The sequence below is a fragment of the Ruegeria sp. HKCCA6837 genome (assembly GCF_013034475.1).
Taxonomy (GTDB): domain Bacteria; phylum Pseudomonadota; class Alphaproteobacteria; order Rhodobacterales; family Rhodobacteraceae; genus Ruegeria.
On sequence record NZ_WQGD01000011.1, the window covers coordinates 55,033 to 108,377 of the forward strand.

General features: G+C 56.7%; 67 protein-coding genes (2 of these 67 only partly in view). 35 read left to right on the forward strand and 32 right to left on the reverse strand.

Annotation, left to right across the window (positions count from 1 at the left end):
- Positions 1 to 758, reverse strand: partial view of a PLP-dependent aminotransferase family protein gene (locus GOV91_RS15520; protein ID WP_171236177.1) — the 5' portion only. It extends 436 nt beyond the left edge of the window; only the first 758 of its 1,194 coding nucleotides appear in the window; its start codon is at positions 756 to 758; the stop codon falls past the left edge of the window.
- 149 nt (positions 759 to 907) lie between these two features.
- Here GOV91_RS15520 and GOV91_RS15525 point away from each other — a divergent pair, with 149 nt between their 5' ends.
- Entirely contained in the window at positions 908 to 1,678 is a 771-nt protein-coding gene (locus GOV91_RS15525; RefSeq protein WP_171236178.1) for a FadR/GntR family transcriptional regulator, read from the forward strand.
- A 40-nt stretch (positions 1,679 to 1,718) separates the two neighbouring features.
- On the opposite strand, the gene GOV91_RS15530 is transcribed toward GOV91_RS15525, so the two are convergent.
- From GOV91_RS15530 to GOV91_RS15555, 6 genes are all read right to left on the reverse strand, one after another.
- Positions 1,719 to 2,573, reverse strand: a complete 855-nt coding sequence (locus GOV91_RS15530) for a hypothetical protein (RefSeq protein ID WP_171236179.1) — start codon at positions 2,571 to 2,573, stop codon at positions 1,719 to 1,721.
- Positions 2,574 to 2,749: 176 nt separating this feature from the next.
- Positions 2,750 to 3,310 (reverse strand): F0F1 ATP synthase subunit B, encoded by a 561-nt coding sequence (locus tag GOV91_RS15535; protein WP_171096173.1) that lies wholly within the window; start codon positions 3,308 to 3,310, stop codon positions 2,750 to 2,752.
- Positions 3,311 to 3,315: 5 nt separating this feature from the next.
- Complete coding sequence (locus tag GOV91_RS15540) at positions 3,316 to 3,867, reverse strand: F0F1 ATP synthase subunit B' (protein WP_171096175.1); 552 nt, start codon at positions 3,865 to 3,867, stop codon at positions 3,316 to 3,318.
- An 86-nt stretch (positions 3,868 to 3,953) separates the two neighbouring features.
- Positions 3,954 to 4,178, reverse strand: a complete 225-nt coding sequence (locus GOV91_RS15545) for a F0F1 ATP synthase subunit C (protein WP_005981269.1) — start codon at positions 4,176 to 4,178, stop codon at positions 3,954 to 3,956.
- Positions 4,179 to 4,226: 48 nt separating this feature from the next.
- A complete protein-coding gene (locus tag GOV91_RS15550) occupies positions 4,227 to 4,985 on the reverse strand; it encodes a F0F1 ATP synthase subunit A (RefSeq protein ID WP_171180836.1) in 759 nt (252 codons plus the stop codon).
- A 2-nt stretch (positions 4,986 to 4,987) separates the two neighbouring features.
- Positions 4,988 to 5,320: an AtpZ/AtpI family protein gene (locus GOV91_RS15555; RefSeq protein ID WP_171236180.1), complete on the reverse strand. Its 333-nt coding sequence runs from the start codon at positions 5,318 to 5,320 to the stop codon at positions 4,988 to 4,990.
- Positions 5,321 to 5,932: 612 nt separating this feature from the next.
- Between GOV91_RS15555 and GOV91_RS15560 the strand changes: the two genes are divergently transcribed.
- Complete coding sequence (locus GOV91_RS15560; RefSeq protein ID WP_171236181.1) at positions 5,933 to 6,268, forward strand: metalloregulator ArsR/SmtB family transcription factor; 336 nt, start codon at positions 5,933 to 5,935, stop codon at positions 6,266 to 6,268.
- On the opposite strand, the gene GOV91_RS15565 is transcribed toward GOV91_RS15560, so the two are convergent.
- The 3 genes from GOV91_RS15565 to GOV91_RS15575 form a co-directional block, all read right to left on the reverse strand.
- Positions 6,265 to 6,678, reverse strand: a complete 414-nt coding sequence (locus GOV91_RS15565) for a universal stress protein (protein ID WP_171236182.1) — start codon at positions 6,676 to 6,678, stop codon at positions 6,265 to 6,267. The two genes, GOV91_RS15560 and GOV91_RS15565, sit on opposite strands and share 4 nt — an antisense overlap.
- Before the next feature lie 124 nt (positions 6,679 to 6,802).
- Entirely contained in the window at positions 6,803 to 7,717 is a 915-nt protein-coding gene (locus GOV91_RS15570) for a DMT family transporter (protein WP_171236183.1), read from the reverse strand.
- The gene (locus tag GOV91_RS15575; RefSeq protein ID WP_171180846.1) at positions 7,714 to 8,592 is read right to left on the reverse strand and encodes a LysR family transcriptional regulator; all 879 of its coding nucleotides are present in this window, start codon (positions 8,590 to 8,592) and stop codon (positions 7,714 to 7,716) included. The genes GOV91_RS15570 and GOV91_RS15575 overlap by 4 nt, the downstream gene beginning before the upstream one ends.
- A gap of 119 nt (positions 8,593 to 8,711) precedes the next feature.
- Between GOV91_RS15575 and GOV91_RS15580 the strand changes: the two genes are divergently transcribed.
- Together GOV91_RS15580 and GOV91_RS15585 are read left to right on the forward strand one after the other, a co-directional pair.
- A complete protein-coding gene (locus GOV91_RS15580) occupies positions 8,712 to 9,293 on the forward strand; it encodes an FMN-dependent NADH-azoreductase (protein ID WP_171236184.1) in 582 nt (193 codons plus the stop codon).
- Between the two features lie 72 nt (positions 9,294 to 9,365).
- Entirely contained in the window at positions 9,366 to 10,109 is a 744-nt protein-coding gene (locus GOV91_RS15585) for an aspartate/glutamate racemase family protein (RefSeq protein WP_171236185.1), read from the forward strand.
- A 51-nt stretch (positions 10,110 to 10,160) separates the two neighbouring features.
- Here the strand turns inward: GOV91_RS15585 and GOV91_RS15590 are convergent, their stop codons facing one another.
- The gene (locus GOV91_RS15590) at positions 10,161 to 10,691 is read right to left on the reverse strand and encodes a prolyl-tRNA synthetase associated domain-containing protein (RefSeq protein WP_171236186.1); all 531 of its coding nucleotides are present in this window, start codon (positions 10,689 to 10,691) and stop codon (positions 10,161 to 10,163) included.
- Positions 10,692 to 10,875: 184 nt separating this feature from the next.
- On the opposite strand from GOV91_RS15590, the gene GOV91_RS15595 reads away from it, so the two are divergent.
- Positions 10,876 to 11,397 carry a hypothetical protein gene (locus GOV91_RS15595; RefSeq protein ID WP_171236187.1) on the forward strand — a complete coding sequence of 174 codons (522 nt, stop codon included), beginning with the start codon at positions 10,876 to 10,878 and terminating at the stop codon, positions 11,395 to 11,397.
- Here the strand turns inward: GOV91_RS15595 and GOV91_RS15600 are convergent.
- Positions 11,394 to 12,281 carry a sulfotransferase domain-containing protein gene (locus GOV91_RS15600; RefSeq protein ID WP_171236188.1) on the reverse strand — a complete coding sequence of 296 codons (888 nt, stop codon included), beginning with the start codon at positions 12,279 to 12,281 and terminating at the stop codon, positions 11,394 to 11,396. The two genes, GOV91_RS15595 and GOV91_RS15600, sit on opposite strands and share 4 nt — an antisense overlap.
- Before the next feature lie 252 nt (positions 12,282 to 12,533).
- Here GOV91_RS15600 and ffh point away from each other — a divergent pair, with 252 nt between their 5' ends.
- The 11 genes from ffh to GOV91_RS15655 all read left to right on the forward strand — a co-directional run bounded on the left by ffh (position 12,534) and on the right by GOV91_RS15655 (position 19,418).
- Positions 12,534 to 14,042, forward strand: a complete 1,509-nt coding sequence (ffh, locus tag GOV91_RS15605) for a signal recognition particle protein (RefSeq protein WP_171180857.1) — start codon at positions 12,534 to 12,536, stop codon at positions 14,040 to 14,042.
- Positions 14,043 to 14,651, forward strand: coding sequence for a GNAT family N-acetyltransferase (locus GOV91_RS15610; RefSeq protein ID WP_171236189.1), 609 nt, complete (start codon positions 14,043 to 14,045; stop codon positions 14,649 to 14,651).
- Positions 14,648 to 15,187 carry a GNAT family N-acetyltransferase gene (locus tag GOV91_RS15615; protein WP_171236190.1) on the forward strand — a complete coding sequence of 180 codons (540 nt, stop codon included), beginning with the start codon at positions 14,648 to 14,650 and terminating at the stop codon, positions 15,185 to 15,187. The genes GOV91_RS15610 and GOV91_RS15615 overlap by 4 nt, the downstream gene beginning before the upstream one ends.
- Positions 15,184 to 15,480, forward strand: coding sequence for a chorismate mutase (locus GOV91_RS15620; RefSeq protein ID WP_050605269.1), 297 nt, complete (start codon positions 15,184 to 15,186; stop codon positions 15,478 to 15,480). The genes GOV91_RS15615 and GOV91_RS15620 overlap by 4 nt, the downstream gene beginning before the upstream one ends.
- 67 nt (positions 15,481 to 15,547) lie before the next feature.
- Positions 15,548 to 15,937, forward strand: coding sequence for a 30S ribosomal protein S16 (rpsP, locus tag GOV91_RS15625; RefSeq protein ID WP_171236191.1), 390 nt, complete (start codon positions 15,548 to 15,550; stop codon positions 15,935 to 15,937).
- 12 nt (positions 15,938 to 15,949) lie between these two features.
- A complete protein-coding gene (gene bluB / locus GOV91_RS15630; RefSeq protein WP_171236192.1) occupies positions 15,950 to 16,585 on the forward strand; it encodes a 5,6-dimethylbenzimidazole synthase in 636 nt (211 codons plus the stop codon).
- Positions 16,586 to 16,591: 6 nt separating this feature from the next.
- Complete coding sequence (locus tag GOV91_RS15635; protein ID WP_171236193.1) at positions 16,592 to 16,741, forward strand: hypothetical protein; 150 nt, start codon at positions 16,592 to 16,594, stop codon at positions 16,739 to 16,741.
- Complete coding sequence (rimM, locus tag GOV91_RS15640; RefSeq protein ID WP_171236194.1) at positions 16,734 to 17,237, forward strand: ribosome maturation factor RimM; 504 nt, start codon at positions 16,734 to 16,736, stop codon at positions 17,235 to 17,237. The genes GOV91_RS15635 and rimM overlap by 8 nt, the downstream gene beginning before the upstream one ends.
- On the forward strand, positions 17,237 to 18,052 hold the full coding sequence (locus GOV91_RS15645; protein WP_171236195.1) for a hypothetical protein: 816 nt from the start codon (positions 17,237 to 17,239) through the stop codon (positions 18,050 to 18,052). Before rimM ends, GOV91_RS15645 begins: the two co-directional genes overlap by 1 nt.
- A complete protein-coding gene (gene trmD / locus GOV91_RS15650) occupies positions 18,049 to 18,858 on the forward strand; it encodes a tRNA (guanosine(37)-N1)-methyltransferase TrmD (RefSeq protein ID WP_171180875.1) in 810 nt (269 codons plus the stop codon). The genes GOV91_RS15645 and trmD overlap by 4 nt, the downstream gene beginning before the upstream one ends.
- A 134-nt stretch (positions 18,859 to 18,992) precedes the next feature.
- Positions 18,993 to 19,418 (forward strand): hypothetical protein, encoded by a 426-nt coding sequence (locus tag GOV91_RS15655; RefSeq protein ID WP_171236196.1) that lies wholly within the window; start codon positions 18,993 to 18,995, stop codon positions 19,416 to 19,418.
- On the opposite strand, the gene GOV91_RS15660 is transcribed toward GOV91_RS15655, so the two are convergent.
- Positions 19,415 to 20,215 (reverse strand): GH25 family lysozyme, encoded by an 801-nt coding sequence (locus tag GOV91_RS15660; RefSeq protein WP_171180879.1) that lies wholly within the window; start codon positions 20,213 to 20,215, stop codon positions 19,415 to 19,417. The genes GOV91_RS15655 and GOV91_RS15660 overlap by 4 nt on opposite strands.
- 381 nt (positions 20,216 to 20,596) lie before the next feature.
- Here GOV91_RS15660 and rplS point away from each other — a divergent pair, with 381 nt between their 5' ends.
- Together rplS and rpmE are read left to right on the forward strand one after the other, a co-directional pair.
- The gene (gene rplS, locus GOV91_RS15665; RefSeq protein ID WP_170575547.1) at positions 20,597 to 20,980 is read left to right on the forward strand and encodes a 50S ribosomal protein L19; all 384 of its coding nucleotides are present in this window, start codon (positions 20,597 to 20,599) and stop codon (positions 20,978 to 20,980) included.
- An 11-nt stretch (positions 20,981 to 20,991) separates the two neighbouring features.
- A complete protein-coding gene (gene rpmE / locus GOV91_RS15670; protein WP_050605278.1) occupies positions 20,992 to 21,213 on the forward strand; it encodes a 50S ribosomal protein L31 in 222 nt (73 codons plus the stop codon).
- Between the two features lie 72 nt (positions 21,214 to 21,285).
- On the opposite strand, the gene GOV91_RS15675 is transcribed toward rpmE, so the two are convergent.
- Both GOV91_RS15675 and GOV91_RS15680 read right to left on the reverse strand, forming a co-directional pair.
- Positions 21,286 to 21,657: a VOC family protein gene (locus tag GOV91_RS15675; RefSeq protein WP_050605279.1), complete on the reverse strand. Its 372-nt coding sequence runs from the start codon at positions 21,655 to 21,657 to the stop codon at positions 21,286 to 21,288.
- Between the two features lie 93 nt (positions 21,658 to 21,750).
- A complete protein-coding gene (locus GOV91_RS15680; protein ID WP_171236197.1) occupies positions 21,751 to 22,638 on the reverse strand; it encodes an AEC family transporter in 888 nt (295 codons plus the stop codon).
- A gap of 218 nt (positions 22,639 to 22,856) precedes the next feature.
- On the opposite strand from GOV91_RS15680, the gene GOV91_RS15685 reads away from it, so the two are divergent.
- A complete protein-coding gene (locus GOV91_RS15685) occupies positions 22,857 to 23,666 on the forward strand; it encodes a division plane positioning ATPase MipZ (protein WP_171236198.1) in 810 nt (269 codons plus the stop codon).
- An 89-nt stretch (positions 23,667 to 23,755) separates the two neighbouring features.
- Here the strand turns inward: GOV91_RS15685 and GOV91_RS15690 are convergent, their stop codons facing one another.
- The 5 genes from GOV91_RS15690 to GOV91_RS15710 all read right to left on the reverse strand — a co-directional run bounded on the left by GOV91_RS15690 (position 23,756) and on the right by GOV91_RS15710 (position 27,640).
- Positions 23,756 to 24,082 (reverse strand): potassium channel family protein, encoded by a 327-nt coding sequence (locus GOV91_RS15690; protein WP_171236199.1) that lies wholly within the window; start codon positions 24,080 to 24,082, stop codon positions 23,756 to 23,758.
- A 31-nt stretch (positions 24,083 to 24,113) separates the two neighbouring features.
- Positions 24,114 to 25,340 (reverse strand): HlyD family secretion protein, encoded by a 1,227-nt coding sequence (locus tag GOV91_RS15695; protein WP_171180887.1) that lies wholly within the window; start codon positions 25,338 to 25,340, stop codon positions 24,114 to 24,116.
- The gene (locus GOV91_RS15700; protein ID WP_171236200.1) at positions 25,333 to 25,743 is read right to left on the reverse strand and encodes a hypothetical protein; all 411 of its coding nucleotides are present in this window, start codon (positions 25,741 to 25,743) and stop codon (positions 25,333 to 25,335) included. Before GOV91_RS15700 ends, GOV91_RS15695 begins: the two co-directional genes overlap by 8 nt.
- 133 nt (positions 25,744 to 25,876) lie before the next feature.
- Positions 25,877 to 27,127: an adenylate/guanylate cyclase domain-containing protein gene (locus GOV91_RS15705; protein ID WP_171236201.1), complete on the reverse strand. Its 1,251-nt coding sequence runs from the start codon at positions 27,125 to 27,127 to the stop codon at positions 25,877 to 25,879.
- Positions 27,128 to 27,187: 60 nt separating this feature from the next.
- Positions 27,188 to 27,640, reverse strand: a complete 453-nt coding sequence (locus GOV91_RS15710; RefSeq protein ID WP_171180893.1) for a MarR family winged helix-turn-helix transcriptional regulator — start codon at positions 27,638 to 27,640, stop codon at positions 27,188 to 27,190.
- A gap of 56 nt (positions 27,641 to 27,696) precedes the next feature.
- Between GOV91_RS15710 and hmgA the strand changes: the two genes are divergently transcribed.
- The 8 genes from hmgA to GOV91_RS15750 all read left to right on the forward strand — a co-directional run bounded on the left by hmgA (position 27,697) and on the right by GOV91_RS15750 (position 34,927).
- On the forward strand, positions 27,697 to 29,052 hold the full coding sequence (gene hmgA / locus GOV91_RS15715) for a homogentisate 1,2-dioxygenase (protein WP_171236202.1): 1,356 nt from the start codon (positions 27,697 to 27,699) through the stop codon (positions 29,050 to 29,052).
- Positions 29,049 to 29,672, forward strand: a complete 624-nt coding sequence (locus tag GOV91_RS15720) for a LysE family translocator (protein ID WP_171236203.1) — start codon at positions 29,049 to 29,051, stop codon at positions 29,670 to 29,672. Before hmgA ends, GOV91_RS15720 begins: the two co-directional genes overlap by 4 nt.
- A 21-nt stretch (positions 29,673 to 29,693) precedes the next feature.
- Positions 29,694 to 30,950: a fumarylacetoacetase gene (fahA, locus tag GOV91_RS15725; RefSeq protein WP_171236204.1), complete on the forward strand. Its 1,257-nt coding sequence runs from the start codon at positions 29,694 to 29,696 to the stop codon at positions 30,948 to 30,950.
- Positions 30,951 to 30,960: 10 nt separating this feature from the next.
- Entirely contained in the window at positions 30,961 to 31,911 is a 951-nt protein-coding gene (locus GOV91_RS15730) for an MBL fold metallo-hydrolase (protein ID WP_171180902.1), read from the forward strand.
- Between the two features lie 131 nt (positions 31,912 to 32,042).
- On the forward strand, positions 32,043 to 33,653 hold the full coding sequence (locus GOV91_RS15735; RefSeq protein WP_171236205.1) for an FAD-dependent oxidoreductase: 1,611 nt from the start codon (positions 32,043 to 32,045) through the stop codon (positions 33,651 to 33,653).
- 5 nt (positions 33,654 to 33,658) lie between these two features.
- Positions 33,659 to 33,856 (forward strand): DUF2783 domain-containing protein, encoded by a 198-nt coding sequence (locus tag GOV91_RS15740; protein WP_171236206.1) that lies wholly within the window; start codon positions 33,659 to 33,661, stop codon positions 33,854 to 33,856.
- Between the two features lie 11 nt (positions 33,857 to 33,867).
- A complete protein-coding gene (gene maiA / locus GOV91_RS15745) occupies positions 33,868 to 34,506 on the forward strand; it encodes a maleylacetoacetate isomerase (protein ID WP_171236207.1) in 639 nt (212 codons plus the stop codon).
- 85 nt (positions 34,507 to 34,591) lie between these two features.
- Positions 34,592 to 34,927, forward strand: a complete 336-nt coding sequence (locus GOV91_RS15750; protein WP_171180910.1) for a DOPA 4,5-dioxygenase family protein — start codon at positions 34,592 to 34,594, stop codon at positions 34,925 to 34,927.
- Here the strand turns inward: GOV91_RS15750 and GOV91_RS15755 are convergent.
- On the reverse strand, positions 34,924 to 36,552 hold the full coding sequence (locus GOV91_RS15755) for an acyl-CoA synthetase (RefSeq protein WP_171236208.1): 1,629 nt from the start codon (positions 36,550 to 36,552) through the stop codon (positions 34,924 to 34,926). The two genes, GOV91_RS15750 and GOV91_RS15755, sit on opposite strands and share 4 nt — an antisense overlap.
- A gap of 222 nt (positions 36,553 to 36,774) precedes the next feature.
- Here GOV91_RS15755 and GOV91_RS15760 point away from each other — a divergent pair, with 222 nt between their 5' ends.
- Positions 36,775 to 38,166, forward strand: coding sequence for an aspartate aminotransferase family protein (locus tag GOV91_RS15760; protein WP_171180983.1), 1,392 nt, complete (start codon positions 36,775 to 36,777; stop codon positions 38,164 to 38,166).
- Between the two features lie 153 nt (positions 38,167 to 38,319).
- Positions 38,320 to 38,805, forward strand: a complete 486-nt coding sequence (locus GOV91_RS15765; protein ID WP_171180915.1) for a DUF3124 domain-containing protein — start codon at positions 38,320 to 38,322, stop codon at positions 38,803 to 38,805.
- Between the two features lie 256 nt (positions 38,806 to 39,061).
- Here the strand turns inward: GOV91_RS15765 and GOV91_RS15770 are convergent, their stop codons facing one another.
- From GOV91_RS15770 to pyk, 6 genes are all read right to left on the reverse strand, one after another.
- Positions 39,062 to 39,868, reverse strand: a complete 807-nt coding sequence (locus GOV91_RS15770) for a phytanoyl-CoA dioxygenase family protein (protein WP_171236209.1) — start codon at positions 39,866 to 39,868, stop codon at positions 39,062 to 39,064.
- Between the two features lie 199 nt (positions 39,869 to 40,067).
- Positions 40,068 to 40,433 (reverse strand): 50S ribosomal protein L20, encoded by a 366-nt coding sequence (rplT, locus tag GOV91_RS15775; RefSeq protein ID WP_152457001.1) that lies wholly within the window; start codon positions 40,431 to 40,433, stop codon positions 40,068 to 40,070.
- A 14-nt stretch (positions 40,434 to 40,447) separates the two neighbouring features.
- A complete protein-coding gene (gene rpmI, locus GOV91_RS15780; RefSeq protein ID WP_005981143.1) occupies positions 40,448 to 40,648 on the reverse strand; it encodes a 50S ribosomal protein L35 in 201 nt (66 codons plus the stop codon).
- A 184-nt stretch (positions 40,649 to 40,832) separates the two neighbouring features.
- Entirely contained in the window at positions 40,833 to 42,383 is a 1,551-nt protein-coding gene (locus GOV91_RS15785; RefSeq protein WP_171236210.1) for a sodium:alanine symporter family protein, read from the reverse strand.
- Positions 42,384 to 42,396: 13 nt separating this feature from the next.
- On the reverse strand, positions 42,397 to 42,834 hold the full coding sequence (locus GOV91_RS15790) for a universal stress protein (RefSeq protein ID WP_171180921.1): 438 nt from the start codon (positions 42,832 to 42,834) through the stop codon (positions 42,397 to 42,399).
- A gap of 255 nt (positions 42,835 to 43,089) precedes the next feature.
- A complete protein-coding gene (gene pyk, locus GOV91_RS15795) occupies positions 43,090 to 44,535 on the reverse strand; it encodes a pyruvate kinase (protein ID WP_171180923.1) in 1,446 nt (481 codons plus the stop codon).
- Positions 44,536 to 44,676: 141 nt separating this feature from the next.
- On the opposite strand from pyk, the gene GOV91_RS15800 reads away from it, so the two are divergent.
- The 3 genes from GOV91_RS15800 to GOV91_RS15810 all read left to right on the forward strand — a co-directional run bounded on the left by GOV91_RS15800 (position 44,677) and on the right by GOV91_RS15810 (position 46,137).
- Positions 44,677 to 45,414, forward strand: coding sequence for an N-formylglutamate amidohydrolase (locus GOV91_RS15800; RefSeq protein WP_171236211.1), 738 nt, complete (start codon positions 44,677 to 44,679; stop codon positions 45,412 to 45,414).
- Positions 45,415 to 45,502: 88 nt separating this feature from the next.
- A complete protein-coding gene (locus GOV91_RS15805; protein ID WP_171180927.1) occupies positions 45,503 to 45,742 on the forward strand; it encodes a DUF6868 family protein in 240 nt (79 codons plus the stop codon).
- Positions 45,743 to 45,822: 80 nt separating this feature from the next.
- Positions 45,823 to 46,137 carry a DUF1244 domain-containing protein gene (locus GOV91_RS15810; RefSeq protein ID WP_170469595.1) on the forward strand — a complete coding sequence of 105 codons (315 nt, stop codon included), beginning with the start codon at positions 45,823 to 45,825 and terminating at the stop codon, positions 46,135 to 46,137.
- A gap of 43 nt (positions 46,138 to 46,180) precedes the next feature.
- Here GOV91_RS15810 and GOV91_RS15815 read toward each other — a convergent pair whose 3' ends face one another.
- The 3 genes from GOV91_RS15815 to dgcN form a co-directional block, all read right to left on the reverse strand.
- Entirely contained in the window at positions 46,181 to 47,041 is an 861-nt protein-coding gene (locus tag GOV91_RS15815) for a D-amino-acid transaminase (RefSeq protein WP_171236212.1), read from the reverse strand.
- A gap of 10 nt (positions 47,042 to 47,051) precedes the next feature.
- On the reverse strand, positions 47,052 to 48,017 hold the full coding sequence (dgcA, locus tag GOV91_RS15820) for an N-acetyl-D-Glu racemase DgcA (protein WP_171236213.1): 966 nt from the start codon (positions 48,015 to 48,017) through the stop codon (positions 47,052 to 47,054).
- Positions 48,018 to 48,091: 74 nt separating this feature from the next.
- Positions 48,092 to 49,093: an N-acetyltransferase DgcN gene (gene dgcN, locus GOV91_RS15825; protein WP_171236214.1), complete on the reverse strand. Its 1,002-nt coding sequence runs from the start codon at positions 49,091 to 49,093 to the stop codon at positions 48,092 to 48,094.
- A gap of 295 nt (positions 49,094 to 49,388) precedes the next feature.
- Here dgcN and GOV91_RS15830 point away from each other — a divergent pair, with 295 nt between their 5' ends.
- A complete protein-coding gene (locus GOV91_RS15830; protein ID WP_171180934.1) occupies positions 49,389 to 50,351 on the forward strand; it encodes an L-malyl-CoA/beta-methylmalyl-CoA lyase in 963 nt (320 codons plus the stop codon).
- 41 nt (positions 50,352 to 50,392) lie between these two features.
- Here GOV91_RS15830 and GOV91_RS15835 read toward each other — a convergent pair whose 3' ends face one another.
- Together GOV91_RS15835 and GOV91_RS15840 are read right to left on the reverse strand one after the other, a co-directional pair.
- Positions 50,393 to 50,971: a PA14 domain-containing protein gene (locus GOV91_RS15835; RefSeq protein ID WP_171180936.1), complete on the reverse strand. Its 579-nt coding sequence runs from the start codon at positions 50,969 to 50,971 to the stop codon at positions 50,393 to 50,395.
- Positions 50,972 to 51,090: 119 nt separating this feature from the next.
- Positions 51,091 to 51,543: an Lrp/AsnC family transcriptional regulator gene (locus tag GOV91_RS15840; RefSeq protein ID WP_171180938.1), complete on the reverse strand. Its 453-nt coding sequence runs from the start codon at positions 51,541 to 51,543 to the stop codon at positions 51,091 to 51,093.
- A gap of 73 nt (positions 51,544 to 51,616) precedes the next feature.
- Here GOV91_RS15840 and GOV91_RS15845 point away from each other — a divergent pair, with 73 nt between their 5' ends.
- Positions 51,617 to 52,213, forward strand: a complete 597-nt coding sequence (locus GOV91_RS15845; RefSeq protein WP_171180940.1) for a LysE family translocator — start codon at positions 51,617 to 51,619, stop codon at positions 52,211 to 52,213.
- 81 nt (positions 52,214 to 52,294) lie between these two features.
- Positions 52,295 to 53,345, forward strand: partial view of a malonyl-CoA synthase gene (locus GOV91_RS15850; RefSeq protein ID WP_171180942.1) — the 5' portion only. Its footprint extends 464 nt past the window's final position; the window shows 1,051 of its 1,515 coding nt (coding positions 1-1,051); its start codon is at positions 52,295 to 52,297; its stop codon lies beyond the right edge, outside the window.

Below are 53,345 nucleotides of genomic sequence, written 5' to 3' on the forward strand. Positions count from 1 at the left end.
ACCCAGCCCATGCGCAGCCCCGGCGACAGGGTTTTTGAGAAACTGCCGCAATAGATTGTCCGACAGTTTTCGATAGACCCTTTCCGAGCCAGCTCTAAAGACAGGATCGGTGGGATCGGATCCCCGTCATAGCGCAACGCCTGATAGGCCCCGTCTTCGATTATGGCGCAATCCAACTCTTCTGCCAGGTCCAACAACGCTTCTCTGCCTTGCCGATCCAGAGTTTCGCCCGTTGGATTGGCAAAATCCGCCGAAAGATACGCGAATTTCACAGCCCCGTCCCCTGCGGCGGCTTTGTATTCCGCGGCCCCGCTGTTGCCGTTCAACCGATCAAACTGGGGTTCATACGCATTGAACGCAGCAAGCGCGCCCAGATAGGTGGGCCATCCAACCAGAGCCGTGTCACCGGGGGACAGAAACAACTTGCCCAGGTAGTCCAGCGCCTGCTGCGACCCTGACGTGATCAGGATGTTGTCGATGTCACACGTCACTCCAATCTCGCGCATATGCTGCACCAGCCATTCGCGCAGCGGGACATAGCCTTCGCTGACCGAGTATTGCAGCGCCTGCGCCTGCGTCTGTGGTCCCAGTGCTGCTTGAAACGCCTGTGAAAACGCGTCGGCTGGAAACAAGGCAGGATCAGGAATGCCGCCCGCAAACGAAATGATCCCTGGTTGGTCGAGCAGTTTCAGCAGCTCTCGGATTTCTGATGCCTTCATCCGGGAAGCCCGGGTGGCAAACAATGGGTTTTTGGACATGAGGCTCCTCCGATCTCAATTCCGGGCAGCCTATGGTGGCTTATTTTAAAGTCAATAATGCTGACCTTTTATTTCAAGCGATTTGAACGGGCATCCTTGAACGCGTCATGCGCTCGTGGTCAAATGACTTGACCAATTCTGGAGCTCTGATGCCCTTTCACAAAGTCGAAACCGAAAAACTGTCGCTTGCTGTTGTTCGCCAGATCGAGCTTCTGATCTTGCGTGGCATCCTGCGCCCCGGCGAACGTTTGCCCCCGGAACGCGATCTGGCCGAGCGGATGGGCGTGTCACGCCCGTCCCTGCGCGATGCGATTTCAGAGCTTCAGGCGCAGGGATTGCTGACCGCCAAGGCCGGGTCCGGTATATATGTGGCCGATGTTCTCGGGTCGGCTTTTGCTCCGGCCCTGATCCGATTGTTTGGCAGCCATGACGAAGCGGTCTTTGACTATCTGTCCTTTCGCCGCGACATGGAAGGGTTGGCAGCTGAAAGGGCCGCACGGCAAGGCTCTGACAGCGACCTGAAAGTGGTTCAGGCGGTCTTTGACAAGATGCAGGCGGCCCATGACCGGAACGCCGCGGACGATGAGGCGCGATTGGATGCCGAATTCCACATGGCCATCATCGAAGCCAGCCACAATGTCATCATGCTTCACATGATGCGTTCGATGTACGATCTGTTGGTACAAGGCGTGTTTTATAACCGTCAGACGATGTTCCAACAGCGGGCCACGCGCGAGGCGATTTTGGACCAGCACCGGGCCATAAACGAAGCGTTACAAGCGCGAAATCCTTCGGCTGCTCGCACCGCGATCGAACAGCATCTGGATTTTGTGGAGCGTTGCATGGCGGATCAAAGAAAGTCCGACCAGAACGAAGCCATTGCGCAGCAGAGATTGCAACACGAGGCCGGGCGGGAGTGAACGCTAACCCTGGTAGACGGCCTAACGACAAATAACTGAATTACGCGGCCCCGGTTGCAACGGGGATCAGATGTTGCGGTAAAGGTTTTCCGCTGCTTTCTCCCAAATGATGATCGGGGGCCAGTGTTGTCAAAGCCGGATCGATGAACAACCTGGCACCACGGTCGCGTAACTGTTTATGCAGCATCACATGTTCGCACACCTGATGACCTTTCTCGTCCCGACAAGAATACCGCAAACCTCTCAAGGCTCGGGTTTTGTACAACCCAGCACCACCAAAGGCACTGTCGACCGGGATCAGCGGCGTTTCGGCTGGAATATGGAACTGCCGGTCAAAAACCGCCGACTTCAGCAAAGCCTTGCGCCACTTTAGACGTCCAAACAGCGGTCTGCGCGTGTTTTGAATGCGTTGCCAGACGTCTTCGTCACACCAGCCGGGGCAGCGCAAGGCGTAGATGTCGTAATATGCAGGTTTGGAATTGGCAAAGACACCCTCCCACAAAGGGACAACCCTCTGCGCAGCTGTCAGAACCGCCTGAACATCAAGACAGACATTTGGACCATCCAAGTCCAGAACCAGAGTCAGATCCAGGTCGCTGTCTTTCTCTTCCAGCCTTTTGAGAACAGCATTTCTGGCCATAGTGATACGCTCAATCCGGTCAGGTTGTTTAGAAATCAAACCATCCAGTTGAAGAATTTCGACACGCTGATTCCGATCCGCGTATTCGGACAATACCCGGTCCGTATCGTCCGTGTTGTCGTTGGTCGCAATGGTGACCGAGTAGCGGTGCAGTTGAACAGACAGGCTTTCAATCCTGTTGATCGTGTCAATCAGCGCTGAGCCGCCATTTCTGACCACGCCTAAAATATTCATCGAAACTGCGTCGCCCGACACGTCCTGTCTTTCCCTGTTTTTTCACGCTTGCTGCGGAGCTTTCCTGTCGACCAGTTCCCCAACGGTCGGCAGGATTCGGAGTGTCCTTCAAAACAAGCAGAACTCACCACAAAACAAAAGACCCGAAAGCGAAACGCTCTCGGGTCAACTGTTTCATTTTTCTGTCAGGTCAACCGTCAGTGCAGTTTGGTGCCAACGTCTGCAATCGACGCATCGATCAATTTGTTGGCCTGTGCAGCAGTCATTTGCTTGGCCAGAACCGAACCCGCCGCAGCCACTGCGACCGAAACGGCTTGATCACGCACTTCTTTCACAGCAGACGCTTCAGCCGAAGCAATCTGATCCTGAGCTGCAGCCAGACGGCGTTCAATCGACTTTTCAAGGTCAACCTTCGCCTGTTCCGCTGCCAGAGCCGCGTCTTCCTTGGCCGCTGCAACGATCGCATCAGCCTGTCCCTGAACTTCACGCTGCTTGCGCTCGTAAGAAGCCAGCAAGCTACGTGCTTCTTCATGCAGAGCGCGTGCTTCGTCCAGTTCGGACTTGATGCCTTCGGCACGGTTGTCCAGCGCCCCACCGATCATGCCGGGGACCTTGAAGTAGAACAGGACCGCAATGAAGACGATAAAGCCCAGAAGGACGACAAAGTCTGTGTTGCCAAGCGAGAAGAACGGGCCTTTGGCCGCAAAGGCCGGGCTGGCCGCACCAAATGTCAGGATAAGGGCAAGAGTGTTCCGCATGTCACTTATCCTTTCGTCTGCGCATCTACGGCACCGGCAATGGCATCCGCATCCGCTTCGCCGCCCAGCGCTGTGACCAGTTCAGCCGCCGTGTCCTTGGCAACCACTTGAATGCTTTCCAGCGCACCGGCACGGATTTCAGCAATTGCCTTTTCCGATTCAGCCGCTTTTGCAGCGATTTCCGCGTCCGCCTTTGCAATCGCGTCATCCAGACCAGCCTGAATTTCGGCGCGGGCTTCCGCTGCGATACGCTGTGCCTCAGAACGGGCATCGGCCAGCGCTTTGTTGTAGGCCTCTTCAGCCTCGACCGCCTTGGCCTTCAGATCTTCGGCCGCAGCCAGGTCGTTGGTAATGGTCCCCTGACGTTCAGCCAGGATTGCCGCGATGCGGGGCAGAGCCACGCGGGACAGGACCAGAAAGATGACGACCAGCGTAATGACCAGCCAGAAAATCTGGTTGGGGAACCAATCGAAGCAGAGCTGCGGCATGCCAATGGCAGAGCCATAGGAGTCAACGCACGAGCCGGCTACTTCTTTCGTAATGGGTTCAGTCGCCATGATGTCCTCCGTCGGAACGTTGTCTTTACAACAGGTGGGCCGCTATGGCTTGGACCCACCTGCGCGTAAGGATCAGGTTCCGCAGATTAGACGGCGAACATCAGCAGCAGCGAGACCAGGAATGCGAAGATGCCCAGCGCTTCTGCGAATGCGATACCGATGAAGAGGGTTGCGGTCTGCGAAGCAGCCGCCGAAGGGTTGCGCAGGGCGCCGGCCAGGAAGTTGCCTGCCACGTTGCCCACCCCGATTGCGGCTGCGCCGGAACCGATTGCTGCCAGGCCTGCGCCGATGTGTGCGAGATCGCCTTCCATGATGTATCTCCTTACGAATTGGAAGTTTCGATGTTTGGGTATCGGACCTTAGTGCGAAGGATGCAGCGCATCTTTCAGATAAACACAGGTCAGAATGGTGAAAACGTAGGCCTGGATGAAGGCCACGAGGACCTCAAGACCGTACATTGCGGTGATCGCCAGAACGGACACCGGCGAGATCACGGCAACCGCGGCAAAGCCCGCGAAAACCTTGATAACCGCGTGGCCTGCCATGACGTTACCGGCAAGACGAATAGAGTGGCTGACAGGGCGCACGAAGTACGAGATCAGCTCGATGATTGCCAGAATCGGACGCAACGCCAGCGGTGCGCTGGACACCCAGAACAGACCCAGAAACGCGGCACCGTTCTTTACGAAGCCCAGGATGGTCACAGTCAGGAACACGGCCAGCGCCAGCGGGATGGTCACGGCGAAATGAGATGTGGTGGTGAACGACGTCGGGATCAGGCCCAGGAAGTTCGCGCAGACGATGAACATGAACAGGGTCATGACATAGGGGAAGAACTTAACGCCTTCCTTGCCGCAGATGTCTTCCAGCATCTTGTATACGAAGCCATAGGTCAGCTCTGCGACAGACTGCATCCGCGTCGGCACAATCGCGCGTTTGGACGTGGGCAGAACCAGCAATGCGACAACCGCCAGGATGGCAAAGAACAGCCACAGGGTCACGTTGGTCACAGTGAACATGCCGACCGCACCGTCGCCGAACAACGGTTTCACGATGAACTGATCCATCGGGTGGAAAACCAGGCTGCTGCCTTCTGCTGCGGTGGTCTCAGTTGCCACGTTCAGTCCCTCTCGTCCTTCTCGGCAGCCGTCGCCGCCATTTGTTTCTCTTGAACCTCTTTCGCGCTGCGGAGCATAACCTTCACGCCCGCGACAAGGCCCAGCAATGTAAACAGCACCAGAAAAATCGGGATAGTCCCGAGCAGGCTGTCCAGCCCGTATCCGATGCCAAATCCGATCCCCAGACCGGATACCATTTCGATGACCATCCTCCAGGCAAGTTCGCCGCCGGATATGTCACTGTCTGCACGGGGGGCCGGTTCCTTAGCCTTTTTCGCCGCTTCGATCTTGGCCTCCAGCTGCGCCATACGCTGCTTTTGGTCGTCTTCGGTCACGGACGGTTTCCTCGCGCTGTCTTGAGGCATGGTGCTAAGGCGCGAATGGCCCAGAGTCAACGCTGTCGTGAGACCGAAATGACGCAGGTTAAGTGATTGTTTGATAACAATTTTATTAGATTCAAATCATTGTGAAAGAGTACCCTGAAACTGGAAGAAGCTTGAAATGTGCTGAATCCGCATATTCAACCAAAGAGTTGATTATTCCTGCAACACAGCTTGGCCGCGCAGTTTTGCGCTTTGATCCAGCAATCACGTTCGGAACGCCTGTACCGTTCTGCAGCGCACCGCTGTTGGACCCGAAACCAGCCAGAAACTTCCCTCACGGAATCCGATGAGAAAGCACCGGATCAAACGACCCGCCTGCAGATCGGTCAGCACGCACTCTTCGGATCCAAGATAAATGCCCAACCCACGCAGTGCCGCCGTCAGCGACAGATCCGTCCCCATCCGCCAGCGCACGTAAAGCTTCCAAGCTCAGATCAACACCGGGGTTGGCCGCGTAAAAGCCCGACAGCCGGGGGATGAGCGTGCGTTTTCCCAGCGACAGCTATCAACACCCAATGCTGTAACGCCCTTTTCGCCCTTGCTCCAAACGGTTATGACAGGGCAATGACCGACACGCTCGACACTGTTTTCGCGGCCCTTGCCGACCCAACCCGCCGCGCCATCCTGGCAATGCTGCTTGAGGACGATATGGCCGTTACGGATGTGGCCGAACCCTTCGAGATGTCATTGGCAGCGATTTCCAAGCACCTGGTCATCCTGACCAAAGCCGGGTTGATTTCCCAGGAAAAGCGTGGGCGGGTGAAGTGGTGCAAGCTGGAACCCGACGCCCTGCGCACCGCATCGGTTTGGATGCAGGGGTTCGGACAATTCGAACCCGTCAATCTGGACGCGTTCGAACGATTTCTGGAAGTAGAGCTTCCGACGCCAGACGAAGCCTAGCGCACGACAAAGACTGACATGCTGGCGTGTTTTGCAAGATAACCGGCGTGGCTTGAGAAGATATAGTCGGTGACCCGGGGGGCATGGGTCCCCACAATGATCAGGTCGGCGCCGATCTCTTCCGCAGCGCGGGTCAGGTCGCTGTCCACTTCGGCGGCAACGTCAACCGAGTGTATCTTGCGCACGGCAACCTCGGCCCCGCCCTCGGCGGCCAGTTTTTCCGTAAAAGCGGCCAGTTCCTTGTCGATCTCAGCTTCGGTTTCCGTGGATTCCCCTAAATGGGCGCCGGTAACACTGACCAAAGTGATTTTGGCCCCCTGCCATTTCGCCACCTGCGCGGCAATATCGGCAGCTTTGCGAACCTCGGGCGGTAGATGCCGATCGATCGGCAGCATGATGTGGTTGAACATAACTTCCTCCTCTCACCTGCTTTCAAGTGTATTGAAGAGGTTTTTCACGGGCTTTGATCTGGCTCAACAAATTCTGCCTTTGGAATGCATCAAAGAGCCGAGGCGTCTGCAAGCAAAGCTCCGGTTAATCAGCGGCCGTTCCCGCGGGCACCGCAGGCGGCGTTTCTTCCTTAAGCAGCATCAGCAATGCAATGACGGTCAGCGCCACGCCACCCAAAATCAAACCGGTGGGCACAGCCTTGCCCAGCGCTATCTCCCACAAGATCACCCAACTGGGCACCAGATAGGTGTAAGCCATCACCTTGGCCGAGGGCAGTCGGAGCGATGAAAACTGCACCAGCACAAAACTGGCCGCCGTCGCGAAGAGCGAAATATAGAGCAGTCCGATCCAGACGATGGCCGGAAGAGCCGCCCAGTTGGTCGTCATCAGGTCGGACCACCCGAACACGATCAGCAACAAGCACCCGGCAACCTGTGTCCAGAAAGTGAACACCACTGCGGGCTCTCCGCGATTCAGTTTGCGGATCATGGGTGTATAGATTGCGTGAGATACACAGCCCCAAAAGTAGATGATCTCACCACGTCCGATTTCGAAGGCGCGGAACATTTGCCAGTCGGCTCGAAAGATTACCCAAAGCGCGCCCACCGCACCAATGGTCAAAGCCAATGCCATGCGCGGGGTGGTGATCTGACGCAATAAAACCCAACCCGCAAGGGCTGTAACAACGGGCGTCAGGGTGAACACCGCAGCGGCGCTGACCGGCGGGGCGGTTTGTAGCCCATAGAACATCAGCACGAAATAGGTCGAAAACAGCCCACCCAACACAAGGTAGCGCCAAGGCGCCTGTACAGCGCTGCGCGGCAGGCCTGTTGTGGCCAGTGCCGCAATACCAATCACTGCAGCCGCAATCGCAAATCGCACCGCGTTCAAGGCGGACGGCGCAATTTCGTTGGCGATCATGGATCCCAACGAAAAACTGCCCGCAACAAGCGCCGAAAAGGTCAGCATGGCTAGATGGCCACGCGCCTGAGGGCTCATGGTTTCCAGCCTTTGGCTTCTTCTTTCAGATAACTCAGGAAGGCCTGTACCTTGGTGGTGCGGTGTAAATCCACGTGGGTCACAAGCCACAGGTTTCCGAACCATTCTGGAAGCGGATCCATCACCTCGACCAGATTGTCGTGGCGGGCCGCTTCCCAGCGCGCCATGAAACCTATGCCCGCCCCGGCCATGACAGCCTCGCGCATACAGAAATTATTGGTACAGCGGAAAGTGATGCGATCTGCCGGAACTGTTGCGCGCAGCCATCGGGTAAAAGGCGCGCGACTGCTTTCGTCGTCAGAACTGACGAAATGGTGTTTCCCGAAATCCTCTATACCCGACGGCGTGCCAAACCGTTCGATATACGCTGTGCTGGCATACAGGCCGACTTCTTCCTGTCGGAATGGCTGCACTACGTTGTCCGGCTGATCCGGGGCTGACCCTGCGCGGATCGCCACATGCGCCTCGCCGTATTCCAGACGGAAAAGCCGGTCGCCGGTCAAGTAGCGCACGATGAGATCCGGATGCATCTTTTGAAACGCGGTGAGTGTGGGCACCACCAAGGGTGCAAGTGAACCAAGCGATGTCACCACCAATTCACCTGAAACGTCGTCGCCCCGACCCTTCATGCGGCCAACTAGCTGGTTGAACTGATCCTCGGTGGCCTGTGCGACGCGCAACAGATCGTCGCCTGCCTCGGTCGGCGTGTATCCGCGTGCGTGACGCTGGAACAGTTTTACACCCAGCCGCGCCTCGATCGCATCAATGTGGCGGATCACGGTGGCGTGGTGAACCCCAAGAACCTCGGCTGCGCCGCTGACTGTACCCATGCGCGCCACCTGATAGGCGGTTCTCACTTCATCCCAATTATCCATGGCAATGCGTCACTGTGCAATTTCCAACAATAACTGTTGATGTATCCGAGTTTTGTTCACAAACGCAATAATCATATTGGGGACAGGACAAGATTTCCCTGACCCAAAGGACCTGAACAATGCCCAAAACAATCCTTCACATCGATTCCTCTGCACGCCGCGTTGACTCGACGACCCGCGATCTGTCCGACCGTGTGGTCAAGCAACTGGGCGCGGAACGCATCATCCGTCGCGATCTGGCAACCCCTCTGCCCCTTTTGACCGAAGACTGGATCGCCGCGAACTTCACCCCTGCGGACCAGCGCGACGATGTACAGCGGGATCGGCTGGCCCTGTCCGATGAGCTGGTGGCCGAATTGCAGGACGCCGACACCATCGTAATTGGTTTGCCGATTTACAATTTTTCGGTTCCGGCCGCCTTCAAGGCATGGATTGACCTGGTTGCCCGCGCAGGCCTGACCTTTGCCTACACTGAAAACGGCCCAAAAGGCTTGTTGGAAGGGAAGCGCGCCATTCTGGCTATCGCGTCGGGTGGTGTGCCCGTCGGCTCCGAGGCGGACTTCGCCACCAACTACGCGCGCCATGTGCTGGGCTTTATCGGCATTCATGACGTGGACGTCATCGCAGCGGATCAGATGGCCGTGGATCCCGAAGCGGCGCTGGAATGTGCGCATAAGGCAGTTTCAGACCTCGCGGCTTGATCTGCTCTGGTCAATGACCCTTTAAACCTTCAGTCTGCCAATGTGTTGGAATTGGCAGGCTGGACGAAACCCATGAAGAAAATCGGCATTCTCGGCGGGGTGGGCTGGGCCTCGACCGTTGACTACTACCGCGCCATAGCCGAAGGGGCCGGGCGTCACTTCGCGGAACGCGGCCATGGCTCACCTTTACCGATCCCCCCGATGACCATCGAATCTGTCACGCAAGCCAGAACGCGAGCCCTGCGCGGTGTCGCTGGGGATGAGGCCAGCTGGGCGGATTTTGATTCAGTGTTTCGCGACGCCCTGCTGACTTTGGAACGCGCGGACTGCGATTTCGGTATTATCGCGTCCAACACTCCGCATGCACGACTACACGCGATCCGTCGGGGCGTATCCATGCCGATCCTCAGTATTTTCGACGCAACCGCCGAAGCCACGGCTCGGACCGGGGCATCCAAGGCTTTGGTTCTTGGAACGACTGTAACGATGCAGGCCACCAACTATGCTGAACGTTTGGCCGCCGAAGGCATCACGGCAAATAGTCGCCTGCCCGAGTCCGAAATCTTTGAAATGCAAGCCATGATCGACAGCGACTTCTATGGCGGTGCGTCTGATACCGCTCGGGCACGATTGCTTGACTTCTGTAACAAGCACGCAAGTTCTGGCACCGCGATCTTGCTGGCATGTACCGAGTTGCCATTGGCCTTTCCGGCCCATCTGGACGATCCCCTGTTCGAGGCTGAAGGGCACCTGTTCGTCAATCCATCTGCCGCGCATGTCACCGCCGCCCTCAAGGAAGCGCTAACCGGCACTTGAAGTGCTCTTCTTAGGTTCAAGCATACTTTCAGCGTCGTCAGTCGCGTGTGATCACGGCAACCAGGTTACCTCGCACCCGACGCGATCAAAGAAATCCATCAAATCGGCGCGGGACATAGCAACAGTGCGATCATTAACCAATGTGTGCATGTAAACCACATCGCTCTGCCGGGCCGCAGCGTCCATGAAGAACCACACCTCATTCTGAACGCCGTTGATCATCGCCAACGGGCTAACGGCGCCTGGACGTATGCCAAGGTTTTGCAACAACCGGTCTGCCGAGCCGAAAGACAGGTTACCGACACCCAGCTCCGCACCAAGTGCCTTGAGGTCGATTGCCCGGTTCTGCTCGAGCGTTACCAAATAATTGCGTTTTTTCTTGTCGCGCAGATACAGGTTTTTGATCCTTAGTGCGTTTTCGCCGGGAACCATGAACTGATCTTCGACCGCCTTCGAGTCCTCGACCGTGCGCAACGGCACATGCGTGTGTAGACGATAGGCCAGCCCCCAGTCATTCAGCTGCGCCAGCAACGCATCAGAGCTCAAAGGTAATGTGTCCTGAAAAGCGGATGAAGCGTCCATCCCGGCCTCCTTGCGAAAGTTTCAAGGGCAGTGCCATAGAACGACCCCGCCTGCAATCAGTGGCCCAGAAGCTCAAGCTTGTCGGCATACGCAAGATCGCTTGTAAGCTGCCTATCCTTTCGACACAGGCAAAGAACGCTGCGCTTTGCTTCAACGAATTCTGAAAAGGCTGTAGTGTTCCGTCATGAAAATCACGCGCAATACCCCTGACCAACTGATCCTTTCAAACACGCCTTGGTTCATCGGCATCACACTGCTCCTCTTCATACTCGTCTTTGTAGGTGCCGGCCTGTTCATGGCCAGTAAAGGCGGCGAGGGCATTTGGTTCGGCCTTTTCTTCGCAGTCTTCGGAGGTGGCATGGGTCTTGGTGCCTTCTGCACCTTTGTGAGGCGGGTTCAGATTGTACTGGACCGGCAAAAAGACAGTGTTCTGATCCGCCGCCAGTCGGCGTTCGGCTATAAGGCCGTGCAACACAAACTGTCCAACCTGTCTCATGCCGAAGTTGAAAGCACGACGTCCAGAGGCAACAAAAGCACTTCGAGGATGTATCGGACCGTCCTTGTACTGGATAAGGGAATGAGCGCTGGTCGCCACCCTATTGTCGAAGCCTTTGTTAGCGGGTCGGGTTCTCATCGGCTGGCTGAGGCAGTAAACAATTGGCTCCCTGCTTCCAAACAGAGCAACCACAACCTAGGCGTAGGTTAACGGGCAAACCCGCTTTCCAGCCACAAACGTTCTTCAGGTGAGACCATTTCAGAGATACATGTGTCATACTTGGCCATGTCATCAGACGTCAGCTTGCCTTCCCATTTGTTGCTGGTGCCCGATGAAAAAAACTGTGCAAAGTCGTGGAACCCACTGGTGAACCCGGGCTTTTGCTCAAGGCGTTTTGCGTTGTTTTTCATCGACCCGAAACTGCCCGCCTCGGCAATGTCCTTGATCAACTGCGGCCCAATCTCGATATCCATGATGCGGGCAAGCCGTGCGACTTGCCCAGGCAGATCGCGGCTGAGTTCGGCGTAATGCAGAAAATGAATGTTGGGCAAATCGCGATAGGCCCAAAAAGACCTGAAGTGATGAACAAAAGATCTGAGGGTCAAGTCATCCGTACCTTTTGAAGAAGCGGGGCGATCCAGAAACATTGCAAAAGCTTCCGAAAGATCTTTGGGGAACAGGTAATCCAGCCAATCGTCCTTCATGTTTTCAACATGCCGGCGCAGTGAGAAATGAACGTCGACGGGATGGCGATGCACAACCAGATACTGCGCATCGGGTGAGAATTTTATTCCATCCAGCGGGGTATGTGTCTTGATGCAGCGCCGATGGGTTTGTGCGTCCAGTGTATTTGCTTGCTCAACACGGTCGCGAAAGCCGCAATCCAGCCAAGGTGAGATCTTGTTGTCGTAAACGCTAGGGTCAGCGGTTTGCGTGATCAGCATTCGCACCAGAGTCTGCGTCCACGTGGTGCCGCATTTTGGCGGAGTGCATACGAAGACGTCGTCAGACCGTATCTCGAAACCAGACCAGATATCGGTGTTGGTCACCTCGCCAACATAATCCGTTGTCTTTTGCGGAAGATTGCCCCTCATCGCCCCCTCCCCAAGCTTGTTTTGATCAGAGTACCCTACACCAGCCGCCTTGACACAGCTTATCTTGACTCACCCGGCCCCAAGGCGTAAATGACCGCCAAACATCCGGAAGCCTTTCGATCTTCCGGTCCCTTGAGTCGTTCAGGGATCGCCCCCCACCAGCGAGTTTCGCCCGTGGGGGCGTTTGTGCATTTAACCGGCGCATCCTATGTAGGGCACGCCATCAGATAACCGGCTAAGGAGGCCGAAGGCATGTTTGAAAATCTATCCGAACGCCTCTCTGGCGTCTTTGACCGGCTGACCAAACAGGGCGCTCTGTCCGAAGAAGACGTCAAGACCGCCCTGCGCGAGGTCCGGGTTGCGCTGCTTGAGGCCGACGTCTCGCTGCCAGTAGCCCGCGCTTTCGTCAAAAAGGTTCAGGAACAGGCGACCGGCCAAGCCGTCACCAAATCGATCACCCCTGGCCAGCAGGTCGTGAAGATCGTGCATGACGCGCTGGTCGATACCCTGCGCGGCGAAGAAGACCCCGGCAAGCTGAAGATCGACAACCCGCCTGCCCCGATCCTGATGGTCGGTCTGCAAGGCTCGGGTAAGACGACCACCACCGGTAAGCTGGCTAAGCGCCTGAAAGAGAAAGAGGGTAAGAAGGTCCTGATGGCCTCGCTCGACGTCTATCGCCCGGCCGCGATGGACCAGTTGGCTGTTCTGGGCACTCAGGTCGGCGTCGATACTCTTCCGATTATCCCTGGTCAGAAACCGGTCGATATTGCCAAGCGCGCCAAGCAGCAGGCGACTCTGGGTGGGTACGACGTCTACATGCTCGATACTGCGGGCCGCCTGCACATTGACGAAGTCCTGATGGACGAGGTCGAGCAGGTCCGCAACGCGGTTGACCCGCGCGAGACCCTTCTGGTCGTCGACGGCCTTACCGGTCAGGTCGCCGTTGAAGTGGCCGAAGAGTTCGACGCAAAGGTCGGCATCTCGGGCGTGGTTCTGACCCGCATGGACGGTGACGGACGCGGCGGTGCGGCGCTGTCGATGCGCGCGGTCACCGGCAAGCCGATCCGCTTTGTTGGTCTTGGCGAAAAGATGGACGCGCTCGAAACCTTCGAGCCGGACCGGATCGCCGGTCGTATTCTGGGCATGGGCGACATCGTTGCCTTGGTCGAAAAGGCCCAGGAAACGATGGAGATGGAACAGACCGAGCGCATGATGAAGCGCATGGTCAAAGGTCAGTTCAACATGAACGACCTGAAAATGCAGCTGGAGCAGATGATCCAGATGGGCGGCATGCAAGGCATGATGGGCATGATGCCCGGCATGGGCAAAATGGCCAAGCAGATGGATCAGGCCGGTCTGGACGACAAGATCCTGCGCCAGCAGATCGCCATGATCCAATCCATGACCAAACGCGAACGCGCCAACCCTCAGCTATTGCAGGCGAGCCGTAAAAAACGGATCGCGGCAGGCTCGGGTATGGAGGTCAGCGACCTGAACAAGCTGCTCAAGATGCACCGGCAGATGTCGGACATGATGAAAAAGATGGGCAAGATGGGCAAAGGCAAGATGCTGAAACAAGCCATGAAAGGCATGTTCGGCAAAGGTGGTCCGTCGCCCGAGGAAATGGCCGCAGGCATGGACCCCAAGGCGCTGGAACAAGCTGCCAAGGCGATGGGCGGCAAGATGCCCGGCGGCCTACCCGGATTGGGCGGCGGTATGGGCCTGCCGCAGGGCCTCAGCGGGTTCGGCAAGAAAAAGTAAATGACGGCCCCATCGGCATATCCCTGGGAGGCTCCGGCCACCGGTCCTGCAGCCGCGCTGTCTGCGCGGTTGGGTGCTTTGGTGCCGCGTATCGAGACCACTCGTCTGCTGCTGCGCGCGCCTGAGTTGCGGGATTTCGGGGATTATGCCGAAATTCTGATGTCTGATCGTGCACGCTTTATGGATGGCCCATTTGATCGCAATGGCGCGTGGCAGGATTTCACTCAATACGTGGCAGGATGGATTTTGCGCGGCGCGGGTGTGTGGACAGTTGAGGATAAGGCGACCGGAACTGTCACGGGATTTGTCTCGGTCGCTATGGAGTTCGGCGATCAGGAACACGAACTGGGTTACATGCTGACCGCTAAAGCCGAAGGCCAAGGCATCGCAACCGAAGCAGTGGCCGCCGTGCGCAGCTTTGCGCTCGATACACATGACCTGCCTTCGCTGGTCAGTTATATCGATCCCGACAACGCGAAATCCGCAGATGTCGCACGGCGCGTGGGTGCAAGTCGGGACGCGCAAGCCGAAAGCGTATTCGACGAGCCCGTTCACGTTTACCGTTATGTCTCATCGGACAACGATGGCGGAATGGAGGCATACGCATGACCTCGTTCACTATCCCCACCATCGAGACCGAGCGCCTGATCCTGCGCGCGCCACATCTGGACGATCTGCCTGCGATGACCGCGTTCTTTGCGACTAAGCGCAGCCATATGGTCGGCGGACCCAAGGATGAGCTTGGCAGCTGGGACTCCCTCGTGAAACGCCTTGGACATTGGGCCCTGAAGGGCTTTGGCCTGTGGCACCTGACCGAAAAGGCCAGCGGCGCATTTGTTGGATGGGCCGGTATGATCGATGCCCCCGGCTGGGCCGAGCCCGAGCTGGGCTGGACCCTTATGGCCGAGGCCGAAGGCAAAGGGCTGGGATTTGAGGCGGCGCAAGCGGCACGCGACTATGCAGCGCGGCAACAGGGGCTGAACGGCGTGATCTCGTACATCGCCCATGCCAACGACCGCTCGCGCGCTTTGGCAGAACGCCTTGGAGCCACGCTGGAGCTTGAAAGTGCCGAGCTACTGGGCAAAAGCGCCCAGATCTGGCGTCACCCGCAGATTGACCTGACCACCGAAAGGACCGGCCAATGACCAACCCCGTGACACAGGCTGCCACGCTGTTGAAAGAGCATCGCGAAAGCATCGATCGACTGGATGCGATCCTTGTCTATACGCTGGGCGAGCGGTTCAAACACACGCAGGCCGTTGGCAAGCTCAAGGCCGAACACGACCTTCCCCCGTCCGATCCTTCGCGTGAAGCGGCACAGATCGCACGGCTAGAAGACCTGGCGAAAGAGGCCGATCTGGACCCCGACTTCGCCAAGGCTTTCCTGAATTTCATCATTCAGGAAGTCATCCGACACCATAAGAAACATCAGAACTAACCGGCACCTACGCCGGCTCAACAAAAGACACGCCTACGGCGTGATGCCATTCAAAGGAGATACCACCATGGCAATGAAAATTCGTCTCGCCCGCGGCGGCTCGAAAAAGCGTCCCTTCTATCGCATCGTGGCTGCTGACAGCCGCATGCCCCGCGACGGTCGTTTCATCGAAAAGCTGGGCACCTACAACCCGCTGCTGCCGAAAGACAGCGAAGAGCGCGTGAAAATGAACATGGAGCGCATCCAGTACTGGCTGGATCAGGGCGCTCAGCCCACCGACCGTATTGCACGTATGCTGGAAGCTGCCGGTACCCGTGAAAAATCCGAGCGCAACAACCCCAACAAGGGTACTCCGGGCAAGAAAGCTCAGGAACGCGCAGAAGAAAAAGCGGCCAAGGCTGCTGAAGCTGCCGAAGCGGCGGCTGCACCGGCTGAAGAAGCGGCTGCAGAAGAATAAGCAGGCAAGCGCGTGCGGGATCAGACTTTCACCGACGATTTTCGCACGCAGTTTGACCTGTTGTTGCGGCTCCGGCGTGATGTGCGCCGGTTCCGCACCGATCCTGTGGACGAGGCAGTGCTGTTGCGCTGCCTCGACGCATTTCAACTGGCCCCTTCGGTGGGGCTCAGCGAACCCTGGCGCGTGATCCGCGTCGAAAGCGAAGCAGCCCGCGCTGCCGCGCTGAAGAATTTTCAAACCGCCAACGATGATGCGCTGGCGGGGTATTCGGGTGACAAGGCGCAGCTTTACAGCCGCCTGAAACTGTCCGGAATGCAAGAAGCCCCGGTGCAACTGGCCGTCTTTTGCGATGACATTACCGACAAGGGCCTAGGGCTGGGTGCGGGCACGATGCCCGAGATGCGGCGCTATTCGGTCGTTTCTGCCATAACGCTATTCTGGCTTGCGTTGCGGGCCGAAGGATTGGGGCTGGGTTGGGTATCGATCTTGAACCCTGACCAAATGACTCGTGATCTGAACGTTCCCGCAGACTGGCGCCTGATCGGATATTTCTGTGTTGGCTGGCCGGAACGAGCCTCGGACACGCCAGAACTGGAGCGGGTTGGTTGGGAAAACCGGGCTGACGGCCTGACAATCGAAACACGGTAAGGCCTTATGTTCGCATTGATTCGACTTCCCATTTTGCTGCTGATCGCCTTTATTGTCGGCGTGTTCTTTGAACGCAGCAATCAACGCGAGGCCTGCGAGGGGCTTGGGGAATGGAGAAACGGGATTTGTTTGACGACGGGCGTTTCCAATGAGTGACCTGATCTGCGTCGGCAGCGTTGCAGGATCGTACGGCGTACGCGGCGAAGTGCGCCTGAAAAGCTTTTGCGCCGTCCCTGAAGATATCGAACACTACTCTCCACTGACTGATGAAACCGGCGAGCAGCGTTATCCGGTTGTTCTGACGCGCGCGATCAAAAACGGGTTTGCGGCCCGTCTGGGAGGGGTAGAAACCAAGGAAGAAGCCGATGCACTGAATGGGCTGCGGCTCTTTGCGCGGCGCGATCAGTTGCCTTCGTTGCCCGATGATGAGTTTTATCACACCGACCTGATCGGGCTTGAGGTCTATGACACCGGCGGTACGCTGCTGGGCAAGGTAAAATCCGTGCAGAACCACGGCGCCGCAGATTTGCTGGAACTGCATGGGCCAGGCTTGAAATCAACGGTCCTGCTGCCCTTTACGCTGCAAGTGGTGCCGACTGTGGATCTGGAGCAAGGCCGCATCGTGGCTGACCCGCCCGAAGGTCTGATCTGATGCGACGCATTTTGCTGCATCTGGGCCTGCACAAGACAGGCATGGCCGCAGCACAATCGTTTCTGCACGAAAACCGCAGATTGATCTGGCCCCAATTTGCCCTGATTCTGCCCTACAAGACCCGCAAGGCCGGGCTGAACGAGGCCGCCACCCGCCATTCTATCTATAGGCTGGACGCAACGCTGGCCGGATTTGGCGGTCAGGTTCAAGCCTTTCTGAATGAACTGGATTTTGGTGAGCGCCGGGGGCTGATCCTGAGCGAGGAGAACTTTCTAGGCCTGCGCCCCAGCAGGAACCGCGACGAGGGGTATGCTGCTGCTCCGGAACTGGCCGAAACGCTGGTCAGCGTGCTGCACCGACGATTTCTGGGCGACGAAGTCGATATCACCATCTACCTGTCACTGCGCCAGCGCGATGCATGGCTGTACAGCCTTTGGGCACACGACCTGCAGCAATCGCGGTTGGTGCAGGACCTGGATAGCTTCCGTGCTGACCTCGCGCACCTGCCTGCATTGCAGGAAACCGCAGACCGGATCAAAGACCGGCTGCCTTCCGTCACCATTCAAACCGAATGGATGGAGCAATTTCAGGATCATCGCTTTGGCGCAGGTGCATCATTTGTTAGTTTCCTCGACCTGCCACCCGATAAAACATCGCAACTCGTGGGCCCCACACATTCAACCCCCAGCTTTTCTGCCGAGGTGTTGCAAGAAATGCTGGCGCTGAACCGTTCGACACTGGACGAAGCTGCTCTGATCACCCAGAAGAGGGCTCTGATTCAAACCGCCCAGACCGAGCTGGCCCGCCAGATATGACAGACACACCCCAAAAATCCCATGGTCGAAAGGCGATCCGACCGACCTTGAAACCGCGCGAGCTGATGACCTCGACCCCGGATTTGCACGGCGTCTGGAAAGCCAAGATCATCACGCTGTTTCCCACCGCCTTTCCCGGAGTGCTGGGCGAAAGCCTGACCGGCAAGGCATTGCAGGAAGGGTTATGGCAGCTGGAAACCGTGGACTTACGGCAGTTCGGCGTCGGCAAGCACCGCAATGTCGATGACACACCCGCTGGCGGCGGTGCCGGGATGGTGCTGCGTGCAGATGTTCTTGGTGAAGCTATTGAACATACGATGGCGGGTGTACACGGCAATTGGCCGCTTATCTACCTTAGTCCGCGCGGGCGGCGCATGGATCAGCGCATGATGCAGAACCTTGCCCGATGTGACGGCATGACCCTCCTGTGCGGTCGTTTTGAAGGCGTGGACGAGCGCGTATTGGAACATTACGGCGTTCAAGAAGTGTCTCTGGGCGATTTCGTGATGACCGGAGGTGAAATTGCAGCGCAAGCCCTGATCGACGCAACGGTTCGTCTGATCCCCGGCGTTTTAGGCAATCAGGCATCGACCGAGGAGGAGAGTTTTTCCTCGGGTCTGTTGGAGCACCCTCAATATACACGTCCGGCAGACTGGAAAGGTCGCCCGATCCCCGAGGTACTGATGTCTGGCCATCATGGCCGCATTGCGGAATGGCGCCATAAAATGTCAGAAGACATCACGCGTGAAAGACGCCCCGATATCTGGACAGAGTATCTGAAAACCACCTCGGAAACCGGAGACTAAGGGCACACAATGTGGCGAGGATGCCGCAGCTTCAATGTTTGTCGACTTGCCATTTGAAGTTGAACGCACCTCAAAATATTCACCTTTAAGGCCCATAAGAATCGTGGGTTGCTTAAAGTGAGTCTGTCGACATTATGAAAAAGTTATTGCTTGGCGTTGTGCTGGCTGTTTCAACCTGCACCACAAAGCCGCTTGGGATGTCTGTTCCTACACAAGCTGGCCATAATCTGCACTCGGCGCGGGTGGCGGTCGATTCCTGTTCTCAGGAAGCGGATGAAGGTGGAAACAGCGCCGTCATTGGCGGCTATACGACCAATATCCTTCTTTGGGGGATCATTATCGGGCCTGCGGTTACGGCCCCGTTTCAAGACGAGTTGCGCGTGCAGGGTGAAATTGATCAGGTCGACCGTTGCCTGCGTGAACGCGGCTTTGAACGCCGCGAGCTCAACGCGGGTGAATCCTTCTGGCTGCGCAATGCCTATGGTGAAGAACGTGAGCGGCGGCTGGACCACCTGGTCAGCGGCGGTACGATTGAAACCTACCGGACACCGAACACCTAAGACTTGGCCTTCCATCTGGCCCAGTTTTCCGGTGTGCCGTTAAAGGTGTTGATGTCGACCCTGCCTTGAACACCTGGCACCAGCCCGGTGCCAGTGTACTGCCAGAACCGCCAAACGGTGCGCGGATAGACCTCGCGCGGGTGGCCGGCGACCGACCTCAGCCAGAATTCGGTTTTGGGCAGGCGGCCTATGTCGGTGTCTTCGAAGAAATCAACAGTGGTATAGACAATCGGGCGACGGCCATAGTGCCGTTCCAGAATATCCAGAAACCGCTGCGCTTCGGCCCGGACGGTTCTGCCATCTGGCCGCAGCGTGCAGGTTTTCGAATGGGGCGTCCACTCCATGTCCAGCACGTGTGGAAGGTCAGCCCCTTTGGGAACGTTCTTGATAAACCAGCGCGCCTGCTCGCGCGCTGAACGACAGAAATAATAGTAGTGATAGGCTCCCCAGGGCACTCCGGCGGCCTGCGCGCCGCGTCGATGCTCATCGAACATCGGATCGGCTACATCTCCGCCCTCGGTTGCTTTCATGAAAACAAAACTCACACCCGATGCTTTGGCCGTGCGCCAGTCTATAGGTCCCTGCCAGCGCGACACGTCCAGACCGTGGACAGGGTATAATCCGGGGTGCCGTCCCTCCCAGTCATGGGGGTCGGCGTCGCCAAAATCGGGATAGATTATAGAAGGGGCCGTCCGGTCCACGACCTGCGTGGGTTCTACCGTCTGCGGTTGCGGGCCACTGCGCCCGCAAGATACCAGCATTGCGGCCGCCACCGCCATAAGCAAAGCCAATCGCATCCTTGAAGTCCTGTTCAAAATTCTGCTCTTTCAATTTGCCTCAGAATGCCCGATCTGCGGGCTAAGGCAACGCTGCAATTTGTGACTGGCGGATTCCCACCTGTGCCACGCTGGAAATCTGTGCGATTAGCTCTTGATCCCTGCGCGCAATCCCCTTAAACGACCGCAATCCGGTGCCGCATCATGCGACTCCGGTGTTTTGGTTTGCATCACGGCGTGACGCTCAGCTTTCTTCGGCCGGGACGTGTCAGATCAGACCAGATCCAAGGAACAGTCGATCTGATCTCTGGCGGGCTGCGTGCAGGACCCGGTGAAGACCAAGAGCTCTCAGGCCGTGCCCAAACTTCGTGGACCAACCACGAGCAGATAGGAGTACCTGCGATGGACCTGATCGCACAGCTTGAGGCGGAACAGATTGCCGCCTTGGGGAAAGACATCCCCGACTTCAAAGCCGGTGACACCATCCGTGTCGGCTATAAGGTGACCGAAGGGTCGCGCACCCGTGTGCAGAACTACGAAGGCGTCTGCATCGCGCGCAAGAACGGCGAAGGCATCGCCGGTTCGTTCACCGTTCGCAAAATCTCGTTTGGCGAAGGTGTGGAGCGTGTGTTCCCGCTGTATTCGACCAACATCGACAGCATCACCGTTGTCCGCCGTGGCCGCGTTCGTCGCGCCAAACTGTACTATCTGCGCACCCGTCGCGGTAAATCCGCACGTATCGCAGAAGTCACCAACTACAAGCCCAAGGCTGGCGCCGAAGCGTAAGGAACGGAAAGATGAAAAAAGACATCCATCCCGATTATCACGTCATCGACGTCAAAATGACCGATGGCACAGTGGTTCAAATGAAATCCACCTGGGGCGCAGAAGGCGACCAGCTGGCTCTGGAAATCGACCCTTCCGTGCATCCGGCATGGACCGGTGGCTCGTCGCGCCTGATGGACGCCGGCGGCCGCGTGTCGAAGTTCAAGAAGAAATACGAAGGTCTGGGCTTCTAAGCTTGACTGGATTGAATTGCAAAAGGCCGCCCCATTGGGCGGCCTTTTTTCTTGGCTGCGGTGTGTCCGAATTCATCCGAAGACGTAGAAGCAAAGCTTGTTGCCGTCAGGGTCCCGAACATAAGCACCGTAGAACCGATCCGGTACGCGCTGCCCGGGCTCGCCTTCATCCGTCGCACCAAGGCTGATGGCCTTGTCATACATTGTGGTAACGGCCTCTTTTGTGTCGGCAGCGAAAGACACCATATTGCCATTTCCTGATGCGCAATCATTGCCATCATAAGGCTCGCAAACGGCCAGCATCGGTGCCGCCGGATTATTGCCGATAAATGCAATGCGACCAGCGTCGATCAGAACTTGCGCGCCTTTGTCCTCGAACAGCGAAGTGTAGAATGTCTTGGCGGCGTCCATGTTGGAAACACCAATGGTTACATATCCGATCATATGCGGAACCCCTTTGAATAATGGATGATTTCCGGGGCATAGTCCGCCAGCCACCGGACGGTTACAAGTCACGAAACCGGCATCGGTAAGGCGTCAAATCCAATACGACAGCGCCACCGGCAGAACCAGTATTGTCGCCAGCGTCGACACTAGAATATAGCCTGCCACATCGGGCCCGTACTCCGGGACATGCTGATCGATGAAAAGATAGGTCGCCACCGAAGATGGCATCAGGCAGCACAGGATCACGGCACCTCGTTCCGGCCCTGTAAATCCGAAAAACCAGATTAATGCAGCGGCAATGACAACTGCCATCGCCAAATGTAGCAGCGTCAAAAGGATCGACCGCCCCAGGGTTTTAACCCGCAACGTCGCCAGGGTATGGCCCAGCGTCAGCAGCATCAGCGGGATCGACAGCCCGCCCAGAATATCAAACGACTTCGAAATCGGCTGAGGCAGGCTGGTATCTGTCGCCATAAGGATCAGCGAAAGCGCCACGGCATAGATGATCGGGGACGTGGCCAGTTTCTTAGGCGAAAACTCCCCGGCAGGAATCCACATACCCAAGGTGAAGATGCTGATCAGCACGACCACCACAAACGCCATGGTATAAGCCATGCCCGCATCACCCAATGCCAGCAGAGTAATCGGCAAACCGATATTGCCGACATTCCCGTGCATCAAAGGCGTCAGAAACGCCCTGACCGGCAGGCGCAGGGCCTTCAGGGCAACAAACCCCAACACGCCAAACCCCGCCACTGCCAAAGCGGCTGCGGTCATCACGTCCAGAAAGGTGCCCACCGCCAGTTTAGTGGTCGACAAGTGCGAGATGATCAGTGTTGGGTAGCCGACTTTTGAAACGATCCCACCGATCACCTTGCTGTCAAAGGGGGCATGAATCAGTGCAAGCCCAAAACCGATCCCGGCACAGATCAAAACCGGCAAAACCACGTTCAAGACGTTCAGGAACAGGTGTTCCAAGCGTAATTCTCCCTGCCAGACCTGCATGTGGACTGTGAATCAGAGCTGTTGCATTGACAAGTGCCCGCCTGTAACCCGCGCAGCACGCAGGGTTTTCCAAAATAGGGTCTGATATTGCCCGAAACCGCCGCTTGAGGTTCTTTTCTTCCCAATCGACACAACATATAGTGGGTCCCAACAACGTGTAGTGAAGCACGGCGGGACTTGGGAATACAAGCATGGCACATATCATTGTGGTCGGGAACGAAAAGGGTGGCGCAGGCAAATCGACCGTGTCGATGCATGTAGCCACCGCGCTGGCCCGATTGGGACACAAGGTCAGCACACTTGATCTGGACCTGCGTCAGCGCAGCCTGGGACGTTATTTTGAGAACCGCAACAACTTCCTCAAAAGCTCGGACCTGACCCTGCCCAGCCCGCGCCATCACGACCTGCCCGAGATCGACGCTGCCACGCTGAAACCTGGTGAGAATATCTATGACCACCGCCTGTCCGCCGCCGTATCACAACTGGAAAGCGACAGCGATTTCATCCTGATCGATTGCCCGGGCTCTCACACCCGGCTCAGTCAGGTGGCACATTCGCTCGCTGATACGCTTGTCACGCCCTTGAACGACAGTTTCATTGATTTCGACCTGCTGGCGCGGATCGATTCGAAGGGTGAGAAAATCCTAGGACCATCGGTTTATTCCGAAATGGTCTGGAACGCGCGGCAGTTGCGGGCGCAGGCCGGGCTGAAGCCGATCGACTGGGTTGTGGTCCGCAACCGGGTCGGCACGCAGCGGATGGTCAACAAGGAAAAGATGCAGCGCGCAATCGAGATGCTGTCGCAGCGCATCGGCTTTCGCGTCGCCTCGGGCTTTTCCGAACGGGTCATCTTCCGCGAGTTGTTCCCACGCGGCCTGACCCTGCTGGACCTCAAGGACATCGGCGTCAAGCAGTTGAACATCTCAAACATCGCCGCCCGCCAGGAACTGCGCGATATGATGAAAGAGCTGAACCTGCCGGGTGTGGAGATTGATTTCTAAGCGGCTACCGTTTTGATTGGTTTGCGCAACCAACCGGCTTTTGGCAGTTGCAATGTTCGTACCAGATCTGGAGTTAGGAAGCCCCTAATTCAGAACACGACGCTCATCGCCGACTCCACGGCGTGAACACCTATTCCGACGACAATTCCTACGAAGATCAGTCCGACAATCGCGTTGATAACGGATAAAATCCGGCTGGCAGATTTCATCGGCTTAAAGTCACCGTAGCCAACCGTGGTTGCGTTTATGAACGCATGATAAAGGCTCACTCCGGTGGACCAGCCTTCGATCCTGCCAATCCATTGCCCCAGCGCACATATAGATACCGCCAAAAACAGCAAAATCGGCGACAGATATATCAGGTCCTGAAAGAAGACTGACAAGAAGGTGCATATATAGCTGACGTCACAACCCATGGCGAAGCTCTCCTTCTCCGTGTCGCGCGGCCTAGTTGAACACCAGCGTCTTAACAGGAAGCAAAATGGCCTGTGCGCGCAAGACTATGGCGTTCGCTATGCCCATCCCGTCCACAATCCGTGCAACAAAAGCCGAAAACCCGGTGATTTTCCCCGCGTCTATTTCTTTTGCGCGGCTCGTGTAGGCAACGCCAACGCACGCACTTCCTGGCGGGATGTCTTCCAGATGTTTAGGGAAAATTGGCGCAAGGAAAGCTGTAACCGTTCCGGGCCGGGCACGATCCTGTTGGTCAAGCAGAGCATCACCGGGTCGAAACTGCCCCGCAGCAATCGCATTTTGCACGTCGTCCACCACCATTGGGATTATGGTCAGGGGTTTGGACGCACAGGTAATTTCCACTAACATTCCCGGCTTGAGCACACTGACCGAAATCTGACCAAAAGCCGCAATAAGGCGACCCTGCCCTGAGACTTCGGGAACCAGAATTCCTGCAGGACGCAGAATTGGATTCACGATGTCACCTGGCTTCAACAAAAACTGTGTGACGGTCCCGTCTACTTCGGCAAAAACAGTGGATTTAGAGATTTCGTTTTCGGCCTCAGCCAAAACAGCACGCGCACTTTCAAGCTGCGCAGGAAGCAGAGTAGATTGGCGCAGTTTAGCGCCGTCAAGGGCTGCAACTGCAGCTGCGCGCTGACTTTCGGCACTGGACACAGCGGTTTGCAAACGCTCCAATTCCTGCTCACTGACAACTGTGTCGTTACGCTCCGCGAGTTCAAGGCGGCGATCCAAATCGCTGGTCGCCTGAGCAAGATTCGCTTCCGCCGAACCAACCCGGGCCTCAGCACCCGCGATCTCGGTTGCTGTCAGTCCCTGCGCTGCCTCGATTTCTTCTATGCGTCGCTGTGCAGTTTCTGCCGCAGCTTCCTGCCGCGTCGTGTCCAACCGGAAGATTGCCTCACCTGCTTTTATCGTATCATTGTTCGCGACATAGACCTCCGAAACCCGGCCCCCGCGATCAGAAAGAATAGTTACCGTGCGAAATGCTGCGGAGACGTTCCGCGTGGACGGATGAAAATAGAAAATCACGGTGATCAAAGTGATTGCCAGGATTGCACAGGCCGTCAAACCCCAACGCAATTCATACCAGACATTGAACAGCGTGATTTCATGGCCCCATCGCTTACCCTGCTTGTAACGCCTATATAGGTAATCCGGGACGATCGTGATCAGGGCAGAAAAGACCAGCTCAAGCATCCTGGCTCTCCGAGAGATCCACGTCACTCTTGAGCGGGAGTATTTCGTGCAAAGGTACGGCAGCGATTAGAATTGCCGCGATCCAAAACGCGTTGTTAAGTGTAAACAGAGAAATCAACCCCAGCACACCAACCAATTGCATTTGAACTTTATGAGCACCTGCTGCCATGCGGTCGGGAATGGCCTGCACGGTAAAGTAGAGTGCGCCGAAACCAAGCAGCACAACAACAAGCAGAATTCCCACCACGATCAGAAAGCCATCCGTCTCGCCCGGAGGTGTCACCCAGAAGGGGAGTCTGGCCATCGCCTCATCAGAAATAGAGCTGTCCAAAAGAACCTCCTGTTTCTCAATGATCTGATGCAAGGATAAACGATTGAAATCAAAAAGATCAATCTTGCCCAAGCCTGTGAAGAACCCTCAACACTTTTTTAGCCACCAGTCTCCATTGCGTAAGAGACGGACGCCAAGCTTCTTCTACCGGTTCAAACAATGGAAAGAGAGAGAAGAAAGGCCGCTTCGGGCTTAAAACGAAGTTTCAATCGGCGTGGGATGAACCAACTGGTGAATACACCGTGAACAACTCTTTCGGCTCATACACGCCGCGCAGCATGTAGCGACCGACCGAGACAAGTTCTTGCTCACAGGGTTGCGCGGCGCGGGCGACGTCGTCCGAGATCAGGATCCTCTGACCCAAAGATCGGTGCATTCCGGCAATACGGGCGGCCTGGTTGACGGCAGCACCGATCACGGTGAAATCCAGTCGTGTCTCGGACCCGATGTTGCCGTAGAGAATTTCACCCGAATGCAAGGCCAGCGTATAGTTTGCCACTGGCAGGCCTTGTTCCTGTCGTTGAGCGTTCAACGCATCCATACGCGACTGCAACAGGGGAACCGCGCTCAGCGCGGCGCGGGCGTCTTCGTCGATTTCGCCGACATCGAACATGGCCATCAGACCATCGCCCATGAATTTCAGGATATTCCCGCCGTTGTCATGCACCACTCCTACCGCCACGGCCAGATAGTCGTTCAGCATATCGATGATCTCGTTCCCCGGCAGATCCTCGGCCAGGGTGGTGAAGCCCTCTAGGTCGAAATTCCAGATTACCGCATCTATTTGTTGTAGCGACCCTCGCCGGATTTCGCCCGACAGAACCCGGCGACCGGCATCTCGGCCCAGATACACTCGCAACAGATCCTTGGTCAGGTTCTGGTTCTTGGCGGATTTAAGCGCCAACCCCAGATGCGGCAGGACGGTATGAATTCGCCTCAAGTCGCTGTCGTCGAACCCGGTTGGTGCGTCGCTGGTCCAAGACATCAGAACGCCATCACTGACCTTTTTTGCGCCGTTGGGGCGGATTTGCTTAACCCCTTCAAAAGACAGGCCCGTAGCATAGTAATCCGTCGCCCCAATTTCCCGCAGATCATTGAGCAAGGGAAAGCGACTAGGCTCGTTATGATCGACCAGCTTGACCCGGATTTCATCCAGATCCTCGTGCAACAGGGCATACAATGGGCTTCGCTGCCAGACTTCACTGGGCGTATCTGTATTCTCGAACCTCTCGGATTCACCACCCGCGCCGTTGTACCAGCTATAGCCGGTGCCGCCGTAAACCGGATGCAGGGTAGATTGCGCCGCGTGAAACCGCATCAAAGGTATGCCCATATCGACAAGCCGGGTGCAAAACCCTTCCAGCAATTCTTCTTGCCCGGCGCCTTCAAGCCCCTTGGCGACCAGCCAATCGATCAGGTCGTGTGCGGGAATCGAAGAAGAGTCCTGAGAAGTCATTTAAATATCCGTATCAAGCATGACCCCCATCTGGGGGCGACACGCATCAATTGCCAGTGGTCAGTCCAAACCAGCCAGTCTTTGCAGCATTTTACGCAGCAGAGCAGCTTCTTCCGCATCGAATAGGCCCGACAGTTTTGCATCATAGGCGGCGGCGACGCCATGCAGATCACGATACACGGTTTGCCCCGTCGGTGTTAGAGTCAGCCATTCCGCCCGCCGATCTCCTTCGTCGCGTGTGCGTTTCAGATACCTTCTCTGTTCCAGCTTGGCGACCGCGCGGCTGATTTTGGTTTTGTGCATTCTGGCGCGCTCGCAAATCTCTTTAGCCGTCATCTCACCGAATAGCCCAAGGTGAAACAGCACCCGCCATTCGGTTCTGAGCATCCCGTAACGGCCTTTATAGACGCTCTGAAACTCCAACGAGGCATGCTCGGCCGCCTGGTTCAGAAGGAAAGGCAGAAAATTCTGCAGATCAAACTCATCATTTTTTTTGGATTCTTCGTGTGTCATGCTTGTTAGTTACAAAATCAACTATTACCCGACAAGCAGCAACGGAGGAAAACACCATGAATCGTCCGAGTGATCCACATATGCTGACGCAGGCTTCAACGCCGGTCGGCACACATGCCGGCTATATGCCCGGCTTTGGAAACGACTTTGAGACCGAGGCCCTGCCCGACGCGCTGCCACAAGGGATGAACAGCCCACAACGGTGCAACTATGGCCTTTACGGAGAGCAGCTGAGCGGCACCGCCTTCACTGCGAACCCGCCCGAACGCACTTGGTGTTATCGCATTCGCCCGTCGGTGAAGCATTCACATCGTTACGAAAAAATCGACCTCCCCTATTGGAAATCGGCACCGTGCATCGACCCCGATGTGATCAGTCTGGGTCAGTATCGCTGGGATCCCGTCCCACATTCTGAAGAAGGTCTGAACTGGATGACCGGGATGCGCACGATGACCACGGCGGGGGACGTGAACACGCAAGTGGGCATGGCCTGTCACATCTATCTGGTCACCGAATCCATGGTGGATGACTACTTCTTCTCAGCCGATTCCGAGCTGTTGGTTGTTCCGCAGGAGGGACGTCTGCGTTTTGCGACCGAGCTGGGCATCATCGATCTGGAACCCAAAGAGATCGCGATCATTCCGCGTGGTCTGCTATACCGGGTCGAGGTTCTGGAAGGCCCCGCGCGCGGTTTTGTCTGCGAAAACTACGGGCAAAAGTTCGAGCTGCCGGGCCGTGGCCCGATTGGCGCAAACTGCATGGCCAACCCGCGCGACTTCAAAGCGCCCGTAGCTGCGTTTGAAGATCGCGAAACCCCGTCGACCGTGACGATCAAATGGTGCGGCCAGTTCCACACCACCAAGATCGGACACAGCCCGCTGGATGTGGTTGCGTGGCACGGCAACTATGCGCCCTACAAATATGACTTGCGCAATTATTGCCCGGTTGGCGCGATCCTGTTCGACCATCCCGACCCGTCGATCTTTACGGTTCTGACGGCACCGTCTGGCCAGCCTGGCACGGCCAATATCGACTTTGTTCTGTTCCGCGAACGCTGGATGGTGATGGAGGACACGTTCCGCCCGCCGTGGTACCACAAAAACATCATGTCGGAATTGATGGGCAACATTTACGGTCAGTATGATGCAAAACCACAGGGCTTCGTGCCCGGTGGCACAAGCCTGCACAACATGATGATCCCGCACGGCCCCGACAGGGAAGCCTTTGACAAAGCATCATACTCCAACCTAGGGCCGGACAAGCTGGACAAGACGATGTCGTTCATGTTCGAAACCCGCTTCCCGCAGCATCTGACGCCATTTGCCGCCACCGAAGCGCCGTTGCAGGATGATTATATCGACTGCTGGACATCGCTGGAGAAGAAGTTCGACGGAACGCCGGGTAAGAAATGAGCTTGGATATCTGGTTCACCTATGTGGCAACAGTCCTGCTGCTGATGAGCACACCGGGACCCAGCCAGTTGCTGATGTTGTCAAACTCGGCCGCCAACGGGCTTCGGCGCGGGTTGTTCACCGCTGCCGGAGATCTGACGGCGAACTTCCTGCAGATGTTGGCAGCAGGGCTGGGTCTGGCCGCCCTGATTGCCACATCCGCAACCGCGCTGACCGTCATCAAATGGCTTGGTGTGGCCTATTTGGTTTACCTTGGTGTCAAACAGATCCTCAAGGCGCGCGTATCTGAAGCGCAAACCGCGCCCAAGGCAAGTCGCAAATCGCTTTGGATGCAGGGGTTTATTACCTCTGCCGCGAATCCCAAAGCCGTGGTCTTTTTTGCAGCGCTGTTCCCACTGTTCATTGACGGAGCACTGCCTTTCTGGCCGCAATTCACCATTCTTTCGGCCACCTATCTGGTCATGGACGGGATGTTCCTGACCGCATATGGCGGCAGCGCAAGCTGGCTGGCCCGCCGTTTGCAAGGTCCTGCAAAGCTGTGGCTTGACCGCATTGGCGGCAGCTTCATGATCCTGGCTGCTATCTTGTTGGGGCTGAAATCCCTTCGCCCCTCAACTTAACCAACAAAACAGGGACATCGTATGCCTCTAATGACATCCTGGGTGACGTCGGCCAATGACGCGACACACCCGTTCCCACTGAACAACCTGCCTTATGGAGTCTTCTCGACCGAGGGCGACGATCCGCGCTGCGGCGTGGCCATTGGGGACATGATCCTCGACGTCACAGCTGCCGAAGCCGAAGGGTTGATCACCCTGAGCGATGAGCCTCTGTTCGACATGCCGTTCTGGAACCCGTTGATGGAGGAAGGCCCCGCCGTCTGGGCCGCCCTGCGGGAACGTCTGATCAGCCTTCTGGCCGAGGGCTCGGACGAGCAGAGCAAGGTTGAACCACTGCTTGTCAAACAAGACGACGCCGAGATGCACCTGCCCTTCGCGGTCAGCGAATACACCGATTTCTATGCAGGCCGGAACCATGCCTTCAACGTAGGCACCATGTTCCGGGGGCCGGAAAACGCGTTGCCGCCAAACTGGCTGCATATTCCCATTGGGTACAACGGGCGCGCGTCTTCGGTCGTGGTATCGGGCACGGATATCCGCCGCCCATGGGGGCAGCTAAAAGCGCCCGACCAAGAGCTGCCCGCCTTTCTGCCCAGCCGCCGTTTTGACATCGAGCTTGAGATGGGCGCGATTGTCGGCACCCCTTCGGATGGCCCAATCTCGGTGCAAGAGGCGGACGACAATATCTTTGGCTACGTCCTGCTGAACGATTGGTCTGCGCGTGACATCCAGGCCTGGGAATACCAGCCGCTGGGCCCGTTTCAGGCCAAGGCCACCGCAACCTCGATCAGCCCTTGGATTGTCACCAAGGCAACGCTGGAGCCATTCCGCTGTGACACGCCTGCACGTGAGTTCGAGCTACTAGATCACCTGAAAGACTGTGGCCCGATGCTCTATGATATTGATCTGTCGATCACCATGGCACCCGCAGGGCAGCCTGCTACGACAATTGCACAGACCAACTACAACCAGATGTACTATTCCGCCGCGCAGCAACTGGCCCATCACACGACATCCGGCTGTCCGATGAATGCAGGTGATTTGCTGGGCTCGGGCACCATTTCCGGACCAACCAAACCTGAACGCGGTTCGTTGCTGGAACTCAGCTGGGGCGGAAAGGAACCTCTGACGCTGGACGGCGGTGAAACCCGCAGCTTCATCGAAGATGGCGACACGCTGACCTTGACCGGCGCGGCCAAGGGCGATGGTTACACAATCGGCTTCGGTGATTGTGTTGGCACCGTCTTGTCCGCTCTTGAAAACCCATACACACGATAAGGAACCCATCATGGCCAGAGCATTCGCGTCCCAGGGGGACATGTCGGAGAAAAAGATCAGCTTCACCGAGGTGGGCGAAGGGCTCTATGCCTTTACGGCCGAAGGCGACCCGAACTCGGGCGTCATCATCGGCGATGACAGCGTGATGATTGTCGAGGCGCAGGCGACACCGCGTCTGGCCAACAAGGTGATCGAGTGCGTTCGATCAGTTACAGACAAGCCGATCACGCATGTGGCCCTGACCCACTACCACGCTGTACGCGTTCTGGGCGCAAGCGCGTTTGGCGCTCAGCAAATCCTGATGTCAGACATGGCGCGCGCCATGGTCGTGGAACGCGGGCAAGAGGATTGGGACAGCGAGTTCCAACGCTTCCCACGTTTGTTCGAAGGGCATGAAAGCATCCCCGGTCTGACCTGGCCCACCACCACGTTCAGCGACACAATGACCGTCTATCTGGGAAACCGTCGCGTTGACCTGATGCATCTGGGCCGAGCCCACACTGCCGGGGACATCGTAATTCATGTGCCAGATCAGAACGTGATGTTCACAGGCGACATAGTTGAATATCACTCGGCCTGCTATTGTGGTGACGGGCATTTCAGCGACTGGGGTGACACGCTGGATGCGATCAAATGGTTCGACGTGGATGCAATTGCACCAGGTCGCGGCGACGCGCTGGTTGGTAAGGACATGGTCAATGCGGCCATTGAAAACACCCGCGATTTCGTCAGCAGCACCTACCGCCCGGCCGCCAAGGTGGCTGCACGCGGCGGCAGCCTGAAGGAAGCCTGGGACGCCGTACGCGCCGAGTGTGATCCGAAATTCGCTGACTACGCAATCTACGAACACTGCCTGCCCTTCAACGTCGCCCGCGCCTATGACGAGGCACGTGGCATCGACACGCCGCGCATCTGGACCGCCCAGCGCGACCTTGAGATGTGGGAAGCCTTGCAGGGCTAAGGAAAAACGGCTCGGTTTGATCCAGATCGTTTTACGCGTCTGGATAAAATGAAACCATAAGCCAAGGCCTCCGGCGCCTGTCGCCGGGGGCAGGACATGCCGCACATTGGTGCATCTGCTTGGGGGAGCCCATGAACAAGATCTTTGAAACGCCGCTTTACGGCTATGAACGCAGCCCGGACCAAGACAGCCCCACGCCCGTCAGGCACAAGGTCATCGTGATTGGTGCCGGTCCGGTTGGATTGGCCGCCGCTATTGATCTGACCCAACAAGGTGTCGAGGTTGTGGTTCTGGACGAGAATGACAAGGTCAGCTTCGGCAGTCGCGCCATCTGTTTTTCTCAACGTACTTTGGAAATTGCCGACCGTCTGGGATGTGGACGCCACTTGGTCGACAAAGGCGTCTTGTGGGATCGCGGCAAAGTCTTCTTCGATGATCGTCAGGTCTATGACTTCAACCTGCAACCGGATGAAGGCTATGCCAACCCCGCCTTCATCAACCTGCAGCAATACCACTTTGAAAACTACTTTGTAGAACGTGTGCGCGAGCTGCAGGCAGAAGGCGCTCCAATTGAAATTCGTGGCCGCAACAGGGTCGAGGCCATTGGCACGCACGAAGATCACGTTCGACTTGAGGTCGAAACCCCCGAAGGTCCCTATACGATTGAGGCCGAGTGGCTGATCGCCTGTGACGGAGCGACCTCTCCCACCCGCCGGATGCTGGGTATCGATTTCGAAGGGCGCGTGTTCGAAGACAACTTCCTGATCGCTGATGTAATCATGGACGCCGATTTCCCATCGGAACGCTGGTTCTGGTTCGACCCACCGTTCAATCGGGGACAATCTGCGCTGCTCCATAAACAGCCTGACAACGTCTGGCGCATCGATCTGCAACTGGGGTGGGATATCGACAAAGAACGCGAAAAGCGCCCCGAGAATGTGATTCCCCGCCTAAAGGCGATGCTGGGCGACGACGTGGATTTTCAGCTGGAATGGGTCTCGATCTATACCTTCCAGTGTCGCCGCATGGAAAGCTTCCGCAAGGGGCGTGTTCTGTTTGCGGGCGACAGTGCGCATCAGGTCAGCCCCTTTGGCGCACGCGGGGCAAATTCGGGCCTGCAAGATACCGACAATCTGTGCTGGAAACTGAAGCTTGTGCTCGACGGCAAAGCGCCTGAAAGCCTGCTGGACAGCTACAACGCGGAACGTGTGTACGGGGCAGACGAAAATATCCAGAAATCCAGCCGGTCCACCGATTTCATCACGCCAAAATCCGAGATGTCGCGGGTTCTGCGCGATGCGGTTCTGGATCTAAGCGAACAGTATGAATTTGCCCGACCACTGGTGAATTCCGGGCGCTTGAGCCAACCCTGCACCTATGACGGGTCTTCGTTGAACTCGGCCGATGCGCTGAACGGCCCAGCCTGCACACGCCCGGGGTCGGCCTGCCCGGATGCCCCGCTGGGCGATGAATTTCTGCTGCCCAAGCTGGCGGGCAAATTTACCTTGTTGACCATTGATGCCGATGCCCCAGACTCTCTGGAAGAGGATGGGATTGAGGTAACTCGGCTGGCGTTGTCGGTCAAAGACGATCTGACGCTGGCTCTCAAACGTCGTTACTTGGGTGATGCAACCAGCGCTGTGTATCTGATCCGCCCGGATCAGCACGTAGCCGCTCGGCGGGACAGCTTTGAAGAAAACAGTTTTCGTCATGCGATCCGCAGAGCTTGCGGTAAGGAGTAAGCGCAATGTCAGACTTGATCCTAACCCCCAATTTCGACAACGCCGACGACTTTTACGCCACCCTTTTGGCGGCGCATGAAGGGCTTGAGAAAGCCGACAGCGACGCGCTGAACGCCCGACTGGTGTTGGTACTTGCCAATCACATCGGAGACGGCACCGTTCTGTCTGATGCCATCCTCGCCGCTTCTTTGTCCAACGATTGACAGGATCCCGTGTGAGCGAAGTTGTCCTCTTTGACTATTGGCGGTCTTCGGCCAGTTATCGGGTGCGGATCGCCCTGAACTTGGCCGGGATCGACTATGACTCGGTTGTTGTCGATCTGGTAGGCGGCGAACACAAGAGCGCTGAGCATTTGTTACGCAATCCGCAAGGGTTTGTGCCAGTTCTGGAAATTGACGGGCTGCGATTGACGCAATCGTTGGCCATCCTTGAATATCTGGATCAAACCCGAGGTCTTGGCCTTTTGCCATCCGACCCGGTGCAGAAGGCAAAAGCTCAGGCGTTGGCATATGCGATTGCAGTCGATATTCATCCGGTCTGCAACCTCTCGGTTGCGCGACATGCGACCTCGCTCAGCAATGACGCCGACGACATGCCCGGAGATTGGATGCGGCACTTCATCCGGCCCGGCTTGCAGGCCTTTGAGACCATGTTGGGCAAGTTTGAACAGGCCCCTTATTGCGTCGGTTCGCAGCCTAGCCTCGCTGACCTCTGCCTGATCCCTCAACTCTACAACGCACGCCGCTGGCAGGTGGACCTGTCGGACATGCCACGTGTTCTGGAGGTTGAAACAGCCTGCGCTAGTCATCCGGCCTTTGTTGCAGCGCACCCCGACGCGCACGCCCCCCAATAACACTGCACAAGCACTGTGTGCTTGTGCGCCTAGTCGTTTTTCCTGTTTGACCTTAGCTTGGATACACCAAAGCTATGAGGTCACCATGCCTGAGATCACCGGCTACCACGCCCATGTCTATTTCGATGCCGACACACAAGCGACGGCACAACAGGTCTGTGAAGAGGCCGCACGCCTATTCCCGGTTCAGATGGGGCGTATGCATGCCCGCAACGTCGGCCCCCACCCACGCTGGAGTTGCCAGTTGGGCTTTGACGCCGATGCATTTGATCAAGTCATGCCATGGCTGATGTTGAACCGGCAGGGCCTGACCGTGTTCACCCACCCCGAAACCGGTAATCATCTGGAAGATCACCGTGATCGCGCGCTCTGGATGGGTGAGATGCTGGATCTGGACCTGTCGATCTTCGACAGGCTTTAACCTAACGCCCGCGCCTGATCCCGCAGGACGAATTTCTGCACCTTGCCGGTTGATGTCTTCGGCAGGGTGCCGAAAACCACGGTCTTTGGTGCTTTGAAATGGGCCATGTTGTCTCGGCAGAAGGCAATTAGGTCTGCCTCTGTAGCGGTGGCATCCGGTTTCAGCTCGACAAACGCACAAGGCGTTTCGCCCCATTTCTCATCCGGTCGCGCGACCACAGCCGCCTCCATTACCGCCGGATGTTTGTAGAGGATACCCTCGACCTCGACGGACGAGATATTCTCGCCACCCGAAATGATGATGTCCTTGGATCGATCCTTGAGTGCGACATAGCCGTCAGGGTGCATGACGCCCAAGTCACCGGACGCAAACCATCCGCCTTTAAAGGCCCCGTCCGTGGCGTCTTGGTTCTTTAGATACCCTTTCATCACCACGTTACCCTGCATGAAAATCTCACCCATGGTTTCACCATCCGCCGGAACAGGTTCCATGGTATCGGGATCAGCCACCATCAGGCCAGACAGCGCCGTGTACCGCACACCCTGGCGTACTTTCAGAGCGGCGCGGTCTTCGGGGCCTTTTTCATTCCATTCGTCTTTCCAGGCACACACGACCGAAGGCCCATACGTTTCGGTCAGGCCATAGACATGCGTGACCTCGACGCCCATCGCCTCCATCGCTTCGATCACAGCTGCAGGCGGCGGTGCACCCGCCGTCATCACCTTGATCTGATGATCAAAGTCTTTCAGCTCATCCGGCGCATGGGCGAGCATGTTCAAAACGATGGGCGCCCCGCAGAAATGCGTGACTTTCTCATCGCGGAAAGCCGCATAGATCGGCTCGGCCCGTACGGCACGCAGACAGACCGACACGCCTGCATTGGCGGCCATGGCCCAAGGGAAACACCAGCCATTGCAATGAAACATCGGAAGGGTCCACAGATAAACTGAATGCTTGGGCATATCCCAATCCAGCAGATCCGACTGCGCATTCAGCGTGGCACCTCGGTGATGATAAACGACCCCTTTCGGATTGCCTGTAGTACCTGAAGTGTAGTTCAGCGTGATTGCGTCCCATTCATCCTCGGGCAGAGACCAGCTGAATTCCGGGTCGCCTTCATTCAGAAGGGCATCGTAGGTCAGGTTGCCCAGCTTTTCACCACCTTCAAAGCCAGGGTCTTCGATGTCTATGATCAGAATGTCATGGTCGACCTGCTTTAACGCTTCTTTCACGACGCTCGAAAACTCTGGATCGACCAGCAGCGCCTTAGCCTCGGCGTGGTTCAAAATGAAAGCAACAATCGGCGCATCCAGGCGCGTGTTGATGGCGTTCAGAACAGCTCCGGCCATTGGAACGCCGAAATGCGCTTCATACATCTCGGGGATGTTCGCTGCGATTATGGAAACGGTATCGCCTTTTCCTATCCCGCGCGCGCTCAACGCGCCCGCCAAACGTCGACACCGGGCATAGGTTTCAGCCCAAGTATACCTGCGTTCACCATACACCACCGAAGGATAATCTGGGTAAACCTGCGCCGTCCGGTCCAAGAAGGTCAGCGGTGACAAGGGTGTGTAGTTTGCCCGGCATTTATCCAAATGACGCTCGTAGATGTTTGTGGCTGTCATCTGCTCATCCTCCCAAATCGCAGTACGCGCGACTTGAACATAAACTTGGTGGCCTGACAAATCCGTAGTAATACGGTGTGCACCCATTCTGGCAATACGGGATGGTGTTATCTGGCCCTACTTACAAAGGGCCTTTCGCGGTGATTTGGAGCATCTTAAACACATGCAGGGGTCTCGCTTGACCATCGACCCCAGAAGCGCATCTCAGTGAAAGGACTTGTCATGGACGGCACGTTCAACGAAAACGATCTTTCCCGCGTGGTCGAAGCCGACCGCGCCCATATCTGGCACCACCTGCTGCAGCATAAACCCTTTGAAACCAATGACCCGCGTATCATTGTCGAAGGCAAAGGTATGCGCGTCTGGGATCAGAAGGGCAAGGAACACCTGGATGCTGTTTCGGGTGGCGTCTGGACTGTGAACGTCGGCTATGGCCGCGAATCAATCTGTAAGGCAGTCTATGACCAGTTGATGAAACTGTGCTATTTCGCCAATACCGCAGGTTCGATCCCCGGCTCCATCTTTGCGGAAAAGCTGATCGAAAAGATGCCCGGCATGAGCCGCGTCTACTACACCAACTCGGGATCCGAAGCGAACGAGAAGGCGTTCAAGATGGTGCGCCAGATCGCGCACAAGAAATACGGCGGCAAGAAAACCAAGATCCTGTATCGCGACCGCGACTATCACGGCTCGACGCTGGCGACCATGTCGGCGGGTGGTCAGGACGAGCGTACCGCGCAATACGGTCCCTTCGCGCCTGATTTTGTGCGCGTGCCGCACTGCATGGAATACCGCAAGCATGAACTCGACGGTGCACCCGTCGAAAACTTCGGCGAATGGGCAGCAGACCAGATCGAAGAAGTCATCCTGCGCGAAGGCCCTGACACCGTTGGCGCCCTGTGCCTTGAGCCCGTCACCGCCGGTGGTGGTGTGATCGAAGCGCCTGAAGGGTATTGGCAGCGCGTGCAGGAGATCTGCAAAAAGTACGACGTGCTGCTGCATATCGACGAAGTTGTTTGCGGCGTAGGCCGGACTGGGACATGGTTCGGGTACCAGCAGTATGGCATCAAGCCCGACTTCGTAACCATGGCCAAGGGCGTTGCATCGGGCTATGCCGCTATTGCTGTGATGGTCACGACCGAGGAAGTCTTTGACATGTTCAAAGACGACGCGTCGGACCCGATGGGCTATTTCCGCGATATCTCGACCTTTGGCGGTTGCACCGCCGGTCCGGCAGCGGCGATTGAGAATATGCGCATCATCGAAGACGAGAACCTGTTGGGCAACTGCACCGACATGGGCAACCGCATGTTCGACAACCTGCAAGCGCTGATGGAAAAGCACAAGGTTATCGGCGACGTGCGCGGCAAGGGCCTGTTCCTGGGGGCCGAACTGGTCACCGACCGTACGACCAAAGACCCGATGGATGAAAAGCGGGTTCAGGCCGTTGTCGCCGATTGTATGGCGCAAGGCGTGATCATCGGTGCCACCAACCGCTCGATCCCCAGCCGTAACAACACGCTGTGCTTCTCGCCCGCACTGATCGCAACGGCGGATGACATCGACCAGATCACTGACGCCGTTGACGGCGCGTTGGGGCGTGTTTTCGGGTAAGCTGACCAAATATTAAAAAAAGAAAAACCGGCACATCGAGTGTCGGTTTTTTTGTGAATGGTCGAAGTGCGGACAAAGCGGTCATTTTCTTGCGCCGAATCTTGTCATCCGTATGCTCATATTCACGACTGAACAAACGGAGCATTCTCCTAAATGAAGTTTTTCTCCCGCAGATATTTCTGGTCACTCTCAATGGCTTTGGTTTCGTTGACGACTGTACCAAGCCCTTCATTCGCACAAGTTTCGGAGAGTGTAACATCTCAAGTCATCTATGTTCCCTCCTACTCGCGAGTTTTCACGCAGGAAGGGCGCAGCGAACCGCTCGCGTCTACCCTCGTTGTGCACAACATTAGTCTTCAATCAGAGATCAAAGTTGAGCGCGTCGAATATTACGACAGAGCGGGGCAGCTTCTGGAAACCCTCATAAATGAGCCCGTTCAGCTGATGCCATTTGGGTCAATGAATGCGCTTGTACCTATTGGTAGCGTCGGAGACGGCATCGGCGCGAATTTCGTAGTCACATGGTCGGCAGAAGTTCCGGTGTCACCCCCTATCGTAGAAGCAATCATGGTCGGTGGAAGCGGCACTCAAGGGATCTCGTTTACAAGCCGAGGTCAGGTGTTGTCACAAGAACCGTAACACCGACCACTACTTTGCTTCTATGTGACCAGCTCGACCATTAAGCTAATACCTAAGCAACAGTGACTGGTTCTTTGCCACTGCGACTGGAGCTAAGTTTGGGCTCAAAGCCGACATTCTCTACGTTCAAAAAAGGCCGCTCCAATCGGGACGGCCTTGAACTCGCAATCTCTCGAAAGAGGATCAGGCAGTCAGAGCGGCCAGCGTTTGGACCACTCTCTGCTTTGCATTTTGCCCAAAGCGGTTCGTCAATGCCTCAGGCTGTTCCTGCTATTTCAACATGACGCTGTTCCAGCTCGATTTGCCTCTGCACCGCCACAGGATCAAGATCGCTTTCAGCGGGAGTGTCGATGCCAAAATGGCCGAAATTGTCTTCGCCGCGTACCAGCATTGCCGTATCGAGATCATGTTTGGTCTGACGTACATGCGCCGCAAGATACTGGATATTCAGCCCAATTCGGCGATCCTTGCTTTTGTTCGGCATCGAGGCATGTAGCGTCCAACCATGGTGAAAACTCGCCTCGCCCGGACGCAGCGGACAAAGCTTGGCTTGGCTCTCATCAACTCCAAGAACAGTCTGCCCCTGCAAAAGAACGTTATCGTCGTCTTCCGTTGTTTCATGGCTTATCACACCGTTCGCATGACTTCCCGGGAGCATTCGCATGCAACCGCTTTCCTCGTCCGCTGGCGACAAGGCGAGCCAAGCGGATACCTGGTCGTCATGACTCAGGCCCCAATAAGTCAGATCCTGATGCCAACTGACATGCGAGGTCGAGCCAGGTTCTTTGATGATATAGGTAACATTGTACAAAAGAATGTCGGGCCCGATCAGCGCTTCGATGAGATCAAGCATCAGAGGGTGCGTAGCAAGCTTGTAGGGCGAAGTTAAGATTGTGTGTGCTTTGGACTTGTAATGCATGGACGCACCCAGTTGGCTCTCGGCCCATTCCAATGCGGCCCGGTGTTCTTGCGCTTCGACTTCAGTCAGGATCGGAACACCACCTACATAACCGTCCCGATTGTAAGCGTTCGCCCAAGTTCTTACCCTTTGGTTTACTCCCATAGTCGCCTCCCACGAAATGACTAAGCAATCGTTAGTGGAAAAACATAACCTGCCAAGCCTGTTTCGGCTCTGGTTTGCGTCGGCGCCAATGAATTTAAAGCATGACATATCGAATGCGCGCTTGGGGCATTCGAACCCATGATGCAAAAAGACCGCCCCAAAAGGGACGGCCTTTCATTCACTGTCTCTCTAAAGAGGATCAGGCGGTCAGAGCGGCCTGAGCTTTGGCGACGATCGCGCCGAACGCTTCCGGTTCGTGCACGGCCAGGTCGGCCAGAACTTTGCGGTCCACTTCGATACCGGCCAGGTTCAGGCCGTTGATGAAGCGGGAATATGTCAGTGCTTCGTCATGCGAACGGACAGCAGCGTTGATACGCTGGATCCACAGCGCGCGGAAGTTGCGCTTGCGGTTCTTACGGTCGCGGGTTGCGTACTGGTTGGCCTTGTCGACCGCCTGACGGGCAACCTTGAAGGTGCTCTTGCGGCGACCATAGTAACCTTTGGCAGCCTTGATGACCTTCTTGTGACGGGCGTGAGTTACGGTTCCACCTTTAACGCGGGACATCTCTTAATCTCCTCTTAGCGGTCGTAGGGCATGTAGCCCTTGACGATCTTGGCGTCGGGGGCGGACAGTGTGGTGGTGCCACGGGCGTCGCGGATGAATTTCTTGGTCCGCTTGATCATGCCGTGCCGCTTACCGGCCTGGCCTGCCATGACCTTACCGGTCGCAGTCACCTTGAAGCGCTTCTTGGCGCTCGACTTGGTCTTCATCTTAGGCATTTCCGTCTCCTTTTTCGGGTTCGGTTTCAAACGCGACTCGGCATGCCATCTCGGCCGGTCACGCGATCAGAAGCGCCATTTACGCAAGTTCCGTCATACTGGCAAGGGGGATTCGACCAGAATATGCGCTTTGTGCGCGGCTGGTCTGGCACCGGGGCGACATTGGCCGCCCCGGTGGATTGGATCAATGCTCGAACTTGCGGATTTCTCCGCTTTTCAACCGCTCAGCATAAGACGCCAGTTCCTGACGCACGACTTTCATCAGGAAGTAAAGCGCAAAGACGTTCACCACAGCCATCGCAAAGATCGCCGCGTCCGAGAAGTCGATGACCGGGCCAAGGTTGGCCGCTGCGCCAATGACCACGAAGACGCAGAAGATGACCTTGAACACCAGCTCTTTGGTGTGACCTTCGCCGAACAAATAGGTCCAGGCTTTGAGGCCGTAGTACGACCAGCTGATCATAGTCGAGAAGGCAAACAGAACCACGGCAATCGCCAGGATGAAGGGGAACCAGCTGAACGCGCTGCCGAAGGCGGCAGAGGTCAGGCTGACACCGGTGTTGCCATCAACGGTGGCGATGGCGCTACCCGCTTCGTTTAGCATGTAGTTGCCCGTCTCCGGATCAACGATCAGCTGCTGCGTGATGATGATCACCAGCGCCGTCATGGTACAAATCACAACCGTGTCGATGAACGGTTCCAGCAGTGAAACGAACCCTTCCGTGATCGGTTCCTTGGTCCGAACAGCCGAGTGGGCGATGGCAGCCGAGCCCACACCCGCTTCGTTCGAAAACGCAGCACGGCGGAAGCCCTGGATCAGCGCACCAACCATACCACCAGCGACGCCGAGACCAGTGAAAGCGCCCGCAAAGATCTGGCCAAAGGCCCAGCCGATCTGATCAGCGTGCATGATGATGATGACCAGCGCTGCCAGCACATACATCACGCCCATGAACGGTACGACCTTCTCAGTCACACGCGCGATCGACTTCAGACCACCTACGATTACTGCAAAGACGATGGCCGCAAAGACCAGACCAGTGATCCAACCGGGGTAATCCCCCACGATTCCTGCAATCTGCTGATGTGCCTGATTGGCCTGGAACATATTGCCCCCGCCCAGCGCGCCAAGAATACAGAAGATCGAGAACAGAACCGCGAGGATTTTACCACCGGGCAACCCAAGTTCAGCAAAGCCCTTGGACATATAGTACATCGGACCGCCCGAGACGGTGCCGTCCTCGTATTCGTTGCGGTATTTCACGCCCAGCGTACATTCGGTGAATTTCGACGCCATGCCCAACAGGCCCGCGACAATCATCCAGAACGTCGCTCCCGGCCCGCCGATTCCGATGGCAACCGCCACACCGGCAATATTACCAAGGCCAACCGTGCCGGACAGCGCCGTGGCCAGAGCCTGAAAGTGGCTAACCTCACCGGCGTCATTTGGATCGGAATAGTCGCCTTTGACAAGGCTGATCGAGTGTCCAAAGAAGCGGAACTGCACAAACGCAAAATAAAGCGTAAAGACAGTGGCCGCGATCACCAGCCAGCCGACGATCCACGGAAAACCGGTTCCCGGGAAGGGTGCAAAAATAAAGCTGACAAAGGGCCCGGTTGCATCTGCAAAGGCTTGATTGATCTTATCATCCAGGCCCGGCGCCTCTTGCGCCGAAGCTGCAGTGGCCATGAAGGCGGCAAGCGCCGCAAGGTACAGGTGTTGTAGCGTTTTCATTCTTCTGCCCACCTCAATTTACAACTGTAACCGGAACATCGGCATGCATCACAAGGTTCTGTGTTGAACTGCCGAAGATACGTTTCTTGATGCCGTCCGCTGAAGCCCGGCCCACAACAATCTGAGAGGCTTCGTTTTCAACGGTGATGGCGTTCAACGTTTCCGCCACATCGCCATGGCGCACAACGCCCTGCGCCGCGAAACCAGCTGCCTTGAGGGCATCAACGGCGGGCGTCACAATACGTGACGTCGCCAACTCGACCTCTTCCTCACGCCGCTTGTGGCGCTGTGCGTTTTCTTCCGGTGTCTGGAATGTATAAGGGGACCATTCAATCACATATGCGACCAGCAATTCACATGATCCGATCAGCTTTGCCAGGTCCGTGGCAAAGGCAATCGCGCGCTCACCGGTCTCTGTCCCGTCGAGTCCTATGACAATCTTTGTTGTCATCTTGTTCCTCCTTTTTTGTTGTTTGGTCCGGGGCCCGTGCCCCCGGCAGGGCAGCCGGAACTTGGAACTTTGGCTGAGAATGCCCTTAGGTCATTTATCAGGAAATTCTACCCACGAATGAAGACCATTGTGCCAAATTCGCCCGTAACGGTCAAATTTCGCTTATAAATCAAGTTTTTCACCCGTCACAAAACAGGAAAACGGCAGCTTAAACAGTAGCCGTTTCCTTAGTTCTGATGTCGGCTTGGGCCCGAACTACTCGGGATCGGTGCTGTAAATCAGGCGTTCGTCACAAGGGGCGACTCGTAGAATGTTGGTGGTGCCGGGAACATTAAACGGCACACCCGCCGTGACCACAATCTGATCTGCCTCGGATGCAAATCCACCAGCCCGCGCAGCGCGGGCTGCGTTCACCACAGCGCCCTTAAACCGTTGCAATTCAGGTGTCATCACACAGTTGCAGCCCCAGCTCAGACACAACCGCCGGGCGGTTCCCCGTTGCGAGGTCATGGCGATGATCGGCACGCCCGGACGTTCACGCGCCGTCAGCGAGGCTGTTGTGCCGCTTTGGGTGAAACAGCAGATGGCCTTGATGTCGGTCTTTTCCGCAATCTCGCGCGCGGCAGCGACGATACCATCGGCCACGGTGCTGCCCTTGGCCGTCCGGGATGCCGCGATGATCTGGGTGTAGGTCGGATCGGCCTCCACCTCGATGGCGACCTTATTCATGGTTTGCACAGCTTCGACCGGATAGGCCCCCGCCGCCGATTCCGCGCTAAGCATGATGGCGTCCGTGCCTTCATAGATCGCCGTCGCCACATCCGATACCTCGGCGCGGGTGGGCATAGGGCTTTCGATCATGCTTTCCAACATCTGGGTCGCCACAATGACCGGTTTGGCCGCGCCTCGACACCTACGGACCAGACGTTTCTGGATCGGCGGCACAGCAGAGACCGGCAGTTCCACGCCCAGATCACCCCGCGCCACCATGATCCCATCTGACGCATCGAGAATATCGTCAAACGCCTCAACCGCAGCGGGCTTTTCAATCTTTGACAGGATCGCAGCACGACCGTCAGCCAGAGACCGGGCCTCGAACACATCCTTGGCACGCTGTACGAAGCTCAGCGCCAGCCAGTCGACACCCAGCTGACAGACAAACTCCAGATCGTCCCGGTCCTTGGCCGACAACGCTGCCAGCGGCAGCACAACATCCGGGACATTCACGCCCTTTCGGTTTGAGATGGTGCCGCCAACTTCGACCGTGCAGTTGGCGAAATCCTGACCGCAGTCCTGAACCGTCAGGCGGATCTTGCCATCATTCACCAACAGGCGCGCACCCGGCTCAAGCGCCGCAAAAATCTCGGGGTGCGGCAGGCATACTCTGTTTATGTCTCCGGCGGCGGGATCAAGATCAAGGCGGAAGGCCGCGCCTTCCTCCAACTCTTCCGCCTCATTGGCAAAGACGCCAACGCGCAGCTTTGGCCCCTGAAGGTCAGCCAGAATGGCAATCGGGCTGTCCAGATCCTTTTCGACCTGCCGAATAATCTTGTGCCGCTCGCGGATCTCATCGTGGCTGCCGTGGCTCATGTTGAGTCGAAACACATCGGCCCCTGCCTCATGCAAAGCACGAATGGTGTCATAGTCACTCGACGCCGGTCCCAGCGTCGCCACGATTTTTACATTTCTCAGGCGTCGCATTGGTCTTGATCTCCTTACGTCGTCTTACTTGCTGATTAGGGTACAGCAAAATGTTACCGCAAACATCGGCTGAGTGCTTATTGCGCAATTCCCTTTTCAAAGCAACTGCCCTACACCTGCGACAAACTAGATGACAGGCTCATGACATACACCCCATTTTTCGTCCATGGCGCGGATCGCCCGTCGCGCTGGCTGATCACATGTGACCACGCGACCAATACCGTGCCGCCAGAAGTGAACGGAGGCGACCTTGGTTTGCCACGTGAAGATATGGAACGCCATATTGCTTATGATGTCGGGGCATACGAAGTCTCCAAACATCTGGGTGAGGTTTTGGATGCACCAGTGGTTGCCGCCAATTTCTCGCGCCTTGTCATTGACCCCAACCGTGGCGAGGACGACCCGACCCTGTTGATGAAGCTCTATGACGGTTCGATCATCCCCGGCAACCGCCACGCGGACGCCGCCGAGCGCGAACGGCGGCTGAACATGTGCTATCGCCCCTATCACGAGGCGCTGGCGCAGATGGCCGCCCTGCCCCACGCGGTGGTCGTTTCAATGCACTCCTTCACCCGCCAACTGCGCGGGCGTGAGCCACGCCCCTGGCACATCGGCGTCTTGCACACCCCAGACGAACGTTTTTCACGCCCCCTGATCGAGCGGCTTCAGGCCGAAGATGAACTGTGTGTCGGCGTCAATGAACCCTATACCGGTGTGCTGCCCGGAGATGCGATTGACAAGCACTGCACCGCTTTTGGCCGCCCCAACGCTCTGATCGAGTTGCGAAATGACCTGATCGGCGACCACGAGGGGCAGCGAGAATGGGCCGAACGGTTGGCGGTTGTCTTGCAGGACGCGCTGGAGTCCAGCGACCTTTGAAGACGCAGGTCGTGCACCTGCGATCCGCACTTCACGCTATTGTGATCGCACAGTCTGATCCCCATATAATGAACGAAAGGGGATCGTCGTGACACATGAGTTTCTGACAACGTTCTTCGGCTGGATGGCCGCCCTCAATATCGCGGTTCTTCTGTTCACCACTGTCATGGTCCTGATGCTGCAGGATTGGATTGCGGGCATTCACGGCAAGCTGTTTCAGATGGAGCACCCAGACGTGAAACGTGCGTATTTCAGGTATCTTGCCAACTATAAGATCCTGACCCTTATCTTTTGCATTGTGCCATGGTTGGCTTTGAAACTGATGTAGGTGGGGCAGCCCGCTTATTGTAACAAGTCTGCTGGATTGTTAGGTCAAGCACAGCACACCAAACCACCCGGAGCAGCCTTATGGACAAGCAAACCGAAATCGAACTTCAGGCCGCCGCGTTTCGTCGGTTGCAAAAACACCTGATGGAAGACCGCACCGACGTTCAGAATATCGACATGATGAATCTGGCCGGGTTCTGCCGCAATTGCCTGTCGCGCTGGTATCAGGAAGCCGCCAATGAAAAAGGCATCGAGATGGGCAAGGATGAAGCCCGCGAAGTGTTTTACGGCATGACCATGGATGAATGGAAAGCCAACTATCAGACCGATGCCAGCCCCGAAAAACAAGCAGCCTTCAAGGTCGCGTTTGAAGAGAATGTAACCAAAAAAGGCTAAGCCCAAAAATGAACAAGGCCCGCCAAATCGGCGGGCCTTTTCTTTAGATCGCCGCCTTGCGACTTTCATCCAGATAAATTTCGCGCAGACGTTTGGCAATCGGCCCCGGTGTGCCGTCGCCTAGCACGACTCCGTCAATCTCGACCACCGGCATGACAAAGGCGCTGGCCGAGGTTGTGAACGCCTCATCCGCTTCTTTGGCCTCATCAATGGTGAACAGACGCTCTTCGATTTCCATTTGCGCTTCGGCCGCCATGCGCAGCACAGCCTTACGTGTTATCCCATGCAGGATGTCGTTCGACAGCGGGCGGGTGACAATCTTGCCGCTCTTGACGAAATAGGCGTTGTTGCTGGTGCCTTCCGTCACGTATCCGTCTTCGATCAACCAGGCATCATCACAACCCGCTTTCTTGGCCATCATCTTGCCCATCGACGGATAGAGCAGCTGAACGGTTTTGATATCGCGACGGCCCCAGCGAATGTCGTCGATCGAGATGATTTTGGCGCCTTTCTTCGACGCCGGGCTGTCAGCCAAACCCGGCTTGTTCTGTGTAAACAGAACGAGGCTGGGCTTGGTATCTGCCGATGGGAACACAAAATCACGGTCGCCATCGCTGCCGCGCGACACCTGCAGATACACCAGGCCTTCTTCGATGCCATTTAATTCCACCAGCTTGCGGTGTATCTCAAGCAATTCGTCTTTGGTGCAAGGCTCGGCCATCTCCAACTCGTCCAGCGAGCGCTTCAGGCGAACCGCGTGGCCTTCGAAATCGATCAGCTTGCCGTCCAAAATGCTGGTGACTTCGTAAACCGCGTCTGCAAACAGAAAGCCACGGTCAAAGATCGACACCTTGGCTTCGGTCTCGGGCAGGTATTCGCCATTTACGTAAACGGTTCGGGTCATGTTTGTCTCCTCAGCCCCAGAGCGCGGACACCGAAGGGTGCACTCCGGCGTCGTCAAAAATCAGCGGGGTGTCGCGGTCTTCGGCCAACAGAAGCGGGCCGTCAAGGTCTGTCACCATCGCACCCTGCGCCAGCAGTGTCGCAGGAGCCATGGCAAGCGAGCTTCCGACCATGCAACCCACCATGATGTCATAGCCTTGGGCAATCGCGGCTTTGCGCAATTCCAGCGCCTCGGTCAGACCGCCGGTTTTGTCGAGCTTGATGTTGATGACATCATATTTGCCCTTCAGCTTAGGCAGGCTGTTGCGGTCATGGCAGGATTCGTCTGCACAGACCGGTACCGGACGATCCATTCCGATCAGCGCATCGTCGTCTCCGGCCGGCAGGGGCTGTTCAACCAGTGCCACTCCCAGACGCACCAGATGCGGGGCGAGGTCGGCATAAACCTCAGCCGACCAGCCTTCGTTCGCATCTACGATGATCTTGGATTTAGGCGCCCCTGCACGCACGGCTTCAAGCCGGGGCATGTCGTCAGGTGTACCCAGTTTGATCTTCAGCAACGGGCGATGCGCGTTATCGGCAGCCTGTGCCCGCATCGCTTCGGGCGTATCCAGCGACAACGTGTAGGCGGTAATCTCAGGCCCCGGAACCGGCAGACCTGCCAGTTCCCAAACCCGTTTACCGGCGCGTTTGCACTCCAAATCCCACAAGGCGCAATCCACGGCATTTCGCGCAGCGCCAGCGGGCAGCAAGTCCATCAGCGACTGTCGGGTAAATTCCGCAGGCAACCCTGCAATCTCGGCCTCAACAGACTCGAGCGTTTCGTCGTAGCGCGCATAGGGGACACATTCGCCCCAACCCTGATGGGTTCCATCTGATATGCGAACCGTCAGAACTTTTGCTTCGGTCCGCGACCCGCGCGAAATGGTAAACACCTGCGCCAGTCGAAACACATCGCGAGAGACCTCTATCTGCACGCAACCGCTCCTTCATTTCTTTTCTAATGCTCTTACCGGAGGCGGATGACCCCACCTCCGGCATGTTGTTCAGCTCACATCGCTGCCAGCGCGTCCACCAGCTTGCCGGACCCGAAGCGGAACGGGTCGGTTGCAGGCAAGCCCATGTCGGCTTCGATCTTGGCCAGATAGGCAACCGCGTCTTCTTCGGACATATGCTGGGTGTTAACCGAAACGCCGACAACCTGACAATCAGGGTTCGCCACTTTGGCCAGTGCCAGCGCGGTGTCGCGCAGGGTTTCCAGTGACGGTTGCTGATAGGTGGGCAGACCGCGCATGTGTTCGCGGGTCGGTTCGTGGCTCAGGATCAGGGCGTCTGGCTGGCCACCATGGATCAACGCCATTGTCACACCGGAATAGGACACGTGGAACAAAGAGCCCTGCCCTTCGATCAGGTCCCAGTGGTCCTCATCATTGTCGGGCGTCAGCCACTCGATTGAGCCCGCCATGAAGTCCGCAATGACCGCGTCAAGCGGCACACCATCGCCGGTGATCAGGATGCCAGTCTGACCGGTCGCCCGGAATGTCGACTTCATACCGCGCTTGCGCATTTCAGCATCGATCGCCATGGCCGTGTACATCTTGCCGACAGAACAGTCGGTACCCACAGCCAGGCAACGCTTACCCTTACGCTTGATCCCGTTGGCAATCGGGTATTCGATTTCGGGCACACGCACGTCGTGCAGCTTTTGACCAGTTGCTTCGGCTACGGCCACCAGATCGGGTTCGTCGCGCAACAGATTGTGCAGGCCAGAGGCAAGGTCAAATCCTTCCTCAAGCGCCATAACCAGAACCTTCTTCCATTCTTGGCTGATAACGCCGCCACGGTTGGCCACGCCAATAACCAGCGTCTTGGCGCCGGCTTCTTTCGCCTCGGTCAAGGTCATATCTGCCAGGCCCAGATCAGCCTTGCAGCCGTCCATGCGATACTGGCCGACGGCGTTTTCTGGACGCCAGTCCTTGATGCCCACAGCCACTTTGGCCGCCAATTGGTCGGGCGCATCGCCCAAAAACAGCAGGTACGGTGTCTCGATCATTGCGGTCACTCCTTTGATTCCGGCTTAAGCTAGAGAAACGGCAAAACGAGCGTTTCGCGTTTTGATCCGCTTGATACGACTAAGGCGCGATATTCTTGCACAAGTTTACTTTGATGCGCAAAAATATTCGAAGTTTTCAAAATGATTAAACTTTAATCACCTTTTCGCAGCTATCCAATACCTCCATTCTGCAGCCGCATTGCCGCAGATGCATAATCGCCCTTGCGCCGCGCCGCGCAATTTAATACCTCATTGAGCAGGAAAATCGCAATTTCATTACTCGCACGAGGTCTCGATGAGCTTTCGCATCCAACCTGCCGCACCGGCACGCCCCAACCGTTGTCAGCTGTTTGGCCCCGGGTCGAACACCAAACTGTTCCCTAAGATGGCAGCGTCGGCTGCGGATGTGATCAACCTGGATCTAGAGGACTCGGTTGCGCCTTCGGACAAGGATGCGGCACGCGCCAACGTCATTGAGGCGCTGAACACAGTCGACTGGGGTACCAAATACATGTCCGTCCGGATCAACGGGCTGGACACGCCCTACTGGTACCGTGACGTTGTCGACGTGTTGGAGCAGGCAGGCGACCGTCTGGATCAGATCATGATCCCCAAAGTCGGATGTGCGGCGGATGTCTATGCGGTCGATGCGCTGGTCACAGCGATCGAGCGCGCCAAGGGCCGTACCAAACAAATCAGCTTCGAGGTTATCATCGAGTCTTCTGCTGGTATCGCGCATGTTGAAGAAATTGCAGCCTCATCCCCCCGCCTGCAGGCCATGAGCCTTGGGGCCGCCGATTTCGCAGCCTCGATGGGAATGCAGACCACCGGCATCGGCGGCACGCAGGAAAACTACTATATGCTGCGTGAAGGCGAGAAACACTGGTCTGATCCATGGCACTGGGCGCAAGCTGCCATCGTGGCCGCCTGCCGCACCCATGGCGTGTTGCCGGTGGATGGGCCTTTCGGCGATTTCAGCGATGACGAAGGCTATATCGCGCAGGCTAAACGTTCAGCGACTTTGGGTATGGTTGGGAAATGGGCGATCCATCCCAAGCAGATCGCATTGGCCAATCAGGTCTTCACCCCATCTGACGAAGCCGTTTCCGAGGCCCGCGAAATTCTTGCCGCGATGGAACAGGCCAAGGCAAATGGCGAAGGCGCGACTGTCTATAAGGGGCGCTTGGTCGACATCGCCTCAATCAAGCAGGCGGAAGTCATTGTGGCGCAGGCCGAACTGATCGCGGCAGGCAGTTAAGTCAAAATTGGGCGCTCAATCGAGCGCCCAATTTTGTTGTTTCAACGACCAAAAACCTCGTTCGGTGTCCATGTGAAGCGTTCACCCTTCTTTCCTGACTTCATCATCAGGCACGATGTTCCCAGTTTTTGGAAATAGACGATCTTCAATGGATACCAGCCCGCTTTGGGCACTTCTACTTCGGTGCGTTGATTGGCTTCACAGCCCTGAATGCTTGTAACACGGCCAATCTGCTGGCCACCAACCCAAGCCTCGATCCCGTCATTTGACCAAGTTTCCAACTCATAAACCCCCGGCGAGTCGAACCGCATATACCCCGTCACCTCGGCGGCAACATTGTAAGCTTGGTCGAAGGTCATGACGTCCTCGCCCTTGCTGGTGTCCCTGTAATCCAACCCACGCAACGGCTTTCCCGGTTTCGCCTGAGAAAGCAAGCTTTTGGCCTGGCTCAGATCGCGAATCTTTTTGTGTTGGTTGCCAGTACCATAGTATTTCACATTCAGCCCCGCTTTCGGAGCAGGTTGCGGGCTGGCAGGTTGCAGTTTCAGCGGGGCAGTCAAAGCAGCCCCGGCAACAAGCGACATGGCTACTGCGGTCGCCACTGTTCGAACGAGTTTCATCGTAATCTCCCTGTTTGCGCGCCGTTTTGGCTGGGCCTATCCCCTGGCAACGTCATTACCATGACACTAGGCTGTGAATTTTTACCCTGCAAGAGAGTGAAACTTCACAATTTCAAGGGTTATGCCCTCAAATCCTTGGGTGATCCCATAACCACATACGACGTGATCGACGTAACATGAGGCAGTGTTCCCAACACCTCGGTATGAAAAGTCTTGTAGGAGGGCAGGTCGGCGCATTCGACCCGAAGTAGGTATTCGATAGTGCCAGTGATGTTGTGGCATTCGACAACCTCGGGGGCTTGTTGCAAGGCGCGTTCAAACCCCTCCTGCGCGGCTTTTGTGTGTTCACCCAAGCCAACACCGATGTAAGCAACAAAGCCCACACCCATGGCGGCAGGGTCCAGAACGGCGCGATAGCCGGTGATCACCCCAGCCTTTTCAAGCTCTTGAACACGACGCAAGCAAGCCGAGGGAGACAGGCCGATCCGTTCCGCCAGTTCCAGATTGCTGATGCGCCCGTCGCGCGTTAGTTCACGCAATATCTGACGGTTAATTTGATCATTCTTCATCATAAGTTGTGTAATTACCGGAAACACGCACAAATAAGCAATTTCATTTTCATGAGCTCGATCAATACTACGCGCTATGACCTATGACATCCTTATGGCCCTGATCGTCTTTGCCTTTGTGACCTCGATCACGCCGGGACCCAACAATCTGATGCTGATGGCATCTGGCGCGAACTTCGGTTTTCGACGCTCGATCCCGCATATGCTGGGCATTGGCCTGGGGTTCACGGTCATGGTGCTGCTGGTTGGTGCAGGGTTGGTGCAGGTGTTCGACAGATACCCTATCAGCCACACCGCGTTGAAAATCGTTTCAGTCGTCTATCTTCTGTATCTGGCGTGGAAGATTGCCCATGCCGCGCCAGCCAAGGGATCAGAGGCGTCGGGCATCCCGATGACATTTCTGCAAGCTGCCGCCTTTCAATGGGTGAACCCCAAGGCCTGGGCCATGGCCCTGACGGCCACGACTGCATACGCCCCCAATCAGACGTTGCACGCGATCCTGCTGGTGGCCCTTGTCTTTGGCGCGGTCAATCTGCCCTCGGTCAGCACCTGGACGGTCCTTGGTCAGCAGATGGCACGCCTGCTGACAAATCCGCGCAGGCTGGTTGCTTTCAACTGGACGATGGCCGCGCTGCTTATTGCCTCGCTCTACCCTGTGCTTTGGCCACACTGAGTGATGATGACAAGCATTGGCACTTAGGCTATTCCGCATGGCATCTGACACGCGACGCGGCATGCAAGAAAGGTACCCCTGATGGCCAACCCACTTTACGATGGTTTGTTCGGCGTTCACGCAGGAAAAGACACAACTTTTTTGTATTTGCCTGATGGTAAAACCCTCAGCTATCAAGCGTTTTTGCACACCGCGGCTCAGATCGCCCATGTGACCGTTAAGCTGGGCCTGAAACCCGGTGATCGTGTCGCCGCACAGATTGAAAAATCACCCGAGGCGCTGGCGCTTTTTGCGGCCTGCGCGCAAGCGGGCCTTGTGTTTCTGCCGCTCAACACCGCCTATACTGCGGACGAGCTGACCTATTTCATCGAAAACAGCGGTGCGTCGCTAGTTGTTTGTGACAGCGGCGCCCTAGACAACCTTTCGCCTATTGCAGCCCGACTTGACGCACAGATCGAAACCCTGAACGCCGATGGCTCGGGTTCTCTTTTAGATCAGACAGCAGGGCTGCCCGCGCATTTCGAAACCGTTGACCGGGACGAAGAGGATTTGGCCGCCTTCCTCTATACCTCTGGCACCACCGGTCGATCCAAAGGCGCGATGCTGTCCCAGAACAACTTGCTATCCAACGCACAGACATTGGTTGACGAGTGGCGCTTTACTTCTGACGACGTGCTGCTGCACGCCTTACCGATCTTTCACACACATGGGCTGTTTGTGGCGACCAACGTCATGTTGGCGGTAGGTGGCAGCATGATCTGGCTGCCCAAATTCGATCTGGACCAGATCATCGACTGGATGCCGCGCGCCACGTCGATGATGGGCGTTCCAACTTTCTACACCCGCCTGCTGGGAGACACGCGTTTCACCAAGGACCTGTCGGCCCATATGCGGTTGTTCGTGTCCGGCTCGGCGCCTTTGCTGGCAGACACCCATGTGCAGTTCGAGGATCGTACCGGCCACCGTATCCTGGAACGCTATGGCATGACCGAAACCAATATGAACACGTCAAACCCCTATGACGGCGAACGGCGCGCAGGAACCGTTGGCTTCCCGTTGCCCGGGGTCGAGCTCAAGGTCTGCGACACCGATGGCAACACCCTTCCGCAAGGAGAAATCGGTGTCCTAGAGG

Coding starts and splice junctions, on each gene's coding strand:
- GOV91_RS15685 (WP_171236198.1), top strand. CDS start 22,857: ATGGCACATATCATTGTGGTCGGGAACGAAAAGGGTGGCGCAGGCAAA.
- dgcN (WP_171236214.1), bottom strand. CDS start 49,093: ATGATCGAGACACCGTACCTGCTGTTTTTGGGCGATGCGCCCGACCAA.
- GOV91_RS15575 (WP_171180846.1), bottom strand. CDS start 8,592: ATGGATAATTGGGATGAAGTGAGAACCGCCTATCAGGTGGCGCGCATG.
- GOV91_RS15770 (WP_171236209.1), bottom strand. CDS start 39,868: ATGGGAGTAAACCAAAGGGTAAGAACTTGGGCGAACGCTTACAATCGG.
- rpsP (WP_171236191.1), top strand. CDS start 15,548: ATGGCAATGAAAATTCGTCTCGCCCGCGGCGGCTCGAAAAAGCGTCCC.
- ffh (WP_171180857.1), top strand. CDS start 12,534: ATGTTTGAAAATCTATCCGAACGCCTCTCTGGCGTCTTTGACCGGCTG.
- GOV91_RS15675 (WP_050605279.1), bottom strand. CDS start 21,657: ATGATCGGATATGTAACCATTGGTGTTTCCAACATGGACGCCGCCAAG.
- GOV91_RS15595 (WP_171236187.1), top strand. CDS start 10,876: ATGAAAATCACGCGCAATACCCCTGACCAACTGATCCTTTCAAACACG.
- pyk (WP_171180923.1), bottom strand. CDS start 44,535: ATGCGACGCCTGAGAAATGTAAAAATCGTGGCGACGCTGGGACCGGCG.
- GOV91_RS15540 (WP_171096175.1), bottom strand. CDS start 3,867: ATGGCGACTGAACCCATTACGAAAGAAGTAGCCGGCTCGTGCGTTGAC.
- GOV91_RS15660 (WP_171180879.1), bottom strand. CDS start 20,215: ATGCGATTGGCTTTGCTTATGGCGGTGGCGGCCGCAATGCTGGTATCT.
- GOV91_RS15695 (WP_171180887.1), bottom strand. CDS start 25,340: ATGCTTGAGCTGGTCTTTTCTGCCCTGATCACGATCGTCCCGGATTAC.
- GOV91_RS15705 (WP_171236201.1), bottom strand. CDS start 27,127: ATGACTTCTCAGGACTCTTCTTCGATTCCCGCACACGACCTGATCGAT.
- GOV91_RS15655 (WP_171236196.1), top strand. CDS start 18,993: ATGAAAAAGTTATTGCTTGGCGTTGTGCTGGCTGTTTCAACCTGCACC.
- GOV91_RS15560 (WP_171236181.1), top strand. CDS start 5,933: ATGACCGACACGCTCGACACTGTTTTCGCGGCCCTTGCCGACCCAACC.
- GOV91_RS15830 (WP_171180934.1), top strand. CDS start 49,389: ATGAGCTTTCGCATCCAACCTGCCGCACCGGCACGCCCCAACCGTTGT.
- rimM (WP_171236194.1), top strand. CDS start 16,734: ATGAGTGACCTGATCTGCGTCGGCAGCGTTGCAGGATCGTACGGCGTA.
- GOV91_RS15735 (WP_171236205.1), top strand. CDS start 32,043: ATGAACAAGATCTTTGAAACGCCGCTTTACGGCTATGAACGCAGCCCG.
- GOV91_RS15570 (WP_171236183.1), bottom strand. CDS start 7,717: ATGAGCCCTCAGGCGCGTGGCCATCTAGCCATGCTGACCTTTTCGGCG.
- GOV91_RS15580 (WP_171236184.1), top strand. CDS start 8,712: ATGCCCAAAACAATCCTTCACATCGATTCCTCTGCACGCCGCGTTGAC.
- hmgA (WP_171236202.1), top strand. CDS start 27,697: ATGAATCGTCCGAGTGATCCACATATGCTGACGCAGGCTTCAACGCCG.
- GOV91_RS15835 (WP_171180936.1), bottom strand. CDS start 50,971: ATGAAACTCGTTCGAACAGTGGCGACCGCAGTAGCCATGTCGCTTGTT.
- GOV91_RS15535 (WP_171096173.1), bottom strand. CDS start 3,310: ATGCGGAACACTCTTGCCCTTATCCTGACATTTGGTGCGGCCAGCCCG.
- GOV91_RS15610 (WP_171236189.1), top strand. CDS start 14,043: ATGACGGCCCCATCGGCATATCCCTGGGAGGCTCCGGCCACCGGTCCT.
- GOV91_RS15740 (WP_171236206.1), top strand. CDS start 33,659: ATGTCAGACTTGATCCTAACCCCCAATTTCGACAACGCCGACGACTTT.
- GOV91_RS15565 (WP_171236182.1), bottom strand. CDS start 6,678: ATGTTCAACCACATCATGCTGCCGATCGATCGGCATCTACCGCCCGAG.
- GOV91_RS15600 (WP_171236188.1), bottom strand. CDS start 12,281: ATGAGGGGCAATCTTCCGCAAAAGACAACGGATTATGTTGGCGAGGTG.
- GOV91_RS15730 (WP_171180902.1), top strand. CDS start 30,961: ATGGCCAGAGCATTCGCGTCCCAGGGGGACATGTCGGAGAAAAAGATC.
- GOV91_RS15845 (WP_171180940.1), top strand. CDS start 51,617: ATGACCTATGACATCCTTATGGCCCTGATCGTCTTTGCCTTTGTGACC.
- GOV91_RS15815 (WP_171236212.1), bottom strand. CDS start 47,041: ATGACCCGAACCGTTTACGTAAATGGCGAATACCTGCCCGAGACCGAA.
- GOV91_RS15760 (WP_171180983.1), top strand. CDS start 36,775: ATGGACGGCACGTTCAACGAAAACGATCTTTCCCGCGTGGTCGAAGCC.
- GOV91_RS15615 (WP_171236190.1), top strand. CDS start 14,648: ATGACCTCGTTCACTATCCCCACCATCGAGACCGAGCGCCTGATCCTG.
- rplS (WP_170575547.1), top strand. CDS start 20,597: ATGGACCTGATCGCACAGCTTGAGGCGGAACAGATTGCCGCCTTGGGG.
- GOV91_RS15545 (WP_005981269.1), bottom strand. CDS start 4,178: ATGGAAGGCGATCTCGCACACATCGGCGCAGGCCTGGCAGCAATCGGT.
- GOV91_RS15590 (WP_171236186.1), bottom strand. CDS start 10,691: ATGGACGCTTCATCCGCTTTTCAGGACACATTACCTTTGAGCTCTGAT.
- GOV91_RS15710 (WP_171180893.1), bottom strand. CDS start 27,640: ATGACACACGAAGAATCCAAAAAAAATGATGAGTTTGATCTGCAGAAT.
- GOV91_RS15720 (WP_171236203.1), top strand. CDS start 29,049: ATGAGCTTGGATATCTGGTTCACCTATGTGGCAACAGTCCTGCTGCTG.
- GOV91_RS15755 (WP_171236208.1), bottom strand. CDS start 36,552: ATGACAGCCACAAACATCTACGAGCGTCATTTGGATAAATGCCGGGCA.
- GOV91_RS15800 (WP_171236211.1), top strand. CDS start 44,677: ATGACATACACCCCATTTTTCGTCCATGGCGCGGATCGCCCGTCGCGC.
- GOV91_RS15585 (WP_171236185.1), top strand. CDS start 9,366: ATGAAGAAAATCGGCATTCTCGGCGGGGTGGGCTGGGCCTCGACCGTT.
- GOV91_RS15810 (WP_170469595.1), top strand. CDS start 45,823: ATGGACAAGCAAACCGAAATCGAACTTCAGGCCGCCGCGTTTCGTCGG.
- rplT (WP_152457001.1), bottom strand. CDS start 40,433: ATGTCCCGCGTTAAAGGTGGAACCGTAACTCACGCCCGTCACAAGAAG.
- GOV91_RS15690 (WP_171236199.1), bottom strand. CDS start 24,082: ATGGGTTGTGACGTCAGCTATATATGCACCTTCTTGTCAGTCTTCTTT.
- GOV91_RS15750 (WP_171180910.1), top strand. CDS start 34,592: ATGCCTGAGATCACCGGCTACCACGCCCATGTCTATTTCGATGCCGAC.
- trmD (WP_171180875.1), top strand. CDS start 18,049: ATGACAGACACACCCCAAAAATCCCATGGTCGAAAGGCGATCCGACCG.
- GOV91_RS15620 (WP_050605269.1), top strand. CDS start 15,184: ATGACCAACCCCGTGACACAGGCTGCCACGCTGTTGAAAGAGCATCGC.
- rpmE (WP_050605278.1), top strand. CDS start 20,992: ATGAAAAAAGACATCCATCCCGATTATCACGTCATCGACGTCAAAATG.
- GOV91_RS15765 (WP_171180915.1), top strand. CDS start 38,320: ATGAAGTTTTTCTCCCGCAGATATTTCTGGTCACTCTCAATGGCTTTG.
- rpmI (WP_005981143.1), bottom strand. CDS start 40,648: ATGCCTAAGATGAAGACCAAGTCGAGCGCCAAGAAGCGCTTCAAGGTG.
- GOV91_RS15785 (WP_171236210.1), bottom strand. CDS start 42,383: ATGAAAACGCTACAACACCTGTACCTTGCGGCGCTTGCCGCCTTCATG.
- GOV91_RS15840 (WP_171180938.1), bottom strand. CDS start 51,543: ATGATGAAGAATGATCAAATTAACCGTCAGATATTGCGTGAACTAACG.
- GOV91_RS15635 (WP_171236193.1), top strand. CDS start 16,592: ATGTTCGCATTGATTCGACTTCCCATTTTGCTGCTGATCGCCTTTATT.
- GOV91_RS15645 (WP_171236195.1), top strand. CDS start 17,237: ATGCGACGCATTTTGCTGCATCTGGGCCTGCACAAGACAGGCATGGCC.
- GOV91_RS15525 (WP_171236178.1), top strand. CDS start 908: ATGCCCTTTCACAAAGTCGAAACCGAAAAACTGTCGCTTGCTGTTGTT.
- fahA (WP_171236204.1), top strand. CDS start 29,694: ATGCCTCTAATGACATCCTGGGTGACGTCGGCCAATGACGCGACACAC.
- GOV91_RS15790 (WP_171180921.1), bottom strand. CDS start 42,834: ATGACAACAAAGATTGTCATAGGACTCGACGGGACAGAGACCGGTGAG.